The 41,245-nt window shown below is 41.7% G+C and carries 44 protein-coding genes and 2 tRNA genes; 14 read left to right on the top strand and 32 right to left on the bottom strand.

Features of this window, described 5'->3' with window-relative positions:
* Positions 1-475 precede the first annotated feature (475 nt).
* The 3 genes from CL181_RS09475 to CL181_RS09465 all read left to right on the top strand — a co-directional run bounded on the left by CL181_RS09475 (position 476) and on the right by CL181_RS09465 (position 4,237).
* Positions 476-2,566 carry a DNA topoisomerase I gene (locus CL181_RS09475; RefSeq protein ID WP_097299068.1) on the top strand — a complete coding sequence of 697 codons (2,091 nt, stop codon included), beginning with the start codon at positions 476-478 and terminating at the stop codon, positions 2,564-2,566.
* Positions 2,567-2,575: 9 nt separating this feature from the next.
* On the top strand, positions 2,576-3,040 hold the full coding sequence (locus CL181_RS09470; protein ID WP_097299067.1) for a YqaA family protein: 465 nt from the start codon (positions 2,576-2,578) through the stop codon (positions 3,038-3,040).
* Between the two features lie 99 nt (positions 3,041-3,139).
* The gene (locus CL181_RS09465; RefSeq protein ID WP_097299066.1) at positions 3,140-4,237 is read left to right on the top strand and encodes a DUF373 family protein; all 1,098 of its coding nucleotides are present in this window, start codon (positions 3,140-3,142) and stop codon (positions 4,235-4,237) included.
* Here the strand turns inward: CL181_RS09465 and CL181_RS09460 are convergent.
* The 13 genes from CL181_RS09460 to CL181_RS09400 all read right to left on the bottom strand — a co-directional run bounded on the left by CL181_RS09460 (position 4,234) and on the right by CL181_RS09400 (position 15,043).
* Complete coding sequence (locus CL181_RS09460; protein WP_217993137.1) at positions 4,234-4,917, bottom strand: hypothetical protein; 684 nt, start codon at positions 4,915-4,917, stop codon at positions 4,234-4,236. The genes CL181_RS09465 and CL181_RS09460 overlap by 4 nt on opposite strands.
* Positions 4,918-5,072: 155 nt before the next feature.
* Positions 5,073-6,416, bottom strand: coding sequence for a dihydroorotase (locus CL181_RS09455; protein ID WP_097299064.1), 1,344 nt, complete (start codon positions 6,414-6,416; stop codon positions 5,073-5,075).
* Positions 6,417-6,560: 144 nt separating this feature from the next.
* Complete coding sequence (locus tag CL181_RS09450) at positions 6,561-7,271, bottom strand: ABC transporter ATP-binding protein (RefSeq protein ID WP_097299063.1); 711 nt, start codon at positions 7,269-7,271, stop codon at positions 6,561-6,563.
* On the bottom strand, positions 7,264-8,412 hold the full coding sequence (locus CL181_RS09445) for an ABC transporter permease (protein ID WP_097299062.1): 1,149 nt from the start codon (positions 8,410-8,412) through the stop codon (positions 7,264-7,266). Before CL181_RS09445 ends, CL181_RS09450 begins: the two co-directional genes overlap by 8 nt.
* Complete coding sequence (locus CL181_RS09440; protein WP_097299061.1) at positions 8,405-9,559, bottom strand: ABC transporter permease; 1,155 nt, start codon at positions 9,557-9,559, stop codon at positions 8,405-8,407. The genes CL181_RS09445 and CL181_RS09440 overlap by 8 nt, the downstream gene beginning before the upstream one ends.
* A gap of 10 nt (positions 9,560-9,569) precedes the next feature.
* Positions 9,570-10,658, bottom strand: a complete 1,089-nt coding sequence (locus CL181_RS09435; RefSeq protein WP_141398859.1) for a hypothetical protein — start codon at positions 10,656-10,658, stop codon at positions 9,570-9,572.
* Positions 10,659-10,724: 66 nt separating this feature from the next.
* Positions 10,725-11,537 (bottom strand): epoxyqueuosine reductase, encoded by an 813-nt coding sequence (locus tag CL181_RS09430; protein ID WP_097299059.1) that lies wholly within the window; start codon positions 11,535-11,537, stop codon positions 10,725-10,727.
* A 3-nt stretch (positions 11,538-11,540) separates the two neighbouring features.
* Positions 11,541-11,975, bottom strand: a complete 435-nt coding sequence (locus tag CL181_RS09425) for a flavodoxin domain-containing protein (protein WP_097299058.1) — start codon at positions 11,973-11,975, stop codon at positions 11,541-11,543.
* 9 nt (positions 11,976-11,984) lie between these two features.
* Entirely contained in the window at positions 11,985-12,479 is a 495-nt protein-coding gene (locus tag CL181_RS09420; RefSeq protein WP_097299057.1) for a rubrerythrin family protein, read from the bottom strand.
* Positions 12,480-12,543: 64 nt separating this feature from the next.
* Positions 12,544-13,008 (bottom strand): YbhB/YbcL family Raf kinase inhibitor-like protein, encoded by a 465-nt coding sequence (locus CL181_RS09415; RefSeq protein ID WP_097299056.1) that lies wholly within the window; start codon positions 13,006-13,008, stop codon positions 12,544-12,546.
* 74 nt (positions 13,009-13,082) lie between these two features.
* Positions 13,083-13,451 (bottom strand): roadblock/LC7 domain-containing protein, encoded by a 369-nt coding sequence (locus tag CL181_RS09410; protein WP_097299055.1) that lies wholly within the window; start codon positions 13,449-13,451, stop codon positions 13,083-13,085.
* 11 nt (positions 13,452-13,462) lie between these two features.
* The gene (locus CL181_RS09405; protein WP_097299054.1) at positions 13,463-13,786 is read right to left on the bottom strand and encodes a hypothetical protein; all 324 of its coding nucleotides are present in this window, start codon (positions 13,784-13,786) and stop codon (positions 13,463-13,465) included.
* A gap of 15 nt (positions 13,787-13,801) precedes the next feature.
* A complete protein-coding gene (locus CL181_RS09400) occupies positions 13,802-15,043 on the bottom strand; it encodes a proteasome-activating nucleotidase (RefSeq protein WP_097299053.1) in 1,242 nt (413 codons plus the stop codon).
* 52 nt (positions 15,044-15,095) lie between these two features.
* Here CL181_RS09400 and CL181_RS09395 point away from each other — a divergent pair, with 52 nt between their 5' ends.
* Complete coding sequence (locus CL181_RS09395) at positions 15,096-15,581, top strand: multiprotein bridging factor aMBF1 (RefSeq protein ID WP_097299052.1); 486 nt, start codon at positions 15,096-15,098, stop codon at positions 15,579-15,581.
* Between the two features lie 50 nt (positions 15,582-15,631).
* Here the strand turns inward: CL181_RS09395 and CL181_RS09390 are convergent, their stop codons facing one another.
* The 9 genes from CL181_RS09390 to CL181_RS09350 form a co-directional block, all read right to left on the bottom strand.
* Entirely contained in the window at positions 15,632-16,762 is a 1,131-nt protein-coding gene (locus tag CL181_RS09390) for a homocitrate synthase family protein (protein WP_255251518.1), read from the bottom strand.
* 261 nt (positions 16,763-17,023) lie between these two features.
* Complete coding sequence (gene thsA / locus CL181_RS09385; protein ID WP_097299050.1) at positions 17,024-18,688, bottom strand: thermosome subunit alpha; 1,665 nt, start codon at positions 18,686-18,688, stop codon at positions 17,024-17,026.
* A gap of 229 nt (positions 18,689-18,917) precedes the next feature.
* Entirely contained in the window at positions 18,918-19,394 is a 477-nt protein-coding gene (locus CL181_RS20875; RefSeq protein WP_097299049.1) for a hypothetical protein, read from the bottom strand.
* 332 nt (positions 19,395-19,726) lie between these two features.
* Positions 19,727-19,915 (bottom strand): hypothetical protein, encoded by a 189-nt coding sequence (locus CL181_RS09375; RefSeq protein WP_097299048.1) that lies wholly within the window; start codon positions 19,913-19,915, stop codon positions 19,727-19,729.
* 42 nt (positions 19,916-19,957) lie between these two features.
* Positions 19,958-20,635: a phosphoglycolate phosphatase gene (locus CL181_RS09370; RefSeq protein ID WP_097299047.1), complete on the bottom strand. Its 678-nt coding sequence runs from the start codon at positions 20,633-20,635 to the stop codon at positions 19,958-19,960.
* A 236-nt stretch (positions 20,636-20,871) separates the two neighbouring features.
* On the bottom strand, positions 20,872-21,849 hold the full coding sequence (gene radA / locus CL181_RS09365; protein ID WP_097299046.1) for a DNA repair and recombination protein RadA: 978 nt from the start codon (positions 21,847-21,849) through the stop codon (positions 20,872-20,874).
* Positions 21,850-22,043: 194 nt separating this feature from the next.
* Positions 22,044-23,192, bottom strand: a complete 1,149-nt coding sequence (locus tag CL181_RS09360; protein WP_255251517.1) for an OB-fold nucleic acid binding domain-containing protein — start codon at positions 23,190-23,192, stop codon at positions 22,044-22,046.
* The gene (gene psmA / locus CL181_RS09355; RefSeq protein ID WP_097299044.1) at positions 23,170-23,919 is read right to left on the bottom strand and encodes an archaeal proteasome endopeptidase complex subunit alpha; all 750 of its coding nucleotides are present in this window, start codon (positions 23,917-23,919) and stop codon (positions 23,170-23,172) included. Before psmA ends, CL181_RS09360 begins: the two co-directional genes overlap by 23 nt.
* A 66-nt stretch (positions 23,920-23,985) precedes the next feature.
* Positions 23,986-24,381: a Mov34/MPN/PAD-1 family protein gene (locus CL181_RS09350; RefSeq protein WP_097299043.1), complete on the bottom strand. Its 396-nt coding sequence runs from the start codon at positions 24,379-24,381 to the stop codon at positions 23,986-23,988.
* 58 nt (positions 24,382-24,439) lie between these two features.
* Here CL181_RS09350 and CL181_RS09345 point away from each other — a divergent pair.
* The 3 genes from CL181_RS09345 to CL181_RS20300 all read left to right on the top strand — a co-directional run bounded on the left by CL181_RS09345 (position 24,440) and on the right by CL181_RS20300 (position 26,086).
* Positions 24,440-24,513 (top strand) — tRNA-Lys (locus CL181_RS09345).
* Positions 24,514-24,742: 229 nt separating this feature from the next.
* Positions 24,743-25,891 (top strand): TIGR04083 family peptide-modifying radical SAM enzyme, encoded by a 1,149-nt coding sequence (locus CL181_RS09340; protein ID WP_255251516.1) that lies wholly within the window; start codon positions 24,743-24,745, stop codon positions 25,889-25,891.
* 33 nt (positions 25,892-25,924) lie between these two features.
* Positions 25,925-26,086 carry a hypothetical protein gene (locus CL181_RS20300; RefSeq protein ID WP_176505142.1) on the top strand — a complete coding sequence of 54 codons (162 nt, stop codon included), beginning with the start codon at positions 25,925-25,927 and terminating at the stop codon, positions 26,084-26,086.
* A gap of 10 nt (positions 26,087-26,096) precedes the next feature.
* Here the strand turns inward: CL181_RS20300 and CL181_RS09335 are convergent, their stop codons facing one another.
* From CL181_RS09335 to CL181_RS20290, 7 genes are all read right to left on the bottom strand, one after another.
* Complete coding sequence (locus tag CL181_RS09335) at positions 26,097-27,113, bottom strand: isocitrate/isopropylmalate dehydrogenase family protein (protein WP_097299041.1); 1,017 nt, start codon at positions 27,111-27,113, stop codon at positions 26,097-26,099.
* Between the two features lie 19 nt (positions 27,114-27,132).
* Positions 27,133-27,918 (bottom strand): prenyltransferase/squalene oxidase repeat-containing protein, encoded by a 786-nt coding sequence (locus tag CL181_RS09330; RefSeq protein ID WP_217993136.1) that lies wholly within the window; start codon positions 27,916-27,918, stop codon positions 27,133-27,135.
* Positions 27,919-27,987: 69 nt separating this feature from the next.
* Entirely contained in the window at positions 27,988-28,086 is a 99-nt protein-coding gene (locus tag CL181_RS21505; RefSeq protein WP_369332918.1) for a type II toxin-antitoxin system RelE/ParE family toxin, read from the bottom strand.
* Positions 28,087-28,136: 50 nt separating this feature from the next.
* Positions 28,137-28,337, bottom strand: coding sequence for a hypothetical protein (locus CL181_RS09325; protein ID WP_097299039.1), 201 nt, complete (start codon positions 28,335-28,337; stop codon positions 28,137-28,139).
* Positions 28,338-29,011: 674 nt separating this feature from the next.
* Entirely contained in the window at positions 29,012-29,785 is a 774-nt protein-coding gene (locus CL181_RS09320) for a class I SAM-dependent methyltransferase (protein ID WP_097299038.1), read from the bottom strand.
* Positions 29,786-30,189: 404 nt separating this feature from the next.
* Entirely contained in the window at positions 30,190-30,342 is a 153-nt protein-coding gene (locus tag CL181_RS21500; protein WP_369332917.1) for a transposase, read from the bottom strand.
* Positions 30,343-30,352: 10 nt separating this feature from the next.
* Positions 30,353-30,523: a hypothetical protein gene (locus CL181_RS20290; protein WP_176505140.1), complete on the bottom strand. Its 171-nt coding sequence runs from the start codon at positions 30,521-30,523 to the stop codon at positions 30,353-30,355.
* 115 nt (positions 30,524-30,638) lie between these two features.
* On the opposite strand from CL181_RS20290, the gene CL181_RS20285 reads away from it, so the two are divergent.
* Positions 30,639-30,854, top strand: a tRNA-Trp gene (locus CL181_RS20285).
* Positions 30,855-31,110: 256 nt separating this feature from the next.
* On the opposite strand, the gene CL181_RS09310 is transcribed toward CL181_RS20285, so the two are convergent.
* Both CL181_RS09310 and CL181_RS09305 read right to left on the bottom strand, forming a co-directional pair.
* A complete protein-coding gene (locus CL181_RS09310; RefSeq protein ID WP_097299037.1) occupies positions 31,111-32,475 on the bottom strand; it encodes an ATP-binding protein in 1,365 nt (454 codons plus the stop codon).
* A gap of 120 nt (positions 32,476-32,595) precedes the next feature.
* A complete protein-coding gene (locus CL181_RS09305; RefSeq protein WP_176505139.1) occupies positions 32,596-34,023 on the bottom strand; it encodes a B12-binding domain-containing radical SAM protein in 1,428 nt (475 codons plus the stop codon).
* 281 nt (positions 34,024-34,304) lie between these two features.
* On the opposite strand from CL181_RS09305, the gene CL181_RS09300 reads away from it, so the two are divergent.
* The 6 genes from CL181_RS09300 (at position 34,305) to CL181_RS09270 (ending at position 40,613) form a co-directional block, all read left to right on the top strand.
* Positions 34,305-35,237, top strand: coding sequence for an ABC transporter ATP-binding protein (locus CL181_RS09300; protein WP_097299035.1), 933 nt, complete (start codon positions 34,305-34,307; stop codon positions 35,235-35,237).
* Entirely contained in the window at positions 35,234-37,138 is a 1,905-nt protein-coding gene (locus CL181_RS09295; RefSeq protein WP_097299034.1) for an ABC transporter permease, read from the top strand. Before CL181_RS09300 ends, CL181_RS09295 begins: the two co-directional genes overlap by 4 nt.
* 193 nt (positions 37,139-37,331) lie before the next feature.
* Positions 37,332-37,676, top strand: a complete 345-nt coding sequence (locus CL181_RS09285; RefSeq protein WP_097299032.1) for a Smr/MutS family protein — start codon at positions 37,332-37,334, stop codon at positions 37,674-37,676.
* A 133-nt stretch (positions 37,677-37,809) separates the two neighbouring features.
* Positions 37,810-38,730, top strand: coding sequence for a mechanosensitive ion channel family protein (locus tag CL181_RS09280; protein WP_097299031.1), 921 nt, complete (start codon positions 37,810-37,812; stop codon positions 38,728-38,730).
* A 122-nt stretch (positions 38,731-38,852) separates the two neighbouring features.
* On the top strand, positions 38,853-39,785 hold the full coding sequence (locus tag CL181_RS09275) for a radical SAM protein (RefSeq protein ID WP_097299030.1): 933 nt from the start codon (positions 38,853-38,855) through the stop codon (positions 39,783-39,785).
* Positions 39,786-40,613, top strand: coding sequence for a hypothetical protein (locus tag CL181_RS09270; RefSeq protein ID WP_097299029.1), 828 nt, complete (start codon positions 39,786-39,788; stop codon positions 40,611-40,613).
* 5 nt (positions 40,614-40,618) lie between these two features.
* Here the strand turns inward: CL181_RS09270 and CL181_RS09265 are convergent, their stop codons facing one another.
* On the bottom strand, positions 40,619-41,116 hold the full coding sequence (locus tag CL181_RS09265; protein WP_141398858.1) for a hypothetical protein: 498 nt from the start codon (positions 41,114-41,116) through the stop codon (positions 40,619-40,621).
* Positions 41,117-41,245 lie beyond the last annotated feature (129 nt).

The following is a 41,245-nucleotide window of genomic DNA, read 5'->3' as shown; positions in this document are numbered from 1 at the left end:
TATTTTTCAAAACGCAACATTTCCTTTGTGTTTTCTGTTTTCACACGCGGGAAGTGTATAATATGTTTTTTTCCGTATATAACACTTTCCCTCGCGCATTATTTTTCTACACGGTTCCGGCGTTTATCGGAGAACATATTTGTTTTTCCTACAACACACATTCCTGTTTTCACAAGCAGGAAGCGTCTTGTATGTTTTGCACCGTATATAACAGTTTCCCTTGCACAGTTTTTTTGAACATGTACAGGGCATATTACGGCCAAACATATATTTTGTCTTTACAATACAACATACCCGTGATTTCACACGCGGGAAGCGTCTTGTATGTTACATGCCCTATATAAAATCTCCCCTGGCAAATGGAATTACAACATATTAAGCCCAGAATAACTTATATATAAATAAATATATTCAGTTATAACCAAACCTATTTAAACAAGTTACATTCTTATCCAGACACCTCTGAGGGTACACGATGCATTTAATAATAACAGAAAAGCATGACACTGCCAAAAGGATCGCAGCAATACTATCCGATAAAAAGCCAGATAAAGAAAGAGTAAATGGTGTTGATACATATAAATTCAACGAAACCGCCGTAATTGGCTTATCCGGGCACATCGTAGAAGTGGATTTTCCGAAGGAATACAATAACTGGCAGAAAACAGATCTACAGAACCTGATACATGCAGAAGTTCTTACAAACCCAACCCATGCAAACATTGTAACTGCTATTCGAAAACTGGGAAAAACCGCCCAACACCTGACAATCGCCACTGACTATGACCGTGAAGGTGAATTGATAGGTGTAGAAGCATTGAATGTGGTGAAAAAAGTAAATCCGGATATTTCCGCAGACCGCGTCCATTACAGCACTATAACCCCGGCAGAAATCAAGAAAGCTTTTTCTAATCCTGTTAAAATCGATTTTAATCTTGCTGCTGCAGGCGAGTCACGGCAGGTCATAGACCTCATTTGGGGTGCGGTTCTCACTCGATTCGTTTCATTGAGCTCAGGAAGGCTCGGGGATAAATTCCTGTCAGTTGGAAGGGTGCAGTCACCTACTCTTGCAATCATTGTCAACCGTGAAAAGGAACGCGAAACATTTATCTCCGTTCCTTACTGGGAACTATATGCTACACTTATAAATGGCGGGGAATTTGAAGCACAGCACAAGAAAGGACGATTCCTTGATCAGGCAGAAGCTGAAGCGACCAGGGCAAAACTTGGAAAAACCGGAACAGTAAAAAGTATTATACTTGGAAAACGAAGCGAAAAACCTCCCATGCCGTTCAATACCACCGAATTCCTAAGAGCGGCAAGTGCTATCGGGATTTCCCCTTCAAATGCCATGAGGATAGCAGAATTCCTTTACGTGAATGGTTACATCTCGTATCCGCGTACTGATAATACCGTTTATCCCGAAACACTTGACATGAAAGGGATCATTGAATCTTTCCTGAACACGGAATTCAAAGAATATGCACAGAAGCTATTATCTGGAAAACTCCAGCCCACAAGAGGCAAGAAAGAAACTACCGATCACCCACCTATACATCCCGCGACACCCGTAAAGAGAAGCCAGCTTAAAGATGATGAATGGAAATTATATGAGCTTGTAGTTCGGCGGTTCTTCGCAACATTTGCAGGCGAGACACTCTGGGAAACAATGGCTGTAACAGTTGATATCAGCGGTGAGGATTTTGGGGCGAACGGGGCAAGACTGATGGAACCTGGCTGGAGATGGTATTATTCGTATAATCTGCCGGAAGACAGGATACTGCCAAAGTTAGCAGAAGGCCAATCCCTTACAGTAAAAGAAGTAAATCTTGTTGGAAAAGAGACACAACCCCCTTCAAGATACGGGCAGGGGCATCTTATCAAGATAATGGAAGACCTGGGCCTGGGAACAAAATCCACGCGCCATGAAATAATATCCAAACTTTATTCCAGGGCGTATGTTCACGGAAATCCCATCCAGCCAACAAAAACAGCCTTTGCAGTTGTTGAGGCGCTTGAAAAATATGCAAGCACTATCACTAAACCCGACATGACAAGCAAACTTGAAAAAGACATGGATGAGATTTCCGAAGGCAAGATTACCGAAGACTTCGTGGTCAGGGAATCAAGGGATATGCTGGGTGAAGTATTCAAGGATATGACCAAAAACAAGGATCTGATAAGTGAAGCCCTCAGGAACGGATTATATGAAGACAGGGTTATCGGAACATGCCAGAAATGTTCTTCTGACCTTATCATCCGAAAATCCAAAAAAGGTTCAAGGTTTATAGGATGTTCGGGATATCCAAATTGTGATTTCACTCTTCCGCTGCCTAAAATCGGACAGATCGTAGTCACTGAAAAGCAATGCAGTGATCATGGTCTCTTCCATATTAAAATAGTGAACAAAGGAAAGCGCCCCTGGGAAATCGGATGCCCGCACTGTAATTTTAATGAGTGGCAGAAGAAGATTGAAGAAGAAAAGAAGAATGGATTGATAAAAGAGCCAAAAATTGAAGTAAAGGAAGTTAAGTCCAATAAAACTAAACGTAATTCTTCAAAATAAGCAATAAAAATGGTATTATTTGAAATTTTCATATCCTATGGGATGGCCGGACTTCTTCTTATAGCCCTGATTTCATCCATAATACCAATACCAACAGAACCCGTGGTTTTCGGATTACTGGATGTTGGAAAAAAACCTGAGTTAGTATTATTAATTTTGATAGCAGGATCAATCGCAGGAGCATACATTGGATATTTATTAGGAAAATATAAAATTCGAAAGATCATACCGTTCCATGACCGGAAAAAGGAACTGATGATGCAATTATATTTCCGCAAATACGGTGCATTCCTGCTAATTGTCTCCCCATGGATCCCGATTGTTGGCGACCTTGCTCCAATGGTTGCAGGAATTGAAAATTATGAAACTAAAAGGTTCATGGTTGTGATATCAATCGCAAAAACAATAAAATGTATCGGGATATTATATGTGTCAATAAAAATCATTGATATATGGACTCTTTTCCCTAAATAAAAGATTTTTTGATATAAAGGATTTTTAATATAAAGTTATTGACATTTTATAAAATTGATACGAATGTTATTTATATAAACATGAAGATAACAGAGTGCAATGCATACGCTTATCATATGTATTGACAGGGACAACGACCTTGGGGAAAAAGGAAAAGTGGAAAGCCCGGTAATCGGGCGCGCTGCAAACATCGATGCTGCGGTCAGACTTGCTTCCAGCGACCCGGAAGATTCGGATATCAACACAATTTTTGGCGGCATTAATGTTTATGATAAACTCATTGCCCAGAAAGAGAGTGTAGAGATCGTTTCAATAGCCGGGGATAAAAAAGTCGGAATACTGGCTGACAGGAAAATCGCTGAACAGCTTGACAGAATTCTCCTTGAGCTAAAACCACTTAAAGTGATACTTGTTTCTGATGGAGCAGAAGATGAATCCGTATTGCCGATCATACAATCCAGAATAAAAGTTGATGCAGTTCATAGAATAATCGTAAAACAGCATGAGAATCTGGAAAGCACATATTATATAATTAAAAAAGCATTCAACGACCCAAAAATATCACATACTTTTTTCGTTCCTATCGGTCTTGTTTTCCTGATCTATTCGATCTCATTATACTTTGATCGCCCTGAGGTTGCGGTAATGGCAATAACTGCAAGCATTGGCCTTTATATGTTATTTCGTGGGACAGGTTTTGATGATACCGTGGATAGTTTCAAAGGGACTATGATGAAATCCTTATATGGAGGAAAAATTACTTTTGTTATGTACCTGGCAGCCATAATACTGTCACTCATTGGTACCGTGCAGGGTGGTATTGCACTCTGGGATTATTATAACGAACCGATACTTGTGGGATATCTTGTTCTGCTTATGGGTTACATCAATGCCTCCATATGGTGGTATGCAATTGCAGGTGTAATTATTAATATTGGCATAATTTTTGACCTGCACCTGGATAAAGAAAAGATCGGAAGGCACTGGTCACATCCGTTCTTCGTGTTTGCAGCCGGTATTATCTTATGGGCTGGAAGCACATACATACTTGTTATACGGGAAGCAATGGACACATATCCTATAATCAATAACGGCCGCCAGTTTGTTCTCGGAAGCGTAACATTGGCAGTATTAATTGCGGTTACAGGTGCATGGATTTCAGCAAGGACAACAAGAAACAGGATATCAAAACGTTAATCGTTCTTGTGTCTTTCCACAGCTTCATCAAGGGTTAATTCCCCTTTTGCGACAGCTCTTGCAAGGAGCCGCGGAATAGTCGAACGACCGTTGCTGTATTCCCGGCTTGATTCCTGAATTACCCTTACTTCCCCACTCGAAGGCTCAATGAATTGTTTTCCCACTATTTTTCCCGGGATCAATGCAATATTAATTGCCGCAATAATATCAGATATCACCCGTCCATGAACTCCTTTTCCAAGATGCGGTGTTGTTCCGGTTTCATCCACCATTTCTACCTGTATTCCAAGGTCAAGTATCCCGTTTATCAACTGTGAACGGATAAGTCTTGCACCATGACCTATCCTGACAATGATTTTTTTATTTTCAAATTCCTGCATTATTCGTTTTATAAGCGGGCATACATCACCCGCAGAGACATGATGAACAGAAATTGTCCTGTTATTTCCAAGTATGGCAACACCCGGATATTTTCCAGGGTCTATTCCTATAATCAAATGTTCAAAATCCTCTCCGAATAGCATGGAAAGCGCTTTATCAAGGGTTGCCTGTGGCCTGTTGTCAGCGATAACGATCATTTCATGATCAAAATCAATAAACTCAGATTCCCTCTCTGTAGTAATGACAACACCAACGTGCGGAGGTATGCGTTCTTCGGGATTCAGAACAAGGATATTCAATTTACGGGATCGGCCTTCCTCGATGATGGAATGATATACCGGAAAATCATCCGTAACAAGAGCTATCGTCTTATACCTTTAAACCCCTCCTGAAAAGTTGTTTCGCATCGCAATTTATTCCTTTTAATATTAGGGTTCACTGTATATTACCCTTTTTACTCAGACTCATCTCCACTTCCTGTCTTCAATCCCTGCCCTGGAATGAACCTGCCACAACCTCTCCTGGCAATTATCTCACCGTCCTCAAAAACTACTTCGCCGTGTGAGATGGTCATTTTGGGAAACAAACCTTTCATTCCGTTAAAAGGTGTCCATCCTGCTTTGCTGTGAAGTTTTTCTTTACGGATCTCTTTTTCTTCACCCACAATTATCATATCAGCATCATATCCGGGCGCAAGTACGCCTTTTTTCAGGCCAAATATTCTTGCAGGATTCTGGCTTGTTACCTCAATTACCCGTTTCAGTGTGAGAAGATTTCGTTTTATTGCCATAAGCATTAAAGGCATCATTGTTTCAACACCGGGAACCCCGGCAGGAGCAGACCATATATCAGTCATTTTTTCTGATTCAAGATGCGGAGCATGGTCTGATGCTATTATATCTACAGTCTCGTCCCGCAAACCTTCCCACATGCTCTGCTGGGATGAGAAATCCCGAAGCGGTGGATTCATTTTTCCAAGTGTGCCAAGCCGCCTGTAATCCCTTGTGGATAGAAAAAGATGGTGAGGTGTTACTTCGCAGGTAATGTTTTTATTATCTGCTTTCGCTCTTCTTATGACGTCGAGGCTTTCAAGTGCGCTGATGTGGCAGAAATGCAGCTTTGTTGTATCAACTGCAAGATTGATCGCTTTTTCCACAGCGATTTTTTCAGATAAATTGGGACGGGACTTGGAATACGATTCTGGTGCAGGATTCCCTTTAAGCAAATTGACGAATTTCTTTCTTGTCTCTTCGTCCTCAGCATGAATACAGGCAACTGCACCCAGGTTCCCAATTGCAGGAAGCGCCTCTTTCAATGTCCTCTCATTAACGTTCAGCGACCCTGTGGATTCTGCCATGAATATCTCACCGAACGCAGTTGCCCCAAGTTCCCAGAGGTTCTTAAAATTTGTGAGATTTGCAGTTACTCCTGCATTGATACCATAATCGATTATTGATTTTCTGGATTCTTTTAATTTTTCCTTGAATGATGAGCGGTCTATTGTAGGTGGGATCGTGTTGGGATGGTCGATGACCATCGTAACGCCCCCGGCTGCCGCTGCGCATGAACCTGTATACCAGTTCTCTTTCTTTGTCATTCCAGGGTCACGGAAATGAACGTGGACATCAATCGCGCCTGGTAATATGAGCGCGCCTCTGGCGTCGATGATCTCATCATATTCCTGCTGTCCAACGATTTTCCCGATCTTTGAGATTTTCCCGTTATCCACAGCTATTTCAACTGGCTGGATAGCATCGTTTATGAAAATTCTGGCATTTTTGATTACGAGGTCAGGCATTTAATTTTATTCACCGCAAAGACAGTTTGAATTGTTTTACTGATAGTAAATTGTTTGGAATACATACATAACTATGCTTCGATCGTATATCTTGTAAAATTAACCTGAATTTCGGATTCTCAAATATCAACCAAACTGAATATTTTAGGCGGTTTTAATCTCACCAACGGCGTTTATCGTATCACTTTCGATCTTTCCATCCAGCATTTTTATTATCCTCCTGGTCCTCGCCGATACTGACGTATCATGGGTTACGATAAGTATAGTCTGCCCTTTTTCACTTAATCCGCGAAGGAGTTCCACGATCATATCCCGCGTCTTTGTATCCACTTCCCCGGTAGGCTCATCAGCAAGGATTATCGCAGGATTGTTCGCCATAGCCCTGGCAATGGCAACGCGCTGCTGCTCTCCGCCTGATAATTCAGAAGGCTTATGGTTCATCCGGTCACGAAGCCCCATCCGGGTGAGAAGCTCCGCCGCTCTTTCTTTTCGCTTGCTTTTCGGTACCCTTGCAAACCGCATCGCAATATCAACGTTTTCAAAAGCTGAAAGCGTGGGTATGAGATTAAAATGCTGGAACACAAAACCGATCTTTTCACGGCGGATTTTCGGTGCTTCGCTATCTGTTGCTTTTGTAACCTCAACCCCGTCAATAAACACGCTGCCTTTTGTTGGTCTGTCAAGAAGACCTATCATTGAAAGGAACGTGGATTTACCGCTTCCCGAAGGCCCTATAATGCTCAGGAACTCGCCTTTTTGAACGTCAAAACTGACATCACTGAGGGCATGCACCGGGATTTTTCCCTGCATATAGGTTTTTGAAAGGTTCCTGACACTCAGGATAGGTTCATCCATACTTCATGGCCTCCATGGGATTCATTTTCATTGCACGATACGCTGGAATACTGCCGGAAAGAGTCCCGAGAAGAGTTGCAAAAAGCAGTGATATTATAATAAGCCTTGGTGTGATAGCAAAAAGCACCATTCCCATGGAAGACAGATATTCATTCATGTAATAAATGAATATCCCACCTCCGATAATTCCGAAAATTCCTCCGAGAACACCCATAAGCGCAGATTCTCCCATGGTAAGATAAAGAATATCCCAAATCTCTGCACCCATTGCTTTCATGAGACCGAAATCTTTTGTCCTTTCCGAAACTGACATCAACATGGTGTTCATTACACTTAAACCTCCAATGATAGCTGCAAGGATTGCCGAACTTAGAGTTATCAGATTGATAATAACAAGTGTTTTTTCTACCTGTTCCCTGAGTTTTTGAGGCGATAAGGCCGTAATTTTTTCAACGCTTAACTCTATCCTTTTTGCAAGATCTTCCCCATCAGCCGAAGGTTCAGGCACGACCCAGATATAAGAAACCGTATTTTCAAGCTCATAAAATTTTTGTGCTGTTTCAAGTGGAATCGCGATAACATTGTCATAATCCGAGCTTGTATATTCCAGTATTCCCACAACAGTAAAATTTCTTTCATGGGTTATGGAAGAAGTGCCTCTGAATCTTTTTGATTTTATGGTAAGCTCATCCCCTACTTTTATTTTGAATTCCCGTTCAACATTACTGCCCAGTACGGCCCTGTAAGTGTCGCTCGGAAGGAGGAGTCTTCCACTTTTTAATTTTGTATCTTTCAATGTTGTTTCTTGCTTATCGATAGGGATTCCCACGACGTAATCTCCAATTAACCCAATCCCCTCAACATCATAAGGCATCCACAACAAACCATACGCATCAGAGACACCTGGAACCCGGTTGACTTTTCTTACAGTGGATTCATCTATGCTTCCTCCCAGATATCCTGTTTCAGGAACAACCTGGATTTTATCCACAAGGTTCAATGTGTTTTCTGAATGGCGGTTAAAATATTCCGACATCCCGCCCATGACCATGACAGCAAATATCCCGAGCGCTATGCCAAATACTGTTAAACCTGTCCTGAATTTTCTCTGGGTGATATTTCGAATTATGAGATCATTCATACCGCAGCGCCTCCATCGGGCTCATCTTTGCTGCCCTGTAGGCCGGGTATAGCCCTGATAATACCCCAAGAAGAGTTGAGAAAACAATCGCGATAGCAAGTAGTCTCGGAGTGACCGAAAAAAGAACAGTGCCGCGGGATGCAAGATAATCATTCAAATAATATACGAGGGCTCCGCCTCCGATTATTCCGCATATCCCGCCAAGTATTCCCATTAAGGCTGCTTCCCCCATTGTCATAAAAAGAATATCCTTTGTCTCGGCTCCCATAGCTTTCATGAGCCCGAATTCTTTTGTTCTTTCTGAAACCGACATCAGCATTGTGTTCACAACACTTAAGCCACCGATAATTGCTGCAAGTACGGCAGCGCTTATGGTGATAAGAGTGAAAATCACAAGTGACTGCTCGATCTGTTTACGAAGTTGCTCCGGGGAAAAGGTTTTTATTTTTTCAACATTCAGTTCTATCCTTTTAGAAAGATCTTCTGCATCCGTATCCGGGTCAGGGACCGCGAGAATAAAAGACACTGTATCCCCGCGATCATAGAATTTTTGTGCTACGTCAAGCGGGATTATAACGCCGTTATCAAAGAAAGAACCTGTGTATTCCATTATTCCAACAACTGTAAAATTCCTCGTATGGGTTATTGATGAGGCGCGCTGTACGCGCTTGCTCTTTATCTGGAGTCCGTCTCCCGCTTTCAGGTTAAACTCGCGCGCAACACTGCTCCCAAGTACTGCCCTGTAACCATCACCCACGGCCAGGAACCTGCCATCTGTGACTTTTGTGTCTTTTAATAAGGAGAGTTGTTTTTCAGGCTGCACTCCTATCACTACATCACCGCCAAAAAAACCCAGGCTTTCAGGATCAAGTGCAGCCTGCAAAATCCCGTAGGCATCAGCCACACCAGTTACCCTTTTTACTTCCCTTGCTTTTGAATTGTTAAGATCCCCGCCCCCGAATCCTATTTCCGGGAATACACGGATCTTATCTGCTGTCAGACTTATGGATTTATCAAAAGTCATGTTGAAATGCTCAGACATCCCGCCCATAACGATAACTGCAAGTATCCCGAGCGCAATACCGAAAACTGTTAGCCCTGCCCTGAGTTTTCGCTGTGTGATATTCTTAAGGATGAGATCAAACATTAAACACCTTTTAAACTTTCAATTTCCGGGATATTGATATCACTACCACCAGGGCAATCAGGAAAACGATCCCTTCGAATCCGGGTGTGCTGTTTGCGGGCGAGGTTATATTCGCAGTTGGATATTCCGGTATCCTGAGTGCGGTTTCATATTTGTCTATCGTGATATTTTTATGGTTCACCGCTTCGAGGATCACATCATAATTCCCTGGTGCGATTCCTTTCCATACAATGCCAGCAGTTGATTCTTTTCCTGAAGTAAGGATATCTTCAAACTGCTGCCTGTATACATGCGTTTCTCCTGTTGCCCTGTTCTTTGCAGAAACAACAATGGATCCATCGAAAGGGACCTGTGATTTTCCCTGGATAGTAACGCTTGCGCCGTATTCATCCACCTGTACATCCGCAGGCAGTATCTCAACATCGTCTGTGGCTGTGAATCCGGCTATATATGTATTGACAAGAGGAGACGCATACAGCCTGTGGCTGAATATTTTTGCCCGGACAGTATATTTCTTGTTATCAGTGAGCAGAAAAGGCCACAGTATTTGCAGATCAGTGCTGGTTGTAATCGATATGTCCTCTCTGGTTTTAGAGTAAACAATGTCATTATTATCTAATAGTTCAATTTTAATATCGGCCACTGTGGGATTAAAAGAACGAAGTAATAACAGTACTCCGCTGTCTGATGGCGAGAAATCCACAACCTGGAAAGAGGGTATAGTGGCACTTCCGTAAGCGATATGGTATGAATTGTTGGAAACGAGCCTGTCCCCTTCATATAAGGCTACGGTGGCGGTATAAAAATCATGCTGGGGTTTTTCCTGCCATATTATGACTTTGGTCAAAGGTTCTCCTGCCCTGGCATTAACCGGAACTTCATGAGATTCGACGATCTCACCTGAATACAAAAGTTCAAAAACTACTTTTCCATTGAAATCCACATCAGAATTGATAGTAACATCGCTTGTTGTAAAATCCGAAAAAAAGTCGGTTAATTCAACGCGAGCGGATGCTGGATTGACCATAGAAAAAACTATCAAAATTAAAAATATTGAATATGATTTCATTGTTGATATCCTGTTAAATTGCAATTGCATGTTACCCTTTATACAACTTAAAGGTTTTAATGATATTTAAAATTTTCAAAATCTATTTTAAAATTATTATCCTTTACTTCCGTATCTCCTTACATGCTCCCAGGCACGATGATATTTTTCGAATTTTTTATTTTTGGAATATATGGCCATATTCTTCCTCCCAAACAATTCCCTGTCCTTTCCCACAGGGCAAACTTTAATACAAATCCCACACGGCGACCTGAATTCGTCCCTCAGTTCGGCGCTGCGTATTGCACACGCTCTTTTATCAACAGGTGGCGGGAAATCGCCTCTTGCCGGGATTGCGCCAGCAGGGCAATTATTCACACACATGAGGCAGTGGGTGCATATATCCTTGATCTTTATGGGATCGGATTTTATTTTTGCTGATGTGAAAATCGAAGTGAACCTGACCCTTGGTCCATATTCGGGAGTAAGCAGTACATTATTATGCCCGAAAGAACCCAATCCTGCAAGGTATGCGGCATGTTTATGAGAAAAAAATGCGAACGGTTTATCTATCAAAATTTTTATATCACCATAACCATCCCTTGGAAGATATATGGAACTGAATCCTTTTTCATTCAGGAAATTCGCGATTTCATATGCTTTAGAATCAAGCATTGAATTTACTGTTTTATAAAGTTCCTGATAATAGATAGAAGGCGCAGTCTCAATTATGGGTAATGACACGGGCAGCCCGATCACTATTACAGTTTTAGCTTCAGGATAAATGGACTGCGGCCAGAATTCTTCAGGTATCCATGGCGATAAAACATTGGGAAGCTCATCTGGCACCTTTTTCCATCTGTTAACGGGCGCAAAACCCACAAGAGGTATTCCCAGGGCCCTACATTTCTTAAGAAGTTCTTTTTTCACGGCTTATTTCTTGAGCTTTTCAGCAAGCAATCTTCCAAGCGTCCTGCACTCCTCAAGGCCTTCTTCTTCAGGGATCCGTTTTATCCGGAGGGGCGGCTCAATTACACTCATCCCATAGCTGGAAAGCACTTTCGTTATGAAAATGGGTCCTTCTCCACTCCACCCGTATGATCCGAAGGCTGTTCCGACTTTGTTCTTAAGTGGAACTTTTGCCAGGCTTTCCACATATTTAATAACCGATGGCATTCCTGCGCCCTTGTAGGTTGCTAAGCCTATTGCTATTGCATCTGCATTTTCAACATCAGCCGGGGTTGCTTCATCCACCTTCTTGATCAAGACATCAAGACCTGAGTCCCTTGCCCCTTCTTCGATGGCTTTTGCCATCAGGCCAGTGTTGCCAAAGCCTGTGCCATATATTATCGCAAGTTTTTTTGCCATATCATCGCCTCAATCTACCTTTTTGAACATCGATTTTGGTGCATTACATATAGGGCATTTATCAGGCGCTTCTCCTTCTACCGTATTTCCGCATATCTGGCAGACATGATACCCAGTTTCCTTGTTCTTGCCAAGATTATCAAGAGCCTTCTGGTAAAGACCTGCATGGATCTTCTCCACCTGGTTTGCTACATCAAAACTGAGTATCACGGCATCCGATGCATTTTCATTTTTTGCCTGCTCGATGAATTTCGGGTACATATCCTTGAATTCCGCTGTTTCCCCGGATATTGCACTCTTGAGATTATCCATTGTTTTTCCCACGCCCCCCATCACCCGTAAATGGTTCTTGGCATGTACGGTCTCAGCGTCAGCAGCTGCGCGAAATAGTTTCGCTACCTGCTTATAGCCTTCCTGCTCGGCTTTATCAGCAAAAGCAAGGTATTTCCTGTTCGCCTGTGATTCTCCAGCAAAAGCTTCATTTAAATTATCCTGTGTGGTCATGATCTCACCTTTTTTAACCCTTACCTTTTAATTTACTGCTATAGGTGATATATTTTCCTGTCAATTACCTCTGATATTTACCCATCAGTTCACCTTTTGCCAGTATGTGGCCTTTCATGGCGCTCTCAAGCTGATTCTTTGAAGCGCCCGGCGGCAGCACAGGGTTTATATCCAGCGCATACACCTTAAAATAATACCTGTGCGGTTTTCCAGGGGGAGGACAGGGACCTCCGTATCCGGTTTGTCCGAAATCATTCATACCCTGCATGCTTCCATCGGCAAGCGTCTTATTATGGGGGATGCCTTTTGGCAGCTTCAAAATCCCGGCAGGTATGTTATATAGCACCCAGTGCACGAATGTTCCTTCCGAAGCATCCGGGTCATCCATTATCAATGAAATGCTCTTTGTCCCCGCGGGTATCCCTTCCCAGGAAAGTGAAGGTGAAATGTCCTTGCCATTACACGTAAATTCGTCAGGTATAGTGCCCTCCTCTTTAAATCCATCTGCTGAAATCGAAATCTTCTCCATATTGTTATCCTCCTTTGTGATGCATCCGGCTGCAAGCAGAATTATTAGACTCAATCTTCAAGTTTTCGAGGTTTTTATATGACATTAATAGCTTTTTCTGCGGCTTTTTTTATCTCACTCAAGATAAGGCCGATATAACCTTCGTTCCCCACAAGAACAACTATTAAAGCATCGGGGCCGGCTGCATATGTTATTAGCTGCTTATTATTTGTTTCAACAATTATGGATTTGGGTTTCTGTTTACTCAATCGTATTGTGGTAGATTCAGCCGACATATATAATGTAGCAGTTAAGGCAGCGAATGCTTCACTATCAAGTCCCGGACTTGCTTCCCTGGAAACCATAAGCAACCCTTGTTTTGAAACAATTGCGCAAAGTTCGACGCCCCCGACTGACTGCAAGTCATCAAGGATCTTTTCAAGCATATTCGCGATCGTTTCCATTGATTCCTCAACTAATTCATTGCCCTATAAACAATTACTAAGAAATAGATTACTGCGGTTTGGAACAAAATGAGTGAAATATCTTGAATAAAATGAATCTGACTTTCACCATACCTCTGGATAAATCCCGGATATTCAAGAACCGAGGAAGCTAAAAAAAATGGAGATGAGATCATCACAATATTCATAGCGTCCCTTATTTTATAAAATCGCAAATATATAAATGATTTCAATATCTCTTTATCCATCTTCCTGAGCTTAAAAAAGATCACGAACATTATGCTGACTAAAATTATTCTTGCCAGGAAGTCCAAAATATTTAAAATATATTCCATAATTATCTTCTTATTTCAGGCAAACATGCCTTCTGAATGTAGATTCAGTTTTGAGGGGGCGATCAATAATTTCCTGATGGCTTTTTGGAAGTCTTCCATTCCAACACCAAAACGCTCCTCCCTCACTGCGAACATTCCTGCTTCCATTGCGATCGCCTTCAGATCGGAACCATTCGCACCATCAGTAAGTGAGGATAGTTCATCAAAATCAACATCTTCTGATAGCTTCATTTTCCTGGAATGAATTTTAAGGATCATTTTTCGGGCATCCTTATTTGGCATCGGGATAGAGATGAAACGGTCAAATCTTCCGGGGCGTAGAAGAGCGAGATCAAGAATATCAGGCCTGTTGGTTGCAGCGATGATCCTGACATTTCCCCTTGGGTTAAAACCATCCATTTCCGAAAGCAGCTGCATCAATGTGCGCTGGACTTCACGATCCCCGGATGTAGCCGAATCAATCCTTTTTGCTCCTATGGAATCAAGCTCGTCTATAAATATAATGCTGGGTGATTTTTCTTTTGCCATTTTGAAAAGGTCCCTTACAAGCCGCGCTCCTTCACCAATATATTTTTGTACAAGTTCCGAACCCACTATCCGGATAAATGTTGCTTTTGTCTGGTTTGCAACGGCTTTTGCAAGCAGGGATTTTCCTGTTCCAGGGGCGCCGTATAGCAATATGCCTTTGGGAGGTTCAATCCCGATACGTTCGAATACCTCTGGTTTTGTAAGCGGCAGTTCAACAGTCTCACGAAGTTCACGGATCGGTTCCTCAAGGCCCCCGATATCCGAATATGAAACGTTAGGAGATTCTATGACCTCCATACCATGTACGAACGGGTCTCTTGATGACGGAAGAATACCGACAACAGCAAGGCTCTGGTAGTTTAAAGAAACCGAAGTTCCAGGCACAAGTTCTGAGTTGTTGATTAACTGGGTTGATCCGACAACGAACTGCGGGCCTGTGCTGCTCCTGATTATCACTTTCCCGCCATCAAGAACATCCACAACCGTACCAACAACAAGTGGAGGGGTTTTTATTCGTTCAAGCTCACTTTTCAGCTGCCGTATTTCTCTTTCGTAGTTAAGCACCTGGCTTTCGGTAAAACGCTTTTCCATTTCTACCTTATTGGCCTGTTCCTTGAGGAGAGTGTTCCTTTCCTCAAGCATTTTTATCCTGTCCATCAGATAGCGTGAAAAATCATTGTTCCCCATCGAGACCGGGCTTTCCTGGGTATTATCCTGAGATTCTGACATCGAATGATATTTAAGCGTGGACGGTATATAGAGTTTTCGTCGAGATGATGTGATGGAATGTGAAATTTGTGGTACTAATATAAAGGGAAACCCTATTCGTGTGACAGTCGAAGGGACTGTACTGGATGTATGCAGCAAATGCGCACAATATGGAAAACCGCAGGATAAGTGGACACCGGTGTCAAGAAAAATGGCTCCGACAGAAAGGGTAATAGTGACACACAGGCCGAAAAGGGATGCTTTTGATAAACTCGAAGACGAGATCCTGCCGGATTATGCGCAGGTCATCAAGAAAGCAAGGGAATCCCAGGGATTGACCATCGAAGACCTTGCATCAAAGATGATGGAAAAAGCTACCCTGATAAGAAAGATCGAACGTGAAGAGCTTATACCCGAGGATACAGTCCGGAAAAAGCTTGAAACCACATTAAATATCAAACTTACCGAAAGGGTATCTTCGAAGGACCAGAGGGGCAGCGGGTTCATCAGGGGAACCACTCTTGGGGATGTGGCGATTATCAGGAAGAAAGGGAAATAATCTTCATTCTTCGAAGATTTTTTTAGTAAATCGTTGATTTTCGAATCAGTTTACTCAAGTTCCTTTATAAACTCTGAAAGCCTGCCGCACGATACCTTTTTCTTGGCCTCGCTGCATTTCTTGACCTTATCAAGAAGTGTGGACATCTGCTCATGCGTGAGATCATATCCCATTTTTTGCACTACACCCTTTAAGGCCTTTGAACCTGTGTGTTTTCCTATAATTATTTCCCGTTTGGCGCCTACCATTTCAGGAGCGAACAGTTCATAGGTCATGGGTTCCTCAAGAACAGCAGCAACGTGTATCCCTGATTCATGGGCAAATGCATTTGCTCCCACGATCGCTTTTGTTTTTGGGATCGGTATTTCGGTATATTGTTCCACGAGCTTTGAAAGCTCCATCAATTTGCTTACATCATATTTCTCAATACCGTATTGAACACGCAGGCTCACAAGCAGTTCTTCAAGAGCAGCATTGCCGCAGCGTTCGCCGATCCCGTTGACCGTGGTATGAAGCTGAAAAGCTCCTGCCTCGGCACCGCTCAGCGTGTTCGCAACAGCCATTCCCAGGTCGTTATGGCAATGGATACACAACTTGGTTTTTATTGTTTTCTTTATCTCACTGACAAGGTAGAACGCAGTACTTGGATTCAATATTCCCACAGTGTCGGCGATACTGACATAATCCGCGCCGTGATCTTCCGCTGACTTGAAAATGGACTTCAGTACCCCGATATCAGTACGGGTTGCGTCTTCAGCTGCAAAACGAACGATAAGGCCGTGATCTTTGGCATAATCCAGCACATCAAGGGCGCAGGATGTAGCCTCTTCAAACGTTTTATGGTATTTGTATTTTAGATGCAGATCGGATGTTGCTATAAAGATGCTTATGAAATCCACATCGCATTTAAGAGCAGTGTCAACATCTTTTGCAACCGAGCGTGCAAGACAGCATACCTTTGCATCAAGCCCAAGGTGTGCGATTTCACGGACGGTTGCTTCTTCAGCTGCCGATACTACCGGGAATCCGGCCTCAATAACATCAACTCCAATACTATCAAGTTTCTCGGCGATCGAGATTTTTTCCTGTGTCGAAAAAGCTACGCCGGGCGTCTGTTCGCCATCCCGCAAAGTGACATCACATATCTCTATGTCCCCGGGTTTATGATTGATGAATTTCATTAAGTTGTTTTTGGAATAATCGGTCATATTGATCAGGATTATTAACGATGTTTAATCATTACTTATATCTTTGCATTTCTTGCTGGAGTGTTATTTGATAGAATAAAAGAAGCACTGGCTATCATTTATGCCAGGGTTAAATCTATTCCAATCAAAAATAGGGGATGAGGATTGATAACGAAACACCTATCGCTTCAATCCTTTATACGAGTTGTTTTTTTGCTATAAATATGTGAAGATAGCAGTGTGAAAGTATTCCCCTTACATCATCATACCGGGAGGCATTCCGCCCATTCCACCCATACCGCCCATACCAGCCATGCCCTGCTGGCCTGCTTCCCCGCCGCCTGATGCAGCAAGGACGTCGTCAATCCTCAGGATCATTATTGCGGTTTCAGTTGCTGAGTTTATAGCCTGTGTCTTTACACGCAGAGGCTCGATAATCCCGTTCTTCCACATATCTTCCGTATTCCCTGTAAATACATTAAGCCCGAAATCCTTATTTCCTTGCTCATGCTGGCTTCTAAGCTCCACAAGTTTATCAATCGGGTCAAGACCTGCATTTTCGGCAAGTGTTTTCGGGATCACTTCAAGAGCCTCGGCAAACTTCATGACTGCAAGCTGTTCTCTTCCTTTTAGTGTTGAGCCGTAATCTTTTAACCTCAAAGCAAGTTCAATTTCAGGTGAACCTGCACCTGCGACCAGTTTTTCATCTTCGATCGCAACACCGACTGCTCTCAGTGCGTCCTCAAGTGCGCGCTCGGTACTTTCCACTACATGTTCTGTGCCCCCCCGGATCAGGATCGACACAGCTTTTGGATTCACGCATTCCGTGATGTAAAGCATCTTATCTTCGCCATGCCCTTTCAGCTCTACAAGCCCGGCCTGGCCGATATCTGATGCTTCGAAATCATCAAGGCTTGTTATAAGATTTGCACCAATTGCCCTTGCGACTTTATCAATGTCTTTTTTCTCTATATGTTCAACTGCAAGGATGTTTGCTTTTGCCAGGAAATACTGAGCCAGCTCCTCGATTCCGAGCTGGCAGAGGACAACATTTGCTCCTGTTGCTGCTATCCTGTTGACTATGTCATGAACGATCTGCTCTTCCTGGTCCAGGTATTGTGTTAGTTCACCAGGTGTTGAAATACTGATCTCAGCTTCAAGTTCCATTTTGCTGAATTCAATGGGTCTTGTAATGAGTGCTATCCTTGCATCAACGATCCTGTTTGGCATATTGTTACTTGCTTTGTTCTTATCAAGGACAATGCCTTTGATAAGCTCGCAGTCATCCATGCTTTGACCGACTTTTTTCTCTATCTTGATATTATCAATGTCAACTACTTTCTTCCCGTCCTCTTCATCCACGATGGATTTGATCGCTGTAACGACTATTTCTGCAAGCTTTTCTTTTGCCCCTTCTGCTCCTTTTCCGGTCATCGCTGTTCTTGCGATATTAAGGAGAGCGTCCTCATCATTTTCGGAGATCGTATGAGTGATGTCATTTAATACCTCAATTGCCTTATCGGCTGCAGCCCTGTAGCCTGAAGCAATAATTGTGGGATGGACGTCCTGTTCGATCAATGCCCCGGCGCTCATGAGCAATTCCCCTGTAAGAACTGCGGCTGTCGTAGTGCCGTCCCCGACTTCGTCATCCTGGGTTTTTGCCACCTCAACAATCATTTTTGCTGCAGGATGCTCTATTTCCATCTCCCTGAGAATGGTAACTCCGTCATTTGTGATTATGACATCTCCGCTTCCGCTTACAAGCATCTTGTCCATCCCCTTCGGGCCAAGCGTTGTCCTTACTGCATCTGCTACCGCTTTTGCCGCCATGATATTATTATTGCGGGCTTCTTTTCCGCGTGTTCTCTCAGTACCTTCCCTTAAAATGAAAATCGGCTGTCCGCCAAGTTGTGCTGCCATAGATAATTATCCTCCTGATAGTGTTATTATGTCTTATTCAGATCTCCCGATGAATTATATAATTATTTTAAGATCGGGATATGATTTTTGCAAAACAATGTTTGAGGTTCTATATAAAAATTACGTTGGTCAAGGTGTATCTTTGAAATCCTTTGTTTTCGTCAAATTTTTTACGAGTTCTTTTTCATCTTCAGTATAATCAGTTATTTTTTTATTTTTAATATTTTCATCAATACATCGAATAACATTTTATCAATTGAACTTGATTGCGATGGTTTCCCATATTTATTTTTAGATATGAAAAAATTAGAGGAATTGCAATCAAAATCATAATTGTTAGAACCAGTGATGCTAATATTTTGATAAGGGTTATTTTATCCTCTGTACTATGATTTGTAAACATTGTTTGTAAATTAAAATCCATAAATTGGAAAATAAAATAGGTTGTAAAAATGATTATTGTCAAAGTTGAAAATAACATAAATAAGACAATACCCAATAAATCATTAATCTCGCAAAGCTCTCTAGAATAAGATTCTATTTTGCTACACAAATCAAGTTTTTCAGTTGAATCTTTTATTTTTCCATTGAAGACCTTTTCTCTAGTCCATATTTGATATGCCGTTCTGTATTGACTTATATATTGTGTGGCAATCATACCAAATAAGCCAAAGAGTATGACTAAAAATACGAGTAAAGTCATCATAAAAGTAAAAATGAGATAATAAAAATAATAATTACAGATTATCGGATAATGCTAATAATTAAACCTATCAATGCTATTGTAGGTATTATATATCCAATTCGTGCGTAATGCGCTAATCTCTCTGTGCCCATTTTGTTTTCTCCTTATGTCACCGTAAGATATTATACTTATATGTTCATTCATAATGTAAGGTATCCAAACGGCTTTAATCTGTATAACATTGATAATATGACCATTCAGTATAAAAAGGATTCCTTTTATAATAATAATAAATAAACCAATATATTACCCCGGGGAATAATAAATTTATTTTTATGATGCATCGGACCATCTTATCTTTTGAGCCATTTGGCCATCCGCTTTTCAACCTCTTCATGAGGTATTCCCTTACCTTCATCAAGCTCCTTCAAACCTGTATCAACCTGCTGCTTGAAATACAGTTCTGCCATAATATCATCGACAGTAATCTCTTCAGGAAGAGCCTCTATCATACGGATGACTTGTTGTTTTACACCATTCACGCTTATTACCTTCTGGCCAATAATTTCTTATTCCTCCTATATCTATCTTATCTCCCCTCTCCTCTTCATATCCCTCACCGCCTCCTCCACCCCCGTCCCATGCTCTCCCTTCGTCACCATCTTTGCAACTCTCTTCAGATCAGGATGCGCATTCCCCACAGCCACTCCAAAACCAGCCGCCTCAAGCATCTCGATATCATTAGGAGAGTCCCCAATCGCAACAAAATCCCGCGCATCAAGACCCATCATCTCAGCGATCCTCCTTAGCCCTGTGCCTTTATTGATCTTCTTGCTCTTGATATGTATTGCGAATCCAGTATCCACAATATCCACAGGCGCATCTTCACCTAGGAATTTTCTTGCCTCTTTCGCATCGAAATTGCGCCTGAGACCGATCTCGGTGATCCTGTTCTCAAGGTCAAGCATCTCAAGGTGGGAGAAGTGCTGCTTCAATATCTCTAAAGCCTCCCTGCACTCTTTTATGTGGGATGTGTCCGATTCTACTTTCCCGCATTCAACGACTCCGCCATTCTCAGCCATCACGATGCCGCTTGTTCCCAGGAGTTTTGCGACTGCCCGGACAACGCAGAGCACGTTCCCTGTAGCAATAACTACAGGAACGTGAAGGCTTCGTAATGCTGCGACGGCTTTACAATCGATACTCCTGTCGCTATATGTGATCGTTCCATCAACATCCACCACGACAGCTTTGAATACCATTATTATGCTTTCCCAGATTGAGTTTTAATCGAACACGGATGACACGGATCGGACGGATTTACACAGATAATCAAATCCGTGGTATCCGTGTCATCCGTGCAATCCGTGTTCTATAGATCGTTTTTTCTTCTGATTTAAAAAACCACAGAGTTCACAGAGAATTAACTCTGTGATCTCCGTGTCCTCTGTGGTTGATTATCCTTTCTCTTCAGATGACTTCCAAATATATTATCTGCTTAATCCTTAAGCCCTTCCGTAGTGACCGAGAATATCGCCTCGCCCTCAGGAAGATTCGGAGAGTCCACAAGTCTTGCTATCCTCTTCTCGCCTTTGGATTTCCGCAGGTACAGCCTGAATGTTGCGGTATGTCCCACGATATGCCCGCCTATGGGTTTTGTGGGATCGCCGAAGAATGCATCAGGTTTTGACATCACCTGGTTAGTAACGATAATGGCTGCATTATAAAGACTTGCGAACTTCATCAGGTCGTGCATGTGCTTATTGAGTTTCTGCTGCCTGTCTGCTAAGGTTCCGCGTCCCACATATTCAGCCCTGAAATGAGCTGTTAATGAATCAACGATCAGCAGGCGCACCGGCATGCCATTATCCCTCAGCTTTAAAGCAAGATCACTTGCCGTATCCACAAGTAATATCTGGTGGTTTGAATTATAGGCCTTTGCAACATGGATGTTTTTCAGGAACTCCTCAGGATCGTATTCTTTCCCATGTTTTGCAGATAATCCCATTACCATCTGGGTGATCCTTTCTGGCCTGAAAGTATTCTCAGTATCAATTATTATCACTGATCCTTCAAGTCCTCCTTCTTCCTTTGGGAGCTGCACATTTACAGCCATCTGGTGGCCAACCTGTGTCTTTCCCGAACCGAATTCGCCGTAGAACTCTGTAATTGCCTGGGACTCAACCCCGCCGCCCATGAGGTCATCAAAGGCTTTGGTGCCAAAGCTTAACTTTCCCACGAGTTTCCTGCGCTCAAGCACAAGATCGCCTGTTTCAAATCCCCCGACATCTGCGGCCTGACGTGCCGCATTAATGATCTTCTGTGCGGTCGATTCCCCGATCTCAGCTATACTTGCAAGTTCGGATGAGGATGATACGGCTATGGCCTCAATTGAGCCAAAACCTGCTTCTTTCAATTTCTCTGCTGTTGCCGGACCTACACCCGGCAAATCTTCCAAAGTTTTTCTTTCTGCCATGTTGTTCTCTCCAGTGCACGTTTTGTTTGTTATCTGGTGCACAATTATCCATTATCTTGGTGTGTCTATAAATAAACCTTATGAGAGCGGAGTGAAAGTAATATTTATCCTACCTTTAGAGGTATTATCATAAGTTGAAATTTGCTATGATAATGAAACCCCATGGTTTCCACTGGAGAATCCCATCATAGGGCTTACTTTCGAATAACCTGTATGCTCGTCCTGGCGCCTGCGCTAAGTTCCACTTCCTCATTCCTTCCCGATTTAGCATATGCATCCACAATGCGTATTTCGCTTCCGATTTCAAGTTCATTGACAAGGTCTGCATGTTCGCCCCACAGCGCCACTTTTATACGCCCGGTATTATCTGAGATATAAATGTTTGACACCTTGCTTTTTGTGCCGTCAGGCCTATCGAATTCCCTTAAATCATCAATTCCTGAGACATGCCCGGCCACGCTGTAAGCTGAGTTAATACCGATATCGGATATTGGGGTGAGAGGTTCTTTATAGGTAACTACCGCGCTGCTTTTGGCAATTCCTCCGCCAGAACCAAGCGACAGTTCTGTGGAGTTGCTGAATGTATTTTCCCGGGCGTATGCATTCATTACTTCCACGATATCCCCTGCATTTACACCGGGAGATTCAGCTTTTGCATCCCATAAAGTAACCCGGATTTTTCCTGTTTCATCACCTATGGTAATATTTGCGACCTTACCTGTCTTTCCATCCTTGCGTGCAAATGTGCGCACTTTTCCTATGTCAAGCACCTTGCCAAGAATATTCAGGTCATTCATTCCTGCTTTGATCTCGCTGATCTTATGGGCTTTTACTTTCACAGGAACTTCGATTTCAACATGTTCAACATTCCCGCCCCTTCCCACGTTCACTTCAAGCCCTCGCTGCCCCTGTTTAATGAATCCTTTTACTTTAATGGCCTGCCCAATCTTTATATCCCCAATTTTCACGAGGTCGGCAGCATCATCCCATAAAGCTGCCCTGATAGAGCCAGTTTCATCCGCAAGGTTAAGGTTTACCACGCGGCCCATGGTATCATTATCGCGCGAAAACTCCTTGATATCCCCAACAGAAGTCACCTTTGCGATAAAAACAACATTGCCTTTATCAGCGGTCATGTCCCTGATCTTAACGTTCTCATTCAACCCCAGTTCGCTTGCAACAAGCATCGCTGCGGTCCTCGAATCGCAAAGACCATTCATTTCCGTAAATTTCGTCTCAACCCTTGACCTGAATTCGTCAGGTGTAAGTTTCCCTTGAAGTCTTTTAAAAATCTCTTCAATCTCTTCGAAATTCACCATATTATTTTTTCTTTCCCTTCTCACCGGTTTCTTTGGGGACTTCTGATATAAATTTTTTCACTTCGGAAACAGTCAGCTTCCTGAATTTTCGCGTTGAAAGTTCGATCACTCCGACTTCGATGTTCAATTCATTCAGGCTGCCTTCTGTTACTGTCCTGAGGGCTTCAAGCCCAAGAACGATAGCTTTATCAAGATCAATATCTTCAGTATATTTTTTCTCCAGGAACTCCATTATTTCAGATCTTCCTGAGCCAATTCCGGTTGCTTTGTACTCAAGCAAAGCTCCGCTGGGGTCGGTTTCAAAAATGCGCGTTCTATGTCCCTCGATCCCGGCGATAAGAAGAGATGTCCCGAAAGGTCTTACTCCGCCTGTCTGTGTGTAGGACTGCTTGAAATCGCATATCTCTTTGGACAGGGTCTCGATCCCGATGGGCTCATCATAAGTTGTCTTGTTGATCTGGGCCTGTGCGCGGGCGAAATCTACAAGAGCGCGCGCGTCAGCTACCAATCCCGATGTTGCCACACCTATGTGATCATCTATCTGGAAAATTTTTTCAATGGATTCCATCTCCACAAGTCTTGTGGTGGCACGCTTGTCTACTAATAAGACTGCGCCGTTTTTTGCTTTAATTCCGACTGCTGTTGTTCCTCTTTTCACAGCTTCACGTGCATATTCTACCTGGAACAGCCTCCCATCAGGGCTGAATACGGTTATTGCACTATCATATCCTGTTTGTGGTGACTGCATCATATTGTCTCCTGGTTTTTATGTTTCAAGGTTGCAGAGTATATATCTATTTCTATACTATATTGGTTTTTACTCAAATAATATGTCATTTTCATCTTTGAATTCATAATCAACCACTTCAAGTTTGACAGGGATCCCATCTTTATCATAGCATCTCCAGCTTTTAAGATCAAATGGCGCGCCTGCAATAATATGAACAACTCCCTTCTTATCAAAGAGCTCAAGATCAACACCAGAGGGGGTCATATTCCCGGAAGGATGGCTGTGCACCGACCCGATCGTATGTATATTCGGAAGCATGAATAACTGCATTACTGCGCTCTCATCACTTGACTCTGTGCCAGGGACTACTATGACCTCAGTAATGACATCCCCGCTGGCAGAAAGCATTCCTGCAAATTCATGCGGTGCTGATGATTTGCATACTTCAAGTATGAATTGTAAAGTTTCCCGCGCGATTTTCATGATAACCTTATTGGTGCGAAATGTATATATTAACTTAGCATTATTAGAGGGAAGTCTTGGGCTGGTAGCTTAGACAGGCAGAGCGTCGGACTCTTAATCCGACGGCCGTGGGTTCAAATCCCTCCCAGCCCGTTATTGATTTAAAAGCTCAAAATAATAAACAAAGGTACTATACCTCAAATTTTACTGAGTCTGAATTGTAAATATCTTCAAGCAAATTGAGTTCATTCCTTCTATTTATGAAGCTTACCATAGAGTAACATACTGTTCAGTTTGTATATGGATCATACAGAAAATTGCAGCAAAACTATTAATACTTTAAAGAATCGCTAAATCAAGATGTCATATGGCTTTTCACGTAATGCTGATACCAACATTAAGCTGTCCCGCTAATTGCAGTTATTGCTGGAGTTCTGATAAAGGCTCCCCGATAATGAGTATTGAAACCATCAAAGAAGTAGTTGAGTGGCTCAAGGATTTCCGGTCCGACCAGGTTACTTTTACTTTCCACGGCGGTGAGCCTCTCATGGCAGGTGTTGATTTCTACCGTGAAGCGCTTCCATTACTGGCTAAAAACCTCAGTCACATTAAACCCGCTTTTGCACTTCAGTCCAATCTCTGGTTAATGACCCCTGAGATGGCTCAAGTCCTTGCAGAGTATAATATTCCAATCGGTTCCAGTCTTGATGGCCCAAAGGAACTTACTGACCTCCAGAGGGGAAAAGGATACTTCGATAAGACCATGAAAGGCTTTCAAATCGCAAGGGAAAATGGTCTTAAGGTTAGCTTTATTTGCACCTTCACATCCCATTCCGTAAAACAGAAAGAGGAGATCTTTAATTTTTTCCTTGAGAATGGCATAACCCTGAAATTACATCCCGCGCTTCCTTCAATTCGTGATGAAACCCCGGAAAAATTTGCACTTTCCCCGGAAGAGTATGGGGAATTGCTGGTTTATCTCCTTGATAAATACCTGGAAAACATGGGCAAGATCGAGATCATGAATATTGACCACCTCTGTAAATGCATGTTTACCAGCCGAGGCACTGTTTGTACCTTTGTTGATTGCATGGGAGATACCTTTGCGGTAGGTCCTGACGGGAGCATATATCCATGCTATCGTTTCATAGGCATGCCTGAATACGTCATGGGAAATGTTTTAGACCATCCCGGAAAGGAAGACCTTGCAAAGTCCGATGCCTGGAAGAAAATGTTCCAGTTCAAGGATTATGTTAACCGGAATTGCAAAGAATGCAGCAACATCAAATTCTGCAGGGGCGGATGTCCGTACAATGCCATGGCGCCTTATAATGGCCAAATAAAGGGCGTTGACCCGCACTGTATTGCTTATAAGAGGATATTCAAGGAAATAAAGGACAGATGGGAGAATGAGTTTTTTGGCTCCCCTGATATGCCGATGTTCGGTCTTCCGGGAGAACCAAAAAAGACCGCAAAGCATGGAATAATGCCATTGATGATGAAGCGCATCCAATCGCATGATTCAGGTTAAAGTTAGAATATCAGAAATAAAAAAGGTGATAATATGGGTGAAGTAGTAAAACTTCGAGAGTCGGGTAAGAACCTGGTAATTGCCATACCGACCGCAATATGTGAAAATCTGGATCTCAAAGATGGGAATGAAGTTGAGATCGAGCAATTTACATGTGGCGGTGACAATGGGTTGCGAATAAGACTAAAAAAATAAATTTTCCTTTTCACTTTATTTTCTTGATTATCTCATCAACCATCTTGCTTGACTTTGCGCTCCCTCCCAGGTCATAAGTCAGGTATTTGCCTTCGGAGATCACTTTTTCCGTTGCCTCAAAAATAGCTTCGGAATTCTTTTTCTCGCCCAGATAATCAAGAAGCCACGCTCCAGCAAGCACTGTAGCCACAGGATTTACCTTGTCAAGTCCTGCATATTTTGGCGCAGAGCCGTGAGCAGGCTCAAACATCGCATAGTTGTCACCGATATTTGCCGAATAAATGAGCCCGATGCTTCCTACAAGAGCAGAACACTCCTCGCTCAGGATATCCATGAATAGGTTGGTTGAAAGCAGGACTTTCTGGTTGAATATCTGCGGGTTCTTGATGAGCTGCTGGGCTATGTTATCTATATGATATTCTTCGAGCTCGATTCCCGGATAATTCTTTGAGACTTTTTCTGTTTCCTCAAGAAACGTGCCGCAAGTCTGTTTCAGGATATTGCTCTTATGGATTGCCACCACACTCGTCCAGCCTCTCCTTACGGCTTCCTCGAATGCATACTTTGCGACATTTCGACATGCAGGCCGGGTGATCTTTCGAATGGCGATAAAAACATCATCCGTTAACTGGACTTCTTTTCCGATATACAGGCCTTCAGTGCCTTCTCTTACACAGACAAAATCCACATCACCAAGAGGTTTCTGGGTATTGGGAAAGGATTTGATCGGGCGGACGTTTGCATAGAGGTTGAACTTCTGGCGGATCGATACGGCTACGCTCCTTGGTGAACCTGCGCCGCCCGGTGTGGTCGTGGGGCCCTTAAAACCAGCATCAGTTTCACCAAGGATGTCCCATGTTTCCTGGGGGATGAGGGAATCTCCCCCGTTTTCTTTCCACCATTGCTCTCCGCCCTCGCACATTATGAACTCGACCTCGGTACCGACAGCTTTTGCCACCCTGAGCATACTGTTTACAAGTTCAGGTCCTACGCCGTCGCCTTTTATGACTGCTGCTTTTTTACTCATGACTATCTTTCCTGCCCCTTCATTTCTTTGAAATGCTATTAAGTTTATCCAGGTACATTTTTAATGTGATCAATGACAGGGTAGTTGAGATTATGTCTTTCCAGCTTCCGTTTTCCTGCTGTTTTCCAAGAAGCCATTTGATGGACGGGGTAATGTCCTCTTCCTTTGTCCCTGCAAGGATCAAAGCCTGGATTACAAGGTTGCTTGTTGCGATATAAGTCCAGCCCCCATCTTCTTTTTTTGAAAGCAGCCAGCTTGCACGATTGCTTAAAAAACCGCGGTATTTTTCCTTATTCTGGATAGAAAGCGCAGTGATTATAAGAGAAGTTGTTCCGGGATGTTCCCATTTCTTCCCATAATTGCTGACGAGCCAATTGCATCCGTTTTCATTTTTTATGCGGCACTCTCCAAGGGCCATGAGAGCATAAGCTGTGTCAATTTCACTGTTATTCCAGTTATCGTCGCGCTGCTGTTCCCGTATCCATCTGACCGTTTCAGGTTGTACCTTCCCGGATCCGCAAAGCGCAATACATGCTCTTGCCGTATCAGTAAGAGGAGTTTGTGTTTTCCAGTATCCGTCTTTTTTCAGGGATAACAATTTTTCAATCTGGGTGGATGCGGATTCATTCCATACTGTTAATGCCTGGACAGAGCGTGATATGTCTTTGATCGCTTCAGGTTGTTGTTCTTTTAACCAGACCAGTCCACGAGAAGCCGCAATGTTAATTCCTGTAATATCAATTTTAAAACCTGCTCCAGACAAAGCATTTAATCTGCATTCATCTTTGTTTATCTGTGAGTCCATTTTTTTGGATTGCATAACTTTAAATATAATTTTTCATTGATAAAAAACAATTTTTTATTGCTACTATAGTTAACGATAAACTTCTTTACGAAGAGCAACTGAAATTATCTCTATTTTATTATCTTTGTCATCAATTACATAAAGGATACGATAATCACCCACTCTGATTCTATATCCTTCTCTGCTGATCTCTTTAAATATACAGCATAAGGCATTAATTATTTCTCTCTTTCAGCAAGATAATCTTCTAAGGGCCTTGAAGGTTCTTCACAACGCATTTCGATTGTAGCTATATCTTTCAGGTCTTCCATAAATTCTGTATCCGATAGCAATCTTTCGATAACAGATTGTCTTTCTTTTTTTCGCAAACTCTTGAAAGCCATCCAAAACACATCTGCTTTTGTTTCTAACATGTTCATTCTATACCTCTTTATTTAAAAACATTAATAATTACTAACAATATATTTGAATTAAAATAATCATATTCTTACTGACCATATAGTTTAATAAATTGATTCGCTAATGTACTTTTCTATGAAGTCATTCATTACACACATTACAAATTTTTGAACCAGATTTTAGCTTTAATAAGGTTTTCCGGCTTCCATCGTCTTTGAGAAAGCATGAGAACGAGTGTGGATGCAGTCAGCGACCCCTTTTTCGAAAAACGGGGCATCCTGACGCGGGTGCATGAGGCTTCTTATCGATTTTTGTTTTTTAGGCTTTTATCGGCAAAAATGGGCACGAAAATAGTGAGAGTGGCAACTTTCAGTATTTACAATCCCTAATAACGTGTTGGATATAAAATTCCATATGCTTGTGAAAATCAGCGAGTTTTGATTCTGAGTTCATATAACTATGAACTCTTTATGAAGTGAGCATAACGTTTCGCAGCTACCCGAAGTTGTCAGCCTGGCTATGAAGCAAGGCGGTGATGATAATTTTAATCTTCCAAAATCTATCATCATCCGCCGCAGCTGAATAGGGCTGACAATTTCGGGTGAAACGACCATCGGGAGCGAAACCGGGTAGCCGCTGTTATATGCCGTTAATTCCGCTACGTTAGCCGTCAGCACGGATGCTGGCGGAGCTTCTATATTTTCTTTCCAATATAAAATACATACCCATAATATTCTTTATACTTATTATAAAGTTCAGCTCCATGCTTTTCGTATTTTACGAACTCTTCGGCAGATTTATTACCTTTGTATTTATCCAAAAATATTTTTTGTGCTGTTATTTCCGGAACAAAAAAATTGTCAATCCAGCAAATTTCAGGCAATATGAATGATGCCATAACAACATAGCCTGCTTTTTGCATTTGAGCAATTTTATTTGGAATGGTGTCTATTTCAGGATACGCTTCATTCCAAAAATCAAATATTTCTTTTGGCCGTTCTTCTGTAAACCATGATGCTTCAGTAACAGCAACATAGCCGCCTTTTTTCAAAAACTCATTCCAATAATTCATGCCTTTTTCAAAACCAATATTATATATTGCTCCTTCACTCCAAATAAGGTCTAATTCATTTGATTGAAAATCAAGTTTATCCATTGAACCAATAACGCCTTTAACTCTGCTTTGAAGATTCAATTTTTGTGCATTGTCATTTAGTTTGTCGATAAAACCAGGGAATAAATCAATGCCTGTAATATTCCCTGGAGTGTTTTGAGCCAAAACTATAGTTTGACCTCCAGTACCACAACCAAGATCAACAATGTTTGATTTTTCGTGTATATTATCAATAAAGCTCAATGCTTTTATTGTTGCTTCCTGGCTTCCTGGCCCTTGACGATCCATACTGGAAAAATATTCGCAAATTAATGCAATATCAAAATCGTGAATATTATGCTCTTCATCGCTCATTTTGTGTTCCTCCAAGAACTTCATGGTGCTATAGTTTATTATTTTATACAATATACTTTTACGGTGACATGGATGTTGCCGTTATAATTCCCTCCGAAATATTAGGAATTAATGGCATATACATCCTTCTGGTCGAACATCTTCAATCATCATCCTCTCCTCCTTTTATCTGTAAGCTATCCAGCGGACTTTTTATCTTCCCTATATCCCTGTTACTTACATGCGTATAGATCTCTGTTGTCTTTGAACTCTTGTGCCCCAATTTTAGCGCCGCGACTGTTATTCTGGTTCAAGCTATTCAAAGGATGCACATGACTCCTATCGTCTTCAGTCACAAACCCCGGACTTAAGTACGAGGCCTGTAGGTGGCGTTTTTTGCATGATGTACATCCTGTGTTTCAATACTACATATGTTCACCACACCATTCCTTAAGATGAGGAAATTCTTTCCTGAGTATCCGACTTGTTCTTCCTTTCAATCTCTTTGCAATAAAACTCAGGGAATACTTTGGAGGGTATTTAAAGAAAATGTGGACGTGGTCAGGATTGACCGCTATCTCAATAATCTCAATATCCAGTTCTTTTGCGTGTCTTGCAAAGGATGCCTTCTGTGATCATCGTGACATCGCCAGTCAATATCTTTCCCCCATATTTCTGAGTGAAAACCATATGATCCGTCAGCAGTGACACAGTATGCCTGTCATGGCGAAATTTTTTATTATTTATTTGTTGTTGCATGGTTCATCCAATCATTTCCTGGCTTTTAAATAATTAGTAAGAGCGGTGTGTAAGTATTAAGGTATACGATTAGATACCTTTAATAACAATCGGAGGAATTATTAGCGACCCACAAGGGGCTGTGGCCTAGTCCGGCATGGCGACGGGCTCCAGCGGAAAACCGGAGAAATCCGGAAGTGATGATGAGCAACGGGTCTACCGAGTGAACCGGACGCGGTAAACAATGAGGAACCGTTGGAGCACTGAACGTGCTGCTCAAAGATTAAATTGCCAAAAACCTGGCATTTTCGGAGAGACCCGTCGATCGTGAGTTCAAATCTCACCAGCCCCACATTATAATAAAATAATTAGTATGGGCTTTGGATATTCCGGACAGATACTAATGAAACTCTTGTCGTTATTCGAAAGTCCAGAGGTACAAAATTACTTGAAGAAATTCTCGGTGAAGGACATAAAGGAGCCAATATTGCCGATGGCAGCTTATAGTTGGATTGACAAACTTCAGCGATGCTGGGTACATCTATTATGTGAAGCCGATCATTTCATAGATGCCCTCGACCTTGCCATGCTCATGTCAATGAGAACTTTTATAAGTTCGACTGGAAATCTTCAAGGTCAAAAGCAAAGTATCCTTTTTCTCTGAAAGTTTCTTTCCCTTCAATAGTTTTGGCAATAACACCATAACGCTCTTTGCGGTCTGGATTTTGCCACTTCACCAGTGATGCTTTGCGCTTTAATTCAAAGAAAATCTTCTCAGTCTCTTTCTTTCTTAATATACTCCATTTGCACTCAAAGAAAACAATTTCTTTACTATCTTCATTCAATGCAACTATATCAATTTCCTCCTCTTTGTGCCACCACTTTCCTATTTTTTGAGAAGATGGTAGCAGGTTGAAAATAAACTCCTTCAAAACAAATGCTTCGAATTTTTTCCCAAAGAAACTCGTCAATGATTCATTTTCAACACTAAAAACGCCTCGTTCAATTTCTTCTCTATATTTGAATACGAAATTGAACCAGAAGTCGAAAACATGATCCTTTATCAGGTACAATCCTTTTTTGGGATTTCCGATTACAGAAACCTGTCTTTCTATAAATCCCAGGCGGAGAAGGTTCTCAAGATACGGATATATTTCCCTGGCGCCAATGCCTGTGAAGTTGGCTATTTCCGTAGGCCTCGTGTTGCCGTAAGCTATAGCATTGAGAATGGAAAAATAGGTCTTAAGCTCTTTAAATTCCTGAGAGATTATAAAATACGGTTCTCTGTAGAAATAACCGTGCTTGCTGAAAAACTCTTTTTCAATAAAATCTTTGAAGCTTTTGTATTCTGAGGCTTTGATCAGATACTCAGGCACCCCCCCTATTGACATGTACAATTCAAGCGCTTCCGGGAAAGGCATGTTGAGAAACTCTTTAGCATTTTTGAGAAAAAGTCCATCTAAAAGTATATCCCTGCTCCGCCTGCCATAAAGAGGTGACGCATAGGATAGCACCATTTCGCTCATAAGTCCCAGCATTGAACCTGAAAGCAAGAGACAGATGTTCGAGGCTGCAAAAGAGGTATCCCAGTACTTTTGCATCACACTGAGAATCCTTTTGTCACTTTTCACAAGATATGAAAATTCATCTATCAGCAGGTAGAAGCGCTCTTGCGGAGAATTCTTTGCAAGATAGCCAAAAAGCTGGTCCCAATCCTTTATTTCCAGGGTTTTAAGCAGGCTGTCGCCAGTGAATTCTGCGATTTTTTCCTTTAGTCCATTTATCTGTATATGGGGAGAGGTATCTTCTGCAATGTAAAATATCCCTTTCTTTCCTGATATGAATTCTGTCAGCAGCCTTGTCTTGCCTATTCTCCTTCTTCCATATAGTATTATCAGCCTTCCACCCGGTTTATTCCATTCTTCTTCTAGTAAAGACATCTCTTGGTGGCGGTCGATAAATTTACTAATCATAATTAGTACTAATTTGAATTAGTATAATATAACATTTTTCCTGCATACATATTATCTTGAGCCAGATCTTCTGCGCTATATATGCCTGGCTTCTTTATGATATCCACTAATTCTTTTATCTCAAATTCGTTCCAGCCTCTTTACAATTCCCTCATAAAACCTGCACCATTTCTCAAAACCACATCCCGAGTTCATTGGCATCCCTGCCCTGAAATCCCTGGTAATATCAAAATACTCCTGTGAAAACCACGGCGCCTTAAAATCAAACTGGTCAAAGTCGCCCCAATCTTCAAGAGTGTTCAGGGGCTTTAATCCGTTCTTAACAGAGGCTTCGTATAGCTTAGTATGCGGGTATGGCGTAAAAAACGATAACAAAATATCCATGTGTTTAAGTTTCCCCATTTTCCCGTAAGCAGAAATGATCTTATTGATTTCCTCAAATGTCCTTGTCACTTCTTCTTTTGCATCCATTCCCGGAATTCCCACCATGAATGAGCCGCGAATATCGATATCATGTTCTATGCATTTATCAATGCACATTTTTATCTGGCCTGTATTTGCTCCCTTATTCATAGCATCAAGCGCCTCCTGGAGCCCGCTTTCAAAGCCTATGAATATCTCATGAATTCCAGCTTTTCGCAAAAGTCCCCAAACCTCATCATCCATTCGCGACAGCTGCTCCATCCTGCCATTGACGCTCGTGAGACGAAGCCCCGGGTTTTTCCCGATCAGGAGCCTGCAAATCTCCTTCACCCGTTTCACATTGATGAAAAAATCACTGTCCCGGATCATGAATGTATCAATATTGTAGGTTTTTGCAAGATACTCAAGTTCCGAAACCACTGTTTCTGCGCAAAGCCCTGACCAGCGCCTGCCGCAAAACAGGGGCTCTGAGCAGAAATCGCATCCTGCCGCACAGCCCATACTTGAATAATAATCAATGCATCGATCTGCGAATTTATATCCTTTGACGTGTCGCTCTATATCTATCATATCATATTGTATTGGAGGGAAAGAATCAAGGGCTTTGAATTCCTGTCCTGGATTTTCAATTATTCTCCCACCTTCCTTATAGGAAATACTCCGAATCCCGTTAAGGGATTCTTTTTTCTTAATTTTTCCCACTGCTTCCTTAAAAGGTATCTCTCCCTGTCCCCTGATAACAATGTCGATATAAGGATTATTAAGGGTTTGCACTGGCTCTGTTGACGGGTGATATCCTCCCCAGATGACCGGAAGCTCCGGATAAAGTTCCTTGACAGCTTTGCATACATCAATACCATCACTGATCTGGTAGCAGGTCATGCTGCTGACCGCCAGGCACAGGGCGTTTTTGCTGGCATCGATGATATTTCTTTTATAATCATTATCTACTACTGCATTGATTATTTTGACGTCATATTCATCCCCGATCATTCTCCCAAGAGCAAGAAGCGATAGAGGAACATTAACAAGCGGGACCTGCAGGGACGTTGTCATTTTATTCTGGATCGCAACGGGATGTTCAACAGGCATCGGGTTAAATAAAATTATAGTGTTCTTTTCCATTTTTACACACTGCATTTGATACTTTAGTATCACATAAATAATTATTGAATAATTAACTTTGAAAGCGAATTTGTCCAGTGGAAATAAAGGGGGTAAGTATTATTACTATAATCATCATGGGAAGTTGATTGTCTCCTTTCCTGGTTTTTGATCAAACCCGAATATCGATATTGCATATTAATCATTAAGATAATATAAGTGTTTATAGTTTCATATAAGTTAAAAAAAGCTCTGAATAGTATATAATAAATTATGGAATAGAATAAAAATATAATACGAACATGGAACCTGTAATAGAACTTCGCTCTATAACAAAAAGCTATGGTAATTTCAAAGTACTGGATAATGTAACCCTGGCTATTGAAAAAGGGATCATATTCGGTCTTCTCGGACCAAACGGCGCCGGAAAGTCAACATTGATCAAAATCCTTTCTTGCCAATCAAGACCATCATCAGGTCATGCATTTATATCCGGTCTTGATGTTGTATCTGACAAGAAAGACATACTTTCAATTATCGGAGTTGTCCCCCAGGAGAACAGTTTCTACGATGAGCTTACTGTAAGTGAAAATCTCATGTTCTTCGGTTCATTATATCGGATACCTGTTATTGATATCAAGAAAAGGAGCCATAAAATACTTACATTGCTAAAACTGGATGAAAAAAGCAATGTAAGGGCCAATAACCTGTCGGGAGGAATGAAGACAAGGCTAAATATCGCATGCGCGCTCGTTCATAAACCAGAGGTATTGATCCTTGATGAACCAAGTGTGGGGCTTGACCCTGTATCAAGAAAAGCCCTCTGGGAAACCATCAGGGTTGTTAACAGGGAAGGAACGACGATTCTTCTTACTACACATTATATGGAAGAAGCGGACTTATTATGTGACCGGATACTGATAATGAACAGGGGAAAAATAGTTATCGAAGGAAAACAGGATGATTTGAAAAAAAAGGTAGGTGAAAAGGTTATTTTAATAACAAGCTCACCAGGGAACTATGCGGCTATACAAAATAACCTGGGCTCCATCAAAAATATTTCTTCATGTAGCGTAAATGAAAAAGGGCTTAAAATAACTTTTACGGATGAGCAGCCGCTTCAGGCAATTTTTGAGATTTTTTATTCAGAAGGAGAAACGATCAAGAATATTGAATCAAGCACGCCCAGCCTTGAAGACGTATTTATTCATGCATCAGGAGAAGAGTGGCATTGAGCATTGTTCCAGTCATAAAGAAAGATTTTTTAGTATATGTCCGCCACAGGAAGACTTTACTTTTGATATTTCTTGCTCCTATTCTTATTATGATATTGATAGGTTCGGTTTTTTTCGGAGCCTCTAATGAAGGTTTGAAAGGTGTAAAACTTGGCGTTGGAGGCGGGTCAACACCCGGGAATGACATAATCGAAGAATTGAACAGCAGCAAAATGTTCATAATCGTTAAAGAAAACACTAATGACCCGTCTGTTATCGAAGAAGGGGTCATGAAGGGAAAATACAGCGCCGGAATATATATTCCCGAAAACCAGACGCAGTCTATGAAATTGTATATTGATAATTCCCGTATCCAGATAGCGCCTGTAATATCTACGGTTTTCCTTGGTATCACTGAAAAAATATCCTACGAACTCACCTTTGGTTTTATCAGCAATCTCTGGGAAAAACTGGGAGAGATGGAATCAGAACTTGGCCCATTAAGAGAAGGTGTCTTTTCTATAAACGGAAATATCAGCAGACTGAATAATGATACACAGAATGTGCTTGCCAGACTGGATGAGATCAATGTAACCAGGATGAATAAATCCATTAATATGATGAAAACCACGCTTGACCAGATGGAAGTTGACCTGTTCCTGACATCTGTGGATATAAATACAACGCGTAATGACATTTTAGAACTTGATAAGAATGTAAGTTCGATCTATAATGACTCGGCGAGCTTAAGAGATGACCTGAAGCTTATGATCGATAATATCGATTCTACGAATGCCGCATTATTGGCGACCCAGACCGATCTCCAGGAAATATATAATTCAACATGTGCAATTGTTTCAATACCACAATGCATTTCCATTACAGGCACCATCAGGCAAATACAGGATACAAGGGCGCTTTTACTTGAAAATACCGACCGTATAAGATCACTTCATAATGACCTTGCAAATGTTGCCCAAAAAGCCTCTGATTTGCATGAAAAACTGATATACGCCGACATCAGGTTGCAGAGTATGCAGGTTTTGATCGGCAATTACATATTTGAGATTTCAAATATCCAGGGAAATATCTCAAACATCCAGAATGCAATCGTGATCCTGGATCAGATCAAGAATCAGTCATCTGATGTTTCATTTCAGATGAACAAACTCTCTACAGAAATGGAAAATAGCACTTCAAACCTGGTATCTGAAATCAATCGGACAAAAAGTATCCTGGGCGATGTAAGAACAAAGTCACCTGCCGCTATTGCTGCGCCCATAAAACTTGAAAGTGAATTCGTTTTTAAAAATATGTCTTATCTTGACTTCCTGATACCTGCGATCGTATCTATCGTCCTGATGTTTATTTCATTCCTGCTCTCCTCGATTACAATTGTGCAGGAGAGAACCAAAAAGACCCTTTTGAGAACACTTTTGACGCCTTTATCCCTTGAGAAGTTCATTTTTGCAAAGACCCTGACCCTTGTTCTGATAGCCATGTTCCAGGGGGTCATCCTGGTCGCTGTCGCATACATATCCTATGGGGCCCTGGTCCCACCAGGCCAGCTTGGACTGTTGTTCCTTGTGATCCTTGTATATTCAGCAGCTTTCATAGGTATCGGTATGGCTGTAGCAACATTTGCAGAATCGGAAAACACAGCCATGTTATCATCCCTTGTACTGAGTATCCCCATGTTGTTCCTGTGCGGTGTTTTTTTCCCTTTTGAAACCATGCCGGCATTGATGGTAAAGGTCGGGAACGCCCTTCCGATCACTATGGGTATAAAGGCTCTTGATTCAGTATTGATATACCAGGAAGGGTTTAGTGCGCTCTCTGAGTATCTCCTGCCGCTTCTTTTATATGGCATTGCCGGACTGGGAATGGCGTATATTTTGTTAAGGGAGGAAGTTATGGATTAAAGTCATTAAATCAAACTTTCAATTTAAATAACTCATTCCCAAGAAAATCAACCACTGAGGACACAGAGTTCACAGAGAGAGGTTGTTTTTTCTCTGTGTCCTCTGGGCTCTCTGTGGTTTTTGAATTAATCCAGAAAATAATTAAAAGTTTTGCAAAATTATAAATAAAATCTCGTATAATCTTATCCCCCATATGGCATGGTTCGAAGTAGATATCTTCCAGAAATGTATTGAGGTTGACCTGCATAATTATTCAACAGGGACTGCACTCATGGCAGCCCGCGAAAAGATCAAAGAGGCTTATGAACATGGGTTCAGGCATGTGAAATTGATACATGGAGCAGCAAATATTACGGACAAGAATGAGGGCGGAAGCATCAAGTTCGCATTGCGCGCCATGTTAAAAAGCGGGGAACTTGATAAATGGATAGACAAAAATGGTTCCAGGGTCAGAGATGAATCCTTGATACTTGAAATCAGGAAGAATTCAATGGCGGTGGAGCGGGAGTGGAAAGAGATGCCGCTGGAGGAGTATTAGGGCGAATTGTCAGCAAATACACTTAACCTAACAGTCATACTACTGGATTTTCCAGCTCAGCGCACTCGCGGTTAATGGCTAAACAAAAACTTTTAATAGTATTGACCCCAATGGTATTATTGGGGTGAATTATATGGTAGATTCTAAAATACTAGATAGTTTATACAAACTGGCTGATCAATTTATTGCCTTTATACCAACACTGGTAGCAGTAATTGTTCTAATAATTGTTGGATGGATTTTGGGAACGTTTATTGGAAAAATCGGGGCTAAGATCTTAGACAAGATAGGACTTGACAATCTTATTGATAAAACATCTTTAGGAGGAATAATAAGAAAAGCAGGAATGAGCACTGTAGGATTCTTCGAATCAACAATCAAGCTATTTATTTATATAATTTTTGCTGCTATTATCCTGGATATACTAAAAATACAGATTATAACAGATTTTGTCACCCAGGTTATTTCATATATACCTCTTATAATAACGGCTTTGATAGTACTGATTATTGGCCTGATAATTGTTGATTTTCTCGCAGATGTTATCCGCAAAACACTTGTTGCTATGGGTGTAGATGATAAGATTATGAAGAGCTCTATGGGAGAACCCCTGAAAGCAAGCGGCACTTCAGTCTCAGGTATCCTTTCTGGCATAGTAAAATTGTTCGGCTATCTGATATTTATACTGGCTGCAGTAGAGATATTGCGTTTTAGATTCCTTACTGAATTCCTGGTAAATGTATTAAATTATATTCCTAATCTGTTCACAGGAGTCCTGATATTGATAATCGGATTTTTAGCCATCGACATTATTATGGATTATATGCAGGCAACAATGAAAGGAATGAATGTCGAAGGCTCGGAAATGTTCGTTCCTTTGATGAGGGGATTTTTGTTCCTGGTATTGATAGTATTAGCATTTGACACCATGTTAATCAAAACCAACATTTTCTATATATTCCTCGGACCTATTGCGTGGGGTGTCGCCATAGTCGTGGCATTCAAGTATGGGGTAAAAGATGCTATAGTAGCATATGCAAAGGAGAAAAAATGAGTTTTTCTCATTTTTAATATTTATTTTTTGTTAAGAATTATTTGTAAAAGGCTGCTTTTATGCTGACGCTTGAATCCTGAAATGAGATAATCTCTTTATATCGCAAATCCAATAAGCAACATATGCATTTTGACAAATATTGCGCCCAGATCGATTCCCTCAACACCGACAACGCAACAAAAAATGCTATGCATGAATCCTTCACCCGAAGGATGGAATTATTCGGCAACAATCTCCTTTTTTTCAGGGAGCCTTTTACTCCGATATCATTGACAGGCACTCACTGCTCTTTGAAATGCAAGCATTGTGATTCACATTATCTTGCACATATGCTTGATGGCTCAAACGGCAAACTGCGATCGTGCGCACACCGCCTGGCTGGCAATAATGGAATGTTATTAAGCGGCGGAAGTTTGCCTGATGGAAGCGTTCCCACATACTTGCAGGCTGATGAAATCGCACAAATAAAAAAGGATACACATCTTAAGATCAGCGCCCACACCGGGATCGTTAACATGGGACAGGCGGAACTGCTTTCAAAATATCTTGACATGGCGCTTGTTGATGTTATCGGGGATGATGAGACCATACATGATATCCTCGGCCTTTCCGCAACGGTACAGGATTATGAAAGTACATTATCGCACCTATCGTATTTCGGGACGAGGATTGCACCGCATATCATTGTGGGGCTGCATAACGGTGAATTAAAAGGGGAAATAAGAGCACTTGAGATCGCCAGGAAATTTAATCCTGATGTGGTTGTGATAGTTGTATTCATACCCACAAAAGGGACAGCATCGCAAGGTGCACAGCCTCCTGGAATTGAGGATGTGGTCAGGGTAATAACAAAAGCGCGGGAAATGTTTGATGTGCCCCTGTCATTGAGCTGCGTGCGCCCCGGCGGCCGATACCGTTCAATGCTTGATAAGTATGCGGTCCTGGGCGGGATTGACAGGATGGCTGTGCCATCAAGAAGTGCCTACAGGACAGGACAGGATATCGGTTTGAACATCATTGAGATACCTAAAATGTGCTGTTCTTATGGAGTTTAAATGGAAAAAATTGCAGGGCACGATGATGTAGACATTTATGCACCCGATAATTCAAGATTTTCCTTCATGAAAAGCCCTTACGCAGCCCATAAGACAAACAGTGCGGTTGATATTTATTATGGATGTTTCGGGGACGGGGCTCTTTCCCCGGTTGACGGGAAGGTAATCGATATCCGGAGCTTTGATACGCCTACCCCATTTAAAGGCAGGGATTCAAAGGAATATCTTATAGCGATACAAAAGGGAAAATATGTGGTTAAAATAATCCATATAGAACCTGACATTTCAATCGGCGAGGAAATATCAATTGGAGAACGCATAGGGACATTTATCAAGAACGGATATTTTATTTTCTGGAATGACCCTGTTATGCATGTCGAGGTCAGGGATCCCCGTAATTATCTGCGCGCATCGAATGATCATGAACTTTTGCCAAATATTGAATGGAGAAACCTTCCTGATGGAAAAAAAGTTGAATTTGAGTGTGTTGTTGAAGAGGTAAATGAGAATTATTCTCTCCTTTTAGCCCCATCCCATACCTGCGGGATAGTCCGGGGATTCGCAATTGATGGGGGGTTTATTGATGGCTATATCAGTTCAAATGGGGAAGACCATTTTTTTGGTGTAGTCAAACCAGGAGGATTTTTCCGCCCGCATTTTTCTCTTCTTGAAATTACAAAAGAAAATAGATCGGTAAGATGTTCCGGGATTGCCTTTTCTTTATCTCTATCTATCAATGAACCCGGAATAAAGTTGATCCCGGAAAAATATGGTGATAAACCGTTAAATAAGGGTGACAAAATCAATATCGTACTCGATATTTATTAACTATTTCATTCGCATGAAGCGCAGGGTCCTTGATTTTCTTTTCGAAGCCTCACTCTCAATACATCTGCTGCACTGCTTATATCGGTTTCGTAAAGATCCCTGATTATCGAATCATATAAATCAGAGTAGATTTGAAGAAGCTCTTTTTCCGCTTTATCTCTTAAATCCGTATTCTCAGGCGCGAGAATCATATGAAAATCATCCTGGTGTGTTATTACGAATTTTCGCAGGTCTTCAACTTTTTTCATTTCCGGTAATAACCTGAGCACCCGGATAATGGGAGTGCCTCTTTTTTTTCGCTGCCTTGGACCATCATGAATGTATAATCCAACGACTCCATGGTCTGTTTTTATTATTGCAGTCAGGGTAAGAGCCCCTGCGCCGCTGCAAACTTCCACCTTTTCGCTGAGTATACTATAACCTGCATCTGATAATTGTTTTTTTGCGAATTGCATGAGAGAGATTTCGTATTCCTTTTCGGGAACACCCCAGTAATCGTTCATGACAACAAGCTGGTAAGAAGGATATTTATAATTATCTTCAGGGAGGAGTGAACTACCCCACCCTTTCGGGCTGGAGCTTCCTACGAGTCCTCGCAACCCGTGAGGGGAACTTACGTTTTACGTTTGGCT

The organism is Candidatus Methanoperedens sp. BLZ2 (assembly GCF_002487355.1).
In the GTDB taxonomy this organism is placed as follows: domain Archaea; phylum Halobacteriota; class Methanosarcinia; order Methanosarcinales; family Methanoperedenaceae; genus Methanoperedens.
Note: the sequence above shows the minus strand (reverse complement) of the source record. Positions and strands in the feature narration are given on the sequence as shown.

Excerpts from the sequence above, each read along its gene's own strand:
- CL181_RS09305 (WP_176505139.1), bottom strand. The coding sequence starts at position 34,023 with ATGGAAAAGAACACTATAATTTTATTTAACCCGATGCCTGTTGAACAT.
- thsA (WP_097299050.1), bottom strand. The coding sequence starts at position 18,688 with ATGGCAGCACAACTTGGCGGACAGCCGATTTTCATTTTAAGGGAAGGT.
- CL181_RS09265 (WP_141398858.1), bottom strand. The coding sequence starts at position 41,116 with ATGAACGATTACTGGGGTGTTCCCGAAAAGGAATACGAAATCTCTCTC.
- CL181_RS09465 (WP_097299066.1), top strand. The coding sequence starts at position 3,140 with ATGCATACGCTTATCATATGTATTGACAGGGACAACGACCTTGGGGAA.
- CL181_RS09280 (WP_097299031.1), top strand. The coding sequence starts at position 37,810 with ATGGTAGATTCTAAAATACTAGATAGTTTATACAAACTGGCTGATCAA.
- CL181_RS09450 (WP_097299063.1), bottom strand. The coding sequence starts at position 7,271 with ATGGATGAACCTATCCTGAGTGTCAGGAACCTTTCAAAAACCTATATG.
- CL181_RS09370 (WP_097299047.1), bottom strand. The coding sequence starts at position 20,635 with ATGGTATTCAAAGCTGTCGTGGTGGATGTTGATGGAACGATCACATAT.
- CL181_RS09330 (WP_217993136.1), bottom strand. The coding sequence starts at position 27,918 with ATGGACTCACAGATAAACAAAGATGAATGCAGATTAAATGCTTTGTCT.
- CL181_RS09435 (WP_141398859.1), bottom strand. The coding sequence starts at position 10,658 with ATGCAATTGCAATTTAACAGGATATCAACAATGAAATCATATTCAATA.
- CL181_RS09400 (WP_097299053.1), bottom strand. The coding sequence starts at position 15,043 with ATGTCAGAATCTCAGGATAATACCCAGGAAAGCCCGGTCTCGATGGGG.
- CL181_RS20290 (WP_176505140.1), bottom strand. The coding sequence starts at position 30,523 with ATGCAACAACAAATAAATAATAAAAAATTTCGCCATGACAGGCATACT.
- CL181_RS20875 (WP_097299049.1), bottom strand. The coding sequence starts at position 19,394 with ATGATGACTTTACTCGTATTTTTAGTCATACTCTTTGGCTTATTTGGT.
- CL181_RS09310 (WP_097299037.1), bottom strand. The coding sequence starts at position 32,475 with ATGATTAGTAAATTTATCGACCGCCACCAAGAGATGTCTTTACTAGAA.
- CL181_RS09425 (WP_097299058.1), bottom strand. The coding sequence starts at position 11,975 with ATGGCAAAAAAACTTGCGATAATATATGGCACAGGCTTTGGCAACACT.
- CL181_RS09335 (WP_097299041.1), bottom strand. The coding sequence starts at position 27,113 with ATGAGTAAAAAAGCAGCAGTCATAAAAGGCGACGGCGTAGGACCTGAA.
- CL181_RS09275 (WP_097299030.1), top strand. The coding sequence starts at position 38,853 with ATGCATTTTGACAAATATTGCGCCCAGATCGATTCCCTCAACACCGAC.
- CL181_RS09410 (WP_097299055.1), bottom strand. The coding sequence starts at position 13,451 with ATGGAAACGATCGCGAATATGCTTGAAAAGATCCTTGATGACTTGCAG.
- CL181_RS09300 (WP_097299035.1), top strand. The coding sequence starts at position 34,305 with ATGGAACCTGTAATAGAACTTCGCTCTATAACAAAAAGCTATGGTAAT.
- CL181_RS09390 (WP_255251518.1), bottom strand. The coding sequence starts at position 16,762 with ATGAAATTCATCAATCATAAACCCGGGGACATAGAGATATGTGATGTC.
- CL181_RS09405 (WP_097299054.1), bottom strand. The coding sequence starts at position 13,786 with ATGGAATATATTTTAAATATTTTGGACTTCCTGGCAAGAATAATTTTA.
- CL181_RS09420 (WP_097299057.1), bottom strand. The coding sequence starts at position 12,479 with ATGACCACACAGGATAATTTAAATGAAGCTTTTGCTGGAGAATCACAG.
- CL181_RS09270 (WP_097299029.1), top strand. The coding sequence starts at position 39,786 with ATGGAAAAAATTGCAGGGCACGATGATGTAGACATTTATGCACCCGAT.
- CL181_RS09325 (WP_097299039.1), bottom strand. The coding sequence starts at position 28,337 with ATGAACATGTTAGAAACAAAAGCAGATGTGTTTTGGATGGCTTTCAAG.
- radA (WP_097299046.1), bottom strand. The coding sequence starts at position 21,849 with ATGGCAGAAAGAAAAACTTTGGAAGATTTGCCGGGTGTAGGTCCGGCA.
- CL181_RS09475 (WP_097299068.1), top strand. The coding sequence starts at position 476 with ATGCATTTAATAATAACAGAAAAGCATGACACTGCCAAAAGGATCGCA.
- CL181_RS09440 (WP_097299061.1), bottom strand. The coding sequence starts at position 9,559 with ATGTTTGATCTCATCCTTAAGAATATCACACAGCGAAAACTCAGGGCA.
- CL181_RS09395 (WP_097299052.1), top strand. The coding sequence starts at position 15,096 with ATGGAATGTGAAATTTGTGGTACTAATATAAAGGGAAACCCTATTCGT.
- CL181_RS09285 (WP_097299032.1), top strand. The coding sequence starts at position 37,332 with ATGGCATGGTTCGAAGTAGATATCTTCCAGAAATGTATTGAGGTTGAC.
- CL181_RS09350 (WP_097299043.1), bottom strand. The coding sequence starts at position 24,381 with ATGAAAATCGCGCGGGAAACTTTACAATTCATACTTGAAGTATGCAAA.
- CL181_RS09445 (WP_097299062.1), bottom strand. The coding sequence starts at position 8,412 with ATGAATGATCTCATAATTCGAAATATCACCCAGAGAAAATTCAGGACA.
- CL181_RS20300 (WP_176505142.1), top strand. The coding sequence starts at position 25,925 with ATGGGTGAAGTAGTAAAACTTCGAGAGTCGGGTAAGAACCTGGTAATT.
- CL181_RS09470 (WP_097299067.1), top strand. The coding sequence starts at position 2,576 with ATGGTATTATTTGAAATTTTCATATCCTATGGGATGGCCGGACTTCTT.
- CL181_RS09340 (WP_255251516.1), top strand. The coding sequence starts at position 24,743 with ATGCTGATACCAACATTAAGCTGTCCCGCTAATTGCAGTTATTGCTGG.
- CL181_RS09320 (WP_097299038.1), bottom strand. The coding sequence starts at position 29,785 with ATGAGCGATGAAGAGCATAATATTCACGATTTTGATATTGCATTAATT.
- CL181_RS09415 (WP_097299056.1), bottom strand. The coding sequence starts at position 13,008 with ATGGAGAAGATTTCGATTTCAGCAGATGGATTTAAAGAGGAGGGCACT.
- psmA (WP_097299044.1), bottom strand. The coding sequence starts at position 23,919 with ATGATGCAGTCACCACAAACAGGATATGATAGTGCAATAACCGTATTC.
- CL181_RS09455 (WP_097299064.1), bottom strand. The coding sequence starts at position 6,416 with ATGCCTGACCTCGTAATCAAAAATGCCAGAATTTTCATAAACGATGCT.